Annotated in this window: 55 protein-coding genes and 1 tRNA gene (1 of these 56 only partly in view); 16 read left to right on the top strand and 40 right to left on the bottom strand. The window is 63.0% G+C overall.

Annotated features, from left to right (window positions below):
• On the top strand, positions 1 to 19 hold the 3' end of the coding sequence (locus tag ABT23_RS07380) for a nuclear transport factor 2 family protein (RefSeq protein ID WP_296633289.1). Its footprint begins 449 nt before the window's first position; the window shows 19 of its 468 coding nt (coding positions 450-468); its start codon lies beyond the left edge, outside the window; it ends in the stop codon at positions 17 to 19.
• A gap of 27 nt (positions 20 to 46) precedes the next feature.
• Here ABT23_RS07380 and galU read toward each other — a convergent pair whose 3' ends face one another.
• From galU to ppsA, 8 genes are all read right to left on the bottom strand, one after another.
• Positions 47 to 916: a UTP--glucose-1-phosphate uridylyltransferase GalU gene (galU, locus tag ABT23_RS07375; protein ID WP_296633288.1), complete on the bottom strand. Its 870-nt coding sequence runs from the start codon at positions 914 to 916 to the stop codon at positions 47 to 49.
• A gap of 25 nt (positions 917 to 941) precedes the next feature.
• Positions 942 to 3,017 (bottom strand): NAD-dependent DNA ligase LigA, encoded by a 2,076-nt coding sequence (gene ligA / locus ABT23_RS07370; RefSeq protein ID WP_296633286.1) that lies wholly within the window; start codon positions 3,015 to 3,017, stop codon positions 942 to 944.
• The gene (locus tag ABT23_RS07365; protein WP_296633284.1) at positions 3,017 to 4,207 is read right to left on the bottom strand and encodes a cell division protein ZipA C-terminal FtsZ-binding domain-containing protein; all 1,191 of its coding nucleotides are present in this window, start codon (positions 4,205 to 4,207) and stop codon (positions 3,017 to 3,019) included. The genes ligA and ABT23_RS07365 overlap by 1 nt, the downstream gene beginning before the upstream one ends.
• On the bottom strand, positions 4,200 to 4,559 hold the full coding sequence (gene ftsB / locus ABT23_RS07360) for a cell division protein FtsB (RefSeq protein WP_296633282.1): 360 nt from the start codon (positions 4,557 to 4,559) through the stop codon (positions 4,200 to 4,202). The genes ABT23_RS07365 and ftsB overlap by 8 nt, the downstream gene beginning before the upstream one ends.
• Positions 4,537 to 5,820, bottom strand: coding sequence for a phosphopyruvate hydratase (gene eno / locus ABT23_RS07355; RefSeq protein WP_296633280.1), 1,284 nt, complete (start codon positions 5,818 to 5,820; stop codon positions 4,537 to 4,539). The genes ftsB and eno overlap by 23 nt, the downstream gene beginning before the upstream one ends.
• A 36-nt stretch (positions 5,821 to 5,856) precedes the next feature.
• The gene (gene kdsA / locus ABT23_RS07350) at positions 5,857 to 6,699 is read right to left on the bottom strand and encodes a 3-deoxy-8-phosphooctulonate synthase (RefSeq protein WP_296633278.1); all 843 of its coding nucleotides are present in this window, start codon (positions 6,697 to 6,699) and stop codon (positions 5,857 to 5,859) included.
• Complete coding sequence (locus ABT23_RS07345; protein ID WP_296633275.1) at positions 6,696 to 8,336, bottom strand: CTP synthase; 1,641 nt, start codon at positions 8,334 to 8,336, stop codon at positions 6,696 to 6,698. The genes kdsA and ABT23_RS07345 overlap by 4 nt, the downstream gene beginning before the upstream one ends.
• A gap of 69 nt (positions 8,337 to 8,405) precedes the next feature.
• Complete coding sequence (gene ppsA / locus ABT23_RS07340) at positions 8,406 to 10,745, bottom strand: phosphoenolpyruvate synthase (RefSeq protein ID WP_296633273.1); 2,340 nt, start codon at positions 10,743 to 10,745, stop codon at positions 8,406 to 8,408.
• An 11-nt stretch (positions 10,746 to 10,756) separates the two neighbouring features.
• Here ppsA and ABT23_RS07335 point away from each other — a divergent pair, with 11 nt between their 5' ends.
• From ABT23_RS07335 to ABT23_RS07325, 3 genes are all read left to right on the top strand, one after another.
• The gene (locus ABT23_RS07335) at positions 10,757 to 11,533 is read left to right on the top strand and encodes a pyruvate, water dikinase regulatory protein (protein ID WP_296633271.1); all 777 of its coding nucleotides are present in this window, start codon (positions 10,757 to 10,759) and stop codon (positions 11,531 to 11,533) included.
• 383 nt (positions 11,534 to 11,916) lie between these two features.
• Entirely contained in the window at positions 11,917 to 13,941 is a 2,025-nt protein-coding gene (locus ABT23_RS07330; protein WP_296633269.1) for an EAL domain-containing protein, read from the top strand.
• Between the two features lie 110 nt (positions 13,942 to 14,051).
• Complete coding sequence (locus ABT23_RS07325) at positions 14,052 to 14,351, top strand: DUF3579 domain-containing protein (RefSeq protein WP_296633267.1); 300 nt, start codon at positions 14,052 to 14,054, stop codon at positions 14,349 to 14,351.
• 13 nt (positions 14,352 to 14,364) lie between these two features.
• Here the strand turns inward: ABT23_RS07325 and ABT23_RS07320 are convergent, their stop codons facing one another.
• The gene (locus ABT23_RS07320) at positions 14,365 to 15,144 is read right to left on the bottom strand and encodes an RNA methyltransferase (protein ID WP_296633266.1); all 780 of its coding nucleotides are present in this window, start codon (positions 15,142 to 15,144) and stop codon (positions 14,365 to 14,367) included.
• 45 nt (positions 15,145 to 15,189) lie between these two features.
• Between ABT23_RS07320 and senB the strand changes: the two genes are divergently transcribed.
• Positions 15,190 to 16,149 (top strand): selenoneine biosynthesis selenosugar synthase SenB, encoded by a 960-nt coding sequence (gene senB / locus ABT23_RS07315; RefSeq protein WP_296633264.1) that lies wholly within the window; start codon positions 15,190 to 15,192, stop codon positions 16,147 to 16,149.
• A 25-nt stretch (positions 16,150 to 16,174) separates the two neighbouring features.
• Here the strand turns inward: senB and ABT23_RS07310 are convergent, their stop codons facing one another.
• A complete protein-coding gene (locus tag ABT23_RS07310; RefSeq protein ID WP_296633262.1) occupies positions 16,175 to 16,780 on the bottom strand; it encodes a tetratricopeptide repeat protein in 606 nt (201 codons plus the stop codon).
• A gap of 176 nt (positions 16,781 to 16,956) precedes the next feature.
• Between ABT23_RS07310 and ycaO the strand changes: the two genes are divergently transcribed.
• Complete coding sequence (gene ycaO, locus ABT23_RS07305) at positions 16,957 to 18,675, top strand: 30S ribosomal protein S12 methylthiotransferase accessory factor YcaO (protein WP_296633260.1); 1,719 nt, start codon at positions 16,957 to 16,959, stop codon at positions 18,673 to 18,675.
• An 11-nt stretch (positions 18,676 to 18,686) separates the two neighbouring features.
• Positions 18,687 to 19,535 (top strand): PA4780 family RIO1-like protein kinase, encoded by an 849-nt coding sequence (locus ABT23_RS07300; protein ID WP_296633258.1) that lies wholly within the window; start codon positions 18,687 to 18,689, stop codon positions 19,533 to 19,535.
• 60 nt (positions 19,536 to 19,595) lie between these two features.
• Here the strand turns inward: ABT23_RS07300 and ABT23_RS07295 are convergent, their stop codons facing one another.
• From ABT23_RS07295 to rnr, 4 genes are all read right to left on the bottom strand, one after another.
• The gene (locus ABT23_RS07295; RefSeq protein WP_296633257.1) at positions 19,596 to 20,198 is read right to left on the bottom strand and encodes a glutathione S-transferase family protein; all 603 of its coding nucleotides are present in this window, start codon (positions 20,196 to 20,198) and stop codon (positions 19,596 to 19,598) included.
• A 12-nt stretch (positions 20,199 to 20,210) separates the two neighbouring features.
• A complete protein-coding gene (locus tag ABT23_RS07290; protein WP_296633254.1) occupies positions 20,211 to 20,717 on the bottom strand; it encodes a DUF523 domain-containing protein in 507 nt (168 codons plus the stop codon).
• A gap of 79 nt (positions 20,718 to 20,796) precedes the next feature.
• Entirely contained in the window at positions 20,797 to 21,561 is a 765-nt protein-coding gene (rlmB, locus tag ABT23_RS07285; protein WP_296633253.1) for a 23S rRNA (guanosine(2251)-2'-O)-methyltransferase RlmB, read from the bottom strand.
• Positions 21,558 to 23,867 (bottom strand): ribonuclease R, encoded by a 2,310-nt coding sequence (gene rnr, locus ABT23_RS07280; protein ID WP_296633250.1) that lies wholly within the window; start codon positions 23,865 to 23,867, stop codon positions 21,558 to 21,560. The genes rlmB and rnr overlap by 4 nt, the downstream gene beginning before the upstream one ends.
• 1 nt (position 23,868) lies before the next feature.
• Here rnr and ABT23_RS07275 point away from each other — a divergent pair.
• A tRNA-Leu gene (locus ABT23_RS07275) sits at positions 23,869 to 23,955 on the top strand.
• A 64-nt stretch (positions 23,956 to 24,019) separates the two neighbouring features.
• On the opposite strand, the gene ABT23_RS07270 is transcribed toward ABT23_RS07275, so the two are convergent.
• From ABT23_RS07270 to ABT23_RS07240, 7 genes are all read right to left on the bottom strand, one after another.
• Positions 24,020 to 25,318 (bottom strand): adenylosuccinate synthase, encoded by a 1,299-nt coding sequence (locus ABT23_RS07270; protein ID WP_296633248.1) that lies wholly within the window; start codon positions 25,316 to 25,318, stop codon positions 24,020 to 24,022.
• A 268-nt stretch (positions 25,319 to 25,586) separates the two neighbouring features.
• Positions 25,587 to 26,564, bottom strand: coding sequence for an ATP phosphoribosyltransferase regulatory subunit (locus ABT23_RS07265; RefSeq protein ID WP_296633247.1), 978 nt, complete (start codon positions 26,562 to 26,564; stop codon positions 25,587 to 25,589).
• 1 nt (position 26,565) lies between these two features.
• Positions 26,566 to 26,754, bottom strand: coding sequence for a DUF2065 domain-containing protein (locus tag ABT23_RS07260; protein WP_296633245.1), 189 nt, complete (start codon positions 26,752 to 26,754; stop codon positions 26,566 to 26,568).
• Entirely contained in the window at positions 26,751 to 27,632 is an 882-nt protein-coding gene (gene hflC / locus ABT23_RS07255) for a protease modulator HflC (RefSeq protein ID WP_296633244.1), read from the bottom strand. Before hflC ends, ABT23_RS07260 begins: the two co-directional genes overlap by 4 nt.
• Entirely contained in the window at positions 27,629 to 28,825 is a 1,197-nt protein-coding gene (hflK, locus tag ABT23_RS07250) for an FtsH protease activity modulator HflK (RefSeq protein WP_296633242.1), read from the bottom strand. The genes hflC and hflK overlap by 4 nt, the downstream gene beginning before the upstream one ends.
• 9 nt (positions 28,826 to 28,834) lie before the next feature.
• The gene (gene hflX, locus ABT23_RS07245) at positions 28,835 to 29,989 is read right to left on the bottom strand and encodes a GTPase HflX (protein WP_296633240.1); all 1,155 of its coding nucleotides are present in this window, start codon (positions 29,987 to 29,989) and stop codon (positions 28,835 to 28,837) included.
• 193 nt (positions 29,990 to 30,182) lie between these two features.
• Positions 30,183 to 31,274: a DUF4931 domain-containing protein gene (locus ABT23_RS07240; protein ID WP_296633238.1), complete on the bottom strand. Its 1,092-nt coding sequence runs from the start codon at positions 31,272 to 31,274 to the stop codon at positions 30,183 to 30,185.
• 170 nt (positions 31,275 to 31,444) lie between these two features.
• On the opposite strand from ABT23_RS07240, the gene ABT23_RS07235 reads away from it, so the two are divergent.
• Together ABT23_RS07235 and ABT23_RS07230 are read left to right on the top strand one after the other, a co-directional pair.
• Entirely contained in the window at positions 31,445 to 31,726 is a 282-nt protein-coding gene (locus ABT23_RS07235) for a hypothetical protein (protein ID WP_296633233.1), read from the top strand.
• A gap of 39 nt (positions 31,727 to 31,765) precedes the next feature.
• A complete protein-coding gene (locus ABT23_RS07230; protein ID WP_296633228.1) occupies positions 31,766 to 32,017 on the top strand; it encodes a hypothetical protein in 252 nt (83 codons plus the stop codon).
• Between the two features lie 75 nt (positions 32,018 to 32,092).
• On the opposite strand, the gene der is transcribed toward ABT23_RS07230, so the two are convergent.
• From der to ABT23_RS07160, 14 genes are all read right to left on the bottom strand, one after another.
• On the bottom strand, positions 32,093 to 33,502 hold the full coding sequence (der, locus tag ABT23_RS07225; protein ID WP_296633353.1) for a ribosome biogenesis GTPase Der: 1,410 nt from the start codon (positions 33,500 to 33,502) through the stop codon (positions 32,093 to 32,095).
• A 4-nt stretch (positions 33,503 to 33,506) separates the two neighbouring features.
• Positions 33,507 to 33,695 carry a hypothetical protein gene (locus ABT23_RS07220; RefSeq protein WP_296633225.1) on the bottom strand — a complete coding sequence of 63 codons (189 nt, stop codon included), beginning with the start codon at positions 33,693 to 33,695 and terminating at the stop codon, positions 33,507 to 33,509.
• Positions 33,696 to 33,780: 85 nt separating this feature from the next.
• On the bottom strand, positions 33,781 to 34,935 hold the full coding sequence (gene bamB / locus ABT23_RS07215) for an outer membrane protein assembly factor BamB (RefSeq protein ID WP_296633352.1): 1,155 nt from the start codon (positions 34,933 to 34,935) through the stop codon (positions 33,781 to 33,783).
• A gap of 2 nt (positions 34,936 to 34,937) precedes the next feature.
• Positions 34,938 to 35,579 (bottom strand): tetratricopeptide repeat protein, encoded by a 642-nt coding sequence (locus tag ABT23_RS07210; protein WP_296633222.1) that lies wholly within the window; start codon positions 35,577 to 35,579, stop codon positions 34,938 to 34,940.
• 3 nt (positions 35,580 to 35,582) lie between these two features.
• Positions 35,583 to 36,857, bottom strand: a complete 1,275-nt coding sequence (gene hisS, locus ABT23_RS07205; protein ID WP_296633220.1) for a histidine--tRNA ligase — start codon at positions 36,855 to 36,857, stop codon at positions 35,583 to 35,585.
• Positions 36,858 to 36,880: 23 nt separating this feature from the next.
• On the bottom strand, positions 36,881 to 38,101 hold the full coding sequence (ispG, locus tag ABT23_RS07200; RefSeq protein WP_296633350.1) for a flavodoxin-dependent (E)-4-hydroxy-3-methylbut-2-enyl-diphosphate synthase: 1,221 nt from the start codon (positions 38,099 to 38,101) through the stop codon (positions 36,881 to 36,883).
• Positions 38,101 to 38,916: a RodZ domain-containing protein gene (locus tag ABT23_RS07195; protein ID WP_296633218.1), complete on the bottom strand. Its 816-nt coding sequence runs from the start codon at positions 38,914 to 38,916 to the stop codon at positions 38,101 to 38,103. Before ABT23_RS07195 ends, ispG begins: the two co-directional genes overlap by 1 nt.
• Positions 38,913 to 39,689 carry a type IV pilus biogenesis/stability protein PilW gene (gene pilW / locus ABT23_RS07190; protein WP_296633215.1) on the bottom strand — a complete coding sequence of 259 codons (777 nt, stop codon included), beginning with the start codon at positions 39,687 to 39,689 and terminating at the stop codon, positions 38,913 to 38,915. Before pilW ends, ABT23_RS07195 begins: the two co-directional genes overlap by 4 nt.
• The gene (gene rlmN / locus ABT23_RS07185) at positions 39,686 to 40,804 is read right to left on the bottom strand and encodes a 23S rRNA (adenine(2503)-C(2))-methyltransferase RlmN (protein ID WP_296633213.1); all 1,119 of its coding nucleotides are present in this window, start codon (positions 40,802 to 40,804) and stop codon (positions 39,686 to 39,688) included. The genes pilW and rlmN overlap by 4 nt, the downstream gene beginning before the upstream one ends.
• 28 nt (positions 40,805 to 40,832) lie before the next feature.
• Positions 40,833 to 41,261, bottom strand: a complete 429-nt coding sequence (ndk, locus tag ABT23_RS07180; protein WP_296633211.1) for a nucleoside-diphosphate kinase — start codon at positions 41,259 to 41,261, stop codon at positions 40,833 to 40,835.
• 158 nt (positions 41,262 to 41,419) lie between these two features.
• The gene (gene tilS, locus ABT23_RS07175; protein ID WP_296633209.1) at positions 41,420 to 42,715 is read right to left on the bottom strand and encodes a tRNA lysidine(34) synthetase TilS; all 1,296 of its coding nucleotides are present in this window, start codon (positions 42,713 to 42,715) and stop codon (positions 41,420 to 41,422) included.
• A 16-nt stretch (positions 42,716 to 42,731) separates the two neighbouring features.
• Complete coding sequence (locus tag ABT23_RS07170; RefSeq protein WP_296633207.1) at positions 42,732 to 43,700, bottom strand: acetyl-CoA carboxylase carboxyltransferase subunit alpha; 969 nt, start codon at positions 43,698 to 43,700, stop codon at positions 42,732 to 42,734.
• A gap of 91 nt (positions 43,701 to 43,791) precedes the next feature.
• Positions 43,792 to 44,274 carry a peptidylprolyl isomerase gene (locus ABT23_RS07165; protein ID WP_296633204.1) on the bottom strand — a complete coding sequence of 161 codons (483 nt, stop codon included), beginning with the start codon at positions 44,272 to 44,274 and terminating at the stop codon, positions 43,792 to 43,794.
• Positions 44,271 to 44,735 (bottom strand): peroxiredoxin, encoded by a 465-nt coding sequence (locus ABT23_RS07160; protein WP_296633202.1) that lies wholly within the window; start codon positions 44,733 to 44,735, stop codon positions 44,271 to 44,273. The genes ABT23_RS07165 and ABT23_RS07160 overlap by 4 nt, the downstream gene beginning before the upstream one ends.
• Positions 44,736 to 44,810: 75 nt before the next feature.
• Here ABT23_RS07160 and ABT23_RS07155 point away from each other — a divergent pair, with 75 nt between their 5' ends.
• Both ABT23_RS07155 and ABT23_RS07150 read left to right on the top strand, forming a co-directional pair.
• Positions 44,811 to 45,929 (top strand): cupin domain-containing protein, encoded by a 1,119-nt coding sequence (locus ABT23_RS07155; protein WP_296633200.1) that lies wholly within the window; start codon positions 44,811 to 44,813, stop codon positions 45,927 to 45,929.
• Positions 45,926 to 46,396 carry a hypothetical protein gene (locus tag ABT23_RS07150; protein ID WP_296633198.1) on the top strand — a complete coding sequence of 157 codons (471 nt, stop codon included), beginning with the start codon at positions 45,926 to 45,928 and terminating at the stop codon, positions 46,394 to 46,396. The genes ABT23_RS07155 and ABT23_RS07150 overlap by 4 nt, the downstream gene beginning before the upstream one ends.
• Positions 46,397 to 46,399: 3 nt before the next feature.
• Here the strand turns inward: ABT23_RS07150 and ABT23_RS07145 are convergent, their stop codons facing one another.
• From ABT23_RS07145 to lptF, 3 genes are read right to left on the bottom strand one after another with little or no spacing between them, the layout of a single operon-like run.
• A complete protein-coding gene (locus ABT23_RS07145; RefSeq protein ID WP_296633195.1) occupies positions 46,400 to 47,185 on the bottom strand; it encodes a ferritin-like domain-containing protein in 786 nt (261 codons plus the stop codon).
• 5 nt (positions 47,186 to 47,190) lie between these two features.
• Positions 47,191 to 48,264: an LPS export ABC transporter permease LptG gene (gene lptG, locus ABT23_RS07140; protein WP_296633194.1), complete on the bottom strand. Its 1,074-nt coding sequence runs from the start codon at positions 48,262 to 48,264 to the stop codon at positions 47,191 to 47,193.
• Positions 48,261 to 49,340, bottom strand: a complete 1,080-nt coding sequence (gene lptF / locus ABT23_RS07135; RefSeq protein ID WP_296633192.1) for an LPS export ABC transporter permease LptF — start codon at positions 49,338 to 49,340, stop codon at positions 48,261 to 48,263. The genes lptG and lptF overlap by 4 nt, the downstream gene beginning before the upstream one ends.
• A gap of 162 nt (positions 49,341 to 49,502) precedes the next feature.
• Here lptF and ABT23_RS07130 point away from each other — a divergent pair, with 162 nt between their 5' ends.
• The 4 genes from ABT23_RS07130 (at position 49,503) to ABT23_RS07115 (ending at position 54,764) form a co-directional block, all read left to right on the top strand.
• On the top strand, positions 49,503 to 51,014 hold the full coding sequence (locus tag ABT23_RS07130; RefSeq protein ID WP_296633189.1) for a leucyl aminopeptidase: 1,512 nt from the start codon (positions 49,503 to 49,505) through the stop codon (positions 51,012 to 51,014).
• Positions 51,015 to 51,024: 10 nt separating this feature from the next.
• Entirely contained in the window at positions 51,025 to 51,453 is a 429-nt protein-coding gene (locus ABT23_RS07125; RefSeq protein ID WP_296633186.1) for a DNA polymerase III subunit chi, read from the top strand.
• A gap of 10 nt (positions 51,454 to 51,463) precedes the next feature.
• Positions 51,464 to 51,934: a hypothetical protein gene (locus ABT23_RS07120; protein ID WP_296633184.1), complete on the top strand. Its 471-nt coding sequence runs from the start codon at positions 51,464 to 51,466 to the stop codon at positions 51,932 to 51,934.
• A 91-nt stretch (positions 51,935 to 52,025) separates the two neighbouring features.
• Entirely contained in the window at positions 52,026 to 54,764 is a 2,739-nt protein-coding gene (locus ABT23_RS07115) for a valine--tRNA ligase (protein WP_296633181.1), read from the top strand.
• A gap of 103 nt (positions 54,765 to 54,867) precedes the next feature.
• Here the strand turns inward: ABT23_RS07115 and ABT23_RS07110 are convergent, their stop codons facing one another.
• A complete protein-coding gene (locus ABT23_RS07110) occupies positions 54,868 to 56,163 on the bottom strand; it encodes an outer membrane protein transport protein (RefSeq protein ID WP_296633179.1) in 1,296 nt (431 codons plus the stop codon).
• Between the two features lie 209 nt (positions 56,164 to 56,372).
• Positions 56,373 to 56,583, bottom strand: a 211-nt coding sequence (locus ABT23_RS07105; protein ID WP_296633173.1) for a DsrE/DsrF/DrsH-like family protein, incomplete at its 5' end; no start/stop codon positions are given.

Raw genomic sequence — 56,583 nt, 5'->3', positions numbered from 1 at the left:
GAGTGATTTGGGACTGTAGTGCGATCCGGACGGCTGAACCCGGATATCAGCAGATGCGCGACTTGAGGTAGGCGCCGAAGTCCTCGCTGACTTCGCTGTGCTTCAACGCGTATTCCACCGTGGCCTGCAGATAGCCCAGCTTGCTGCCGCAGTCGTAGCGGACACCGTCGAAGGCATAGGCCAATACCTGCTGTTCCTTCAGCAAGGCGGCAATGGCATCGGTGAGCTGCAGTTCGCCGCCGGCACCCGGCGTGAGATGCTGGATGTGGTGGAAGATGCGCGGCGTGAGGATGTAGCGGCCGACCACGCCGAGGTTGGATGGCGCGTCTTGCGGCTTGGGTTTCTCGACGATGGCGTTCACCCGCGACACGCGTTCGGCCATGGGGCTGGCGTCGACAATCCCGTAGGACGCGGTTTCCTCGGGCGCGACCTGCTGTACGCCGAGCACCGAGCACTGGTAATAACCGTACTGATCGACCATCTGCTTCATCACTGCCGGCCTACCGTCGATCAGGTCGTCGGCGAGAATGACGGCGAAGGGTTCATTGCCGATCACCGGCTGCGCGCACAGTACGGCATGGCCGAGCCCCAACGCTTCAGCCTGACGGATGTAGATGAAATTGACGCCGGCCGGGCGGATCGACTGCACCAGTTCCAGATCACGATTCTTGCCGCGCGCGGCCAGTTCGGTTTCCAGTTCGTAGGCCTTGTCGAAGTGGTCTTCGACCGTGCGTTTGGTGCGGCTGCTGATGAAGATGATGTCGGTGATACCGGCATCCATCGCTTCCTCGACCGCATACTGGATCAGCGGCTTGTCGACGATGGGGAGCATTTCCTTGGGGCTGGCCTTGGTGGCCGGCAGAAAACGCGTGCCTAGGCCGGCAACTGGAAATACGGCTTTTTTGACTTGTTGCATATCTCTTCCTTGAAAGTCCCTTGGTTCAAAAATCCAACGGCTGCTGCGTGTTGTTATTGTCTGATGCCAGCAAGCTCAGCAACCCGGCCTCGTCGAGAATGGCCACGCCGAGCTCCTGTGCCTTCGCCAGCTTGCTGCCGGCTTCCTCGCCTGCCACCACATAGTCGGTCTTCTTCGACACCGAGCCGGCCACCTTGCCGCCTGCGGCCTCGATTTTCTCCTTCGCCGCATCGCGCGTCAGCGTCGGCAACGACCCTGTCAGCACCAGCGTCTTGCCTGCAAGGATACCAGCCGATTGTTGCATGCCGAATGTTTCGGGCCAGCGCACGCCTGCATCGCGCAACCTGCTAACCACCTCGAGGTTGTGCGGCTCGGCAAAAAACTGGACGATGGACTGTGCCACGATGGGCCCGACGTCGCGCACGGCCAGCAGGTCGGTTTCGCTTGCGGCAATCAGCTTGTCCAATGAACCGAAATATTGTGCGAGATCCTTGGCGGTCGCCTCCCCGACGTTACGGATACCCAGCGCGAAAATGAACCGCGCCAGCGTAGTGGCCTTGCTGGTCTCGATCGCCGCGACCAGATTGGTTGCCGATTTCTCCGCCATGCGCTCCAGGCCGGCAAGCGTGTCGAGGCTCAGACCATACACGTCGGCCGGGCTGTGGACCAGACCGCGTTCCACCAGTTGATCGACCAGCTTGTCGCCCAGGCCTTCGATGTCCATCGCACGGCGTCCGGCGAAATGCAGCAGGGCCTGCTTGCGCTGCGCCGGGCAATAAAGCCCGCCTGTGCAACGCGCCGCCGCCTCGTCCTCGATCCGCACGACGTGCGAACCGCACACCGGGCAGACGGGATAACTGCGCAGGATGTTGAAACGCGGCGGTTCCGGCTGAGGCCGCCGCTCGACCACCACCGCCACAACTTCGGGAATGACGTCGCCGGCGCGCCGCACAATGACCGTATCCCCCACGCGCACGTCCTTACGATCGATCTCGTCCTGGTTATGCAGGGTGGCGTTGGTCACCGTCACCCCGCCCACGAATACCGGCGCAAGGCGGGCCACTGGCGTCAGCGCACCCGTTCGGCCAACCTGGACGTCGATGCCGAGCACGGTGGTGAGCTGCTCCTGGGCCGGGTATTTGTGCGCCACCGCCCAGCGCGGCTCGCGCGTGACGAAACCGAGTATGCGCTGCAAATCGAAGCGGTTGACCTTGTAGACCACGCCGTCGATATCGAACGGCAACTGATCGCGGCGTGCCGCGATGTCGTCGTGAAAGGCGACCAATGCCGCCGCCCCTCGTCCGGTGACACGTTCGGCGCAGACTGGAATCCCCATATTCAGCAGGGCATCGAGAGTAGCGCTGTGGGTGGGCGGTAGCGTCCAACCCTGCACCTCGCCCAGTCCATAGGCAAAGAACGACAGCGGACGCTGCGCGGCCAGCTTGGGGTCGAGCTGCCGGATGCTGCCGGCTGCGCCGTTGCGCGGGTTGACCAAGGTGTCCTTGCCGGCCTCGCGCTGCTTCGCGTTGTAACGCTCAAAGTCGTCGCGCCGCATGAACGCCTCGCCGCGCACTTCCAATACGGCTGGAGGCGATTCCATTCGCAGGCGCAACGGGACGGCATGAACGGTACGGATGTTCTGCGTGACGTCTTCACCCGTTTCGCCATCGCCACGGGTGGCGGCCTGCACCAGCACGCCATGCTCATAGCGCAGGTTGATCGCCAGGCCGTCGAATTTCAGTTCGGCCGCATATTCGACCGGCGGATCGTGCTCGCCCAGTCCCAGTTCCTTGCGCACCCGCGCGTCGAATGCCTGCGCGCCGCTCGCTTCGGTATCGGTCTCGGTACGGATCGACAGCATCGGTACTGCATGGCGTACTTTGGGAAAGGCATCGAGCGGCTTGCCACCGACACGCCGGGTGGGCGAATCGGGTGTGACGAGTTCGGGATGCTCATCTTCGAGCGCCTGCAACTCACGGAACAGCCGGTCATATTCCGCATCGGGAACGGTCGGCTGATCAAGGACGTAGTAGGCATAATTATGACGCTCGATCTCCCGGCGCAGCGCTGTCGCGCGCGCCAGCACATCGGTCGACGCCATCAGGAAAACAGACGCAGCGACCGCCGGGACCCGGATGGCACGCCACGCGCTTCCATGCGCTCGTAAATGTGCATGAGCTGGTTGCGAATTTTCTCGATGCCGGTGTCGGTCAACGGACGCAGATTGTCGTCCACCAGGATGCCGCCGGTTTCGTTGGCGAGCTTGCGGCCAAACGCCACCATGCCGTCGAATACTTTCAGGCCATCCGGCACGCGCGGCACGTCGAACTGCAGGGTGACGCCCTGCGAGCTCTGGCCCTCCATCGCCTCGACCGCGAACGGCTCGGCATCGTGGTTGCACAAGGCATAAAGCGGCTCGCCGCGGCTGTCGAGCAGTTGGAATACGCCATCGCCACCCAGCACCATGCCGCAGCTTTCCGCTTCGCGCACGATACGGGTCAGATTCACCGCCCCCTCGCCGCGCGCGACCACATTGAGGCCGATGAGGACATCGACGTCGACGCAGAAACGATCGATGGCCTGGGCGCGTTCGAGTGCATCGACCATATCGTCGCAGGCGAGGCGCAGACCATGCGCCTGCGCCATCGCCTGCAGCACGTCGCACAGGGCGGCAAGCTGCTCTTCCTGCACCGCTCCGTTACGATCGGCCAATTGCATGGTAACCGTCACCTGCTGATACCGCGCGTCACGCCACGGCTGGACGTCTTCCCATGCCGCCGCCCCCACCGGCAGGCCGAACCAGCGTATCGCTTTGCCCAGCGTCCGGGTCTGATTGAAAGCATCGGCGAACACATTAGCCATGACGCCATCGCAGCCGATGCGGGCACGGTATTCGATCAGTTCGTCGTAGGGTGCTGGCGCCGCAACCGATGGCGGACTGGCGGGGCGCCGTTCACTGGGCGTTGCAGCAGCAGGATTCGAGGTAGGAACAGCATCTACCGGCACGCCCGCATCGTCACCAGCCAGCGACGCGTCCGCATCGAAGCGCACATGAGGTTCGCCGGTCTCGTTCTCGTCGTCTCCAAGAACCGGCTCCCGCAGCGCCGGCTCGACCCGTTCATGCATTGCGCGCGGCCTAGCATCATCCTGCATCAACGCATCGGCCACCGGCATTTGAAAGGCCGCATCCGCCTGCTTGCGGAAGCGGCGTTCCTGGATCCAGTTGAATATCAGGACTGCCGCCACGACGGCTCCACCGACGATCAACAAGCCGATTTGCAAATCACTCATTCGTTTTTCCCGACTGAACGGATTGGGCAGGCACGATCCGGACGAACCATTCATCCGGCGCCACCATGCCCAGATCATTGCGCGCGCGTTCCTCGATCGCATCGCGCCCCTGCTTGAGATCGTTGATCTCAGCCAGCAGGCTTGCGTTGCGAACTTCCAGACGCTGATTCAATGCCAGCTGGATGTCGATTTTCTGCGCGCCCTCCCGCACCCTTAGCCAACCGCCCTCACCCAGCCAGAGTGGATATTGCAACAGGACAACCGCGATGGCCAGCACCCAGGTCAGTCCCTGGCTGCGGATGCGCGCGATGAACCGGGTCGCGTTGGGGTCAGCCGCGCTGGCGGAACGCATCGCGTCCAGGATAGCTCGCCGTGTCGCCGAGTTCTTCCTCGATGCGCAGCAGCTGGTTGTACTTCGCCATGCGGTCGGAACGCGACAGCGAGCCGGTCTTGATCTGGCGCGCGTTGGTCGCGACCGCCAGATCGGCAATCGTGGTGTCTTCGGTTTCGCCCGAGCGGTGAGAAATCACGGACGTGTAGCCCGCCTGCTTGGCCATCTCGATCGCCTGGAAGGTTTCCGACAGGGTGCCAATCTGGTTGACCTTGATCAGAATGGAATTGGTGATGCCCTTCTCGATCCCCTCTTTCAGGATCTTCGTATTGGTCACGAACAGGTCATCTCCCACCAGTTGCACGCGGCGGCCGAGCTTGTCGGTGAGAATCTTCCAGCCATCCCAGTCGCCCTCGGCCATGCCGTCCTCGATGCTGATGACCGGGTACTTGTCGCACCATGCTGCCAGGTAATCGGTGAACTCGGCCGAGTTCAGCTTCAGTCCTTCGGATTCGAGGTGATAGTGGCCGTCCTTGTAGAACTCGGAGGCGGCGCAGTCGACGCCGATGGCGACGTCGATGCCCGGTTGCAGGCCGGCTTTCTCGATCGCCTGCACGATCAGCTTGAGCGCCGCCTCGTGCGATTCCAGGTTGGGCGCGAAGCCGCCTTCGTCGCCGACGGTGGTCGCCATGCCGAGGCCGTCGAGCAGCTTCTTCAGGGCATGGAACACTTCGGCGCCGTAGCGCAGGGCTTCGCGGAAACTCGGCGCGCCCACCGGAATGATCATGAATTCCTGCATGTCGATGTTGTTGTTGGCGTGCGCGCCGCCGTTGATGATGTTCATCATCGGCACCGGCAGTGCCATCGGCGCGGCGCCGCCGAGGTAACGGTAGAGCGGCAGCCCGGCCTGTTCGGCGGCGGCGCGGGCGCACGCCATCGACACCGCCAGCAGCGCGTTGGCACCGAGGCGTGACTTGTTCTCGGTGCCATCGAGATCGATCATGGTCTGGTCGATGAAGGCCTGGTCTTCGACATCCAGCCCGATGATGGCTTCGCAGATTTCGGTGTTGACGTGCTCGACAGCCTTCAGCACGCCCTTGCCCAGGTAGCGCGACTTGTCACCGTCGCGCAGCTCGATCGCCTCGCGCGAGCCGGTGGACGCGCCGGACGGCACGGCGGCACGGCCCAGCACGCCGGACTCCAGCAGCACGTCGACTTCGACAGTGGGATTGCCGCGGGAATCGAGGATTTCCCGGGCGATGACATCAATAATGGCGCTCAATTTCTTTTCCTTGGTTTCATGTGTCCGCTTCGCGGATCAGTTTTTCATCAACTTGTGTTCAATAAACCCGCGCTGTTTCACCAGCGCGTCGATTTCCTTCAGCGTTTCCAGCAATTCCTTCATCATGCCGAGCGGCCACGCGTTGGGGCCGTCAGACAAAGCGACGTCCGGATTCGGGTGCGTCTCCGCGAACACGCCCGCCACGCCGCTGGCCACCGCGGCACGCGCCAGCACCGGCACGAACTCGCGCTGGCCGCCGCTGGTCGCGCCCTGCCCGCCCGGCTGCTGCACCGAGTGGGTAGCGTCGAATACAACCGGGCAGCCGGTGCCACGCATGATCGCCAGACCGCGCATGTCGGACACCAGTGTGTTGTAGCCGAAGCTCACGCCGCGTTCGCACACCATGATCTGCTCGTTGCCCACGGCACGCGCCTTGTCGACCACGTTCTGCATGTCCCACGGCGCCAGGAACTGGCCCTTCTTGATATTGACCGGCCGCCCGGCGCGCGCGACATTCTGGATGAAGTTGGTCTGGCGGCACAGGAAGGCCGGCGTCTGCAGCACGTCAACCACTGCCGCCACTTCGTTCAGCGGCGTATCTTCGTGCACGTCGGTCAGTACCGGCACGCCGATCTTCGCCTTCACTTCCGACAGGATGCGCAGGCCTTCCTCCAGACCAAGTCCGCGGAAGGACTGGGTCGACGAACGGTTGGCCTTGTCGAAGGACGATTTGTAGATGAAGGGGATATCCAGTGACGCGCACAACTCCTTGAGCATGCCGGCCGTGTCCATCGCCAGCTGTTCGGATTCGATCACGCAGGGACCGGAAATCAGGAACAGGGGCTGGTCAAGGCCCGCTTCGAAATGACACAGCTTCATTTGGCATGCTCCTGCTGATGCACCAGCGCAGCCTTGACGAATGCGATGAACAGCGGATGGCCATTGCGCGGATTGCTGGTGAACTCGGGGTGGAACTGGCAGCCGACGAACCAGGGATGCACCGAGGCGGGCAACTCGACCATTTCGCACAGGTCGGTACCTGGCGCGCGCCCGGCGACGACGAGGCCCTTGGCTTCGAGATCGGCCAGCAACGTGTTGTTGACTTCGTAACGATGGCGGTGGCGCTCGACGATGCTGGCGGCACCGTAGATCTCGCGTGCCAGCGTGCCGTCCTTGAGCTCGCACGGCTGGCCGCCCAGGCGCATGGTGCCGCCCAGATCGGATTGTTCGCTGCGCTTCTCGACCTGGCCGCCGCGATCCAGCCATTCGGTGATGAGGCCGATCACCGGATGCGTGGTCGCCGGGTCGAACTCGGTCGACTGCGCGTCGTCCATGCCGGCGACGTCGCGCGCAAACTCGACCACCGCGAGCTGCATGCCGAGGCAAATGCCCAGGTACGGCACCTTGTTCTCGCGCGCGTAGCGGATGGCGGCGATCTTGCCTTCGACGCCACGTTTGCCGAAACCGCCCGGCACCAGGATCGCGTCCATGGCCTTCAGGCAGTCGACACCGCCGGTCTCGATCTGCTCGGAATCGATGTAATGGATCTTTACCTTGCTGCGGGTGTGCATGCCGGCGTGGATCATCGCTTCCGACAGCGACTTGTAGGACTCGGTGAGGTCGACGTACTTGCCGACGAAGGCGATGTTGACGGTGTGCTGGGGATGCTCCAGCGCGTGAACCAGGTTCTTCCATACGGAAAGATCCGCCGCACGCGCGAGGATGTTGAGCTTGTGGCAGACGATCTCGTCGAGCATCTGATCGTGCAGCATCGCCGGAATCTTGTAGATCGAGTCGGCATCCAGCACCTGAATGACCGCTTCGGGCCGCACATTGGTGAAGAGCGCAATTTTCCGGCGTTCGTCGACCGGAATTTCACGATCGGCGCGGCACAGCAGGATGTCGGGCTGGATACCGATCTCGCGCAGTTCCTTGACGCTGTGCTGGGTTGGCTTGGTCTTCAGTTCGCCCGCAGTGGGGATATAGGGCAGCAGGGTCAGGTGGATGAAGCAGGTGTTTTCCGGACCGTCCTCGAAGCCCATCTGACGGATCGCTTCCAGGAAGGGCAGTGATTCGATGTCGCCCACCGTGCCGCCGATTTCCACCATCGCTACGTCCGCGCCCCTGGCGCCTTCACGGATCGACAGTTTGATCTCGTCGGTGATGTGCGGGATGACCTGCACCGTGCCGCCGAGATAATCGCCGCGCCGTTCCTTGTCGATCACCGATTTGTATATCTGGCCGGTGGTGAAATTGTTGCGCTTGCTCATGCGCGCGCTGGAAAAGCGTTCGTAATGCCCCAGGTCGAGGTCGGTCTCCGCGCCGTCGTCGGTCACGAACACCTCGCCGTGCTGAAACGGACTCATGGTGCCGGGATCGACGTTGATGTACGGATCGAGCTTTAAGAGGGTGACACGGATGCCGCGCGATTCGAGCAGCGCAGCGAGTGAAGCGGAGGCGATCCCTTTCCCTAGGGAAGAAACCACCCCACCAGTGACAAACACATACTTCGTCATGTTATGAGCGGGGGCGGGTGATGGCGGATTCTACTCCATCGCCGGTGACGGCTCAATGACGCGGCGAAATCAATGACTTGCCAGCCGACGCCAGGTCGCTACCACCGTGTCCGGGTTGAGCGAAATCGAGCCGATTCCCTGGTCGACCAGCCAGTCGGCCAGATCGGGATGGTCACTCGGCCCCTGGCCGCAGATGCCGACGTATTTGCCCTGCCGCCTACAGACCGCGATGGCTTCGGCCAGCAATTTCTTCACCGCCGGATTGCGCTCGTCGAAACCGCCAGCCACCAGGCCGGAATCGCGGTCGATACCGAGGGTGAGCTGGGTAAGATCGTTGCTGCCGATGGAGAAACCGTCGACATAGTGCAGGAAGTCCTCGGCCAGCAGCACGTTGGAGGGGATCTCGCACATCATGATCAGCCGCAGGCCATGATCGCCGCGCTTGAGGCCGTTATCGGCCAACAGCCCGGCCACCGCCGCGCATTCCTCCACCGTGCGTACGAAGGGGATCATCACCTCGACATTGGAAAAACCCAGCGTCTCGCGCACCTTCTTCAACGCCCGGCATTCCAGCTCGAACGCCGGACGGAACATCGTCGACACGTAGCGCGCCGCGCCGCGCAACCCCAGCATGGGGTTTTCCTCCTTCGGTTCGTAGCGCTCGCCGCCCACCAGATTGGCGTATTCGTTGGACTTGAAATCGGACAACCGCACGATCACCGGCTGCGGCCAGAAGGCGGCCGCCAGGGTGGCGATGCCTTCGGCGAGTTTGTCGACATAGAACGACACCGGGTCGACATAGCCCGCGGTACGCTGGTCGATCTCGTCGCGCAACGCCGGCGTCTGGCCGGCATAGTCGAGCAGCGCCAGCGGATGCACACCGATCATGCGGGCGATGATGAATTCCAGCCGCGCGAGCCCGACACCGTGATTGGGGATTTGCGCAAACTCGAACGCACGCTCGGGATTGCCGACGTTCATCATCAGCTTGACCGGCGGTTCGGGCAGCGTTTCGCTGGCCAGCGTCTCCACCTCGAACGCCAGTCTGCCCGCGTAGACTTTGCCGGTGTCGCCTTCGGCGCACGACACGGTCACCAGTTCGCCATCCTTCAGCACCGTGGTCGCGTTGCCGGCACCGACCACAGCGGGGATGCCCAGTTCGCGCGCGACGATGGCGGCGTGGCAGGTACGCCCGCCACGGTTGGTGACGATGGCTGCGGCACGCTTCATCACCGGCTCCCAGTCGGGGTCGGTCATGTCGGTGACCAGGATGTCGCCCGGCTGCACATGGTTCATTTCAGCCGGACTGGCGATCACCCGGACAATGCCGGCACCGATCTTCTGGCCGATGGCGCGGCCGCTGATGCGCACCTCGCCGGTGCCCTTCAACACATAGCGCTCGGTGCTGCCGGCAGTGCGCGCCTTCACGGTTTCCGGACGCGCCTGCACGATGAATAGTTCGCCGGTCTCGCCGTCCTTCGCCCATTCCACGTCCATCGGCCGTCCGTAGTGCCGCTCGATCTGCATCGCCTGGCGGGCCAGTTCCAGCACCTCGGCGTCGTTCAGGGCGAACTGTCGCCGCAGTTCGGGCGGCGTGTCCTCGATCACGGTCGTGCCGTCGCGCCACACCATGCGGGTGGCTTTTTCACCCAGCTCGCGCCGCACCACCGCGGGGAAGCCCTGCGCCAGCATCGGCTTGTGCACATAGTACTCGTCCGGATTCACCGATCCCTGCACCACCGTCTCGCCCAGACCATAGGCTGCGGTGATGAACACCACGTCGCGAAATCCGGACTCCGTATCCAGCGTGAACAGCACGCCGGAGCAGGCGATGTCGGAGCGCACCATACGCTGGATGCCGGCAGACAGCGCCACGCCGGCGTGGGCGAAGCCGTGGTGCACGCGATAGGCGATCGCGCGGTCGTTGTAGAGCGAGGCAAACACCTTCTTCACGTACGTGAGCACGTCGTCCGCGCCGCGCACGTGCAGATAAGTTTCCTGCTGGCCGGCGAACGAGGCGTCGGGCAGGTCCTCGGCCGTGGCCGACGAGCGCACCGCCACCGATACCGTGTCGCCAAGCCCCGCGTACGCAGTGCGCAACCCGGTTTCCAACGCAGGCGGCAGGCTGGCAGCTTCTATCCATGCGCGGATCTCCGCCCCCGCCTGAGCCAAGGCCGTCACGTCCGCGACGTCGAGCGGCGCCAGCCGCGCGTCGATGCGTGCGCGCAGGCCGTTATGGTCGAGAAAATCCCAGAACGCCTGGGAAGTGGTGGCGAAGCCACCCGGTACCTTGACCCCCGCGCCGGACAGATGGCGGATCATTTCGCCGAGCGACGCATTCTTGCCGCCCACCAGCGGCACATCCGCCATCGACAGGGCATCCAGCGGCACAATATAGTCTGTAGACATAGGTGAACTCCATGAACGGTTACAGCATATTCTGCGTGTCCGACCACACCGGGGTGACGGTCGAGTCCGTCGCCAAAAGCGTATTGGCGCAGTTTCCTCATCTCGAGTTTAGCCTGATTACGCTACCCTTCGTCGACAGCGCGGAGAAAGCCCAGGCCACCGCTGCACGCATCGCCATGACCCCTCGTGCGCTGACCTTCTCCACTCTGACCGATCCTACGCTCCGCCTGCCGTTTCGTCAGGCCGGGCTCAGCCTGTTCGACGTATTCGACCTGATTGCTCCTGCTGTCGAATCGGCGCTCGGCCAGACTGCCACCCCCAGCGGCGGCCACACCCACGGTATGGCATCCGACTATGAAGCGCGTATGGATGCCGTCAACTTTGCACTCAATCTGGACGACGGCCTCAATCCCGAACGCCTCGACCAGGCCGACCTGATCCTGGTCGGCGTCTCGCGTGTCGGCAAAACCCCCACCGCGCTTTATCTGGCCCTGCAATATGGCCTGCGCGCGGCCAACTATCCGCTTACGCCGGACGACCTCGAACAGGACGACCTGCCTGCCTGCCTGAAAGCCCATCTACCCAGGCTGCGCGGCCTCACCCTGTCGCCCGAGCGCCTTGCCGCCATCCGCCAGGCGCGTTACCCGGACAGCCGCTACGCCAGCCTGGCGCAATGCCGCACGGAGCTTGCCGCTGCCGAGGCGCTCTTCAAACGCCGTATGCTTCCCATTGTCGATACCACCCGCATGTCGGTGGAGGAGATCGCCGCGCGCTTGCGGCTATCCTGAGCATCTCGCTGCCCTGGCCGAGGGCCAGCCCTCAAGTTTTGCGCGCTTCACCCGATTGAACAAACGACCTGGCGCCCGTTTATACGCCGTTCAAGCCCCGCCAAATTATCCAATGATCAGGAGTTTCCCGATGTCTTGCCCCTATCCACGTACCTGCTCACACACTGAAATGGCACCAGTCTGTCCATTCCGATCTTCACGGCAGCGCTGACGACAGGTTCGGCGCACTTGTCCGCACCATCAAAAGGAAGGCTGACACCAGCCACATCCTTGTTTCTCCCGAATGCCAGCCTTCGCCTGCCACGCAAACGCCCGGTCCGGCCTGACTCGAGTTCGCACGGGACATATGACCGGTTTCGTTTCGCTCACGGAAAGTGCGCAGCGTGAATACCCGCGCCCTTGATCTGGACAACACGCCTGTGCCGGCGGCAAGACATTCCGTGCTTCCCGCGACCTGGCGACGCGTGCTGCTGGCAGGGTTCATTGTCCAGCTGTTCCTGATTTTGTTCGTCACCACCATCGGCCTGCAGCAGCTCCGGTTGACCGCCAGCAATCTCGACACGGTCATCGATGTCCATATGCGCAAGCTCAGCCTCACCAAGACGATGATGGCCGCCGCACGCGAGCGCACCCTCAGCATGTTCAGGTTGTCGATGAGCCACGATCCGTTCGAACGCGATCAACTGTTCGTACAGTTCAACCAGCACGGAGCGGAGTTTGCCGATGCCCGAATGGCGCTGTTGGGCATGCCCCTGAGCCCGCGCGAACACGAACTCATCGACCTGCAGGGACGCCTGACCAGCATCGCCCGGCCGATGCAGAATCGGGTTGTCGATGCGCTGAACAGCGATTCCGACCAAAGGGCCGAAGAGCGGGTCCTCAGCAGTGCCATCCCGGCACAGAACAACGTCCTGAGCGTACTCTCACTGCTCGACACCGAAACCCAGAAGCTTGCACTGGAAGCCAGCCGTAAGGCGCATCAGGCGCACGAAGTGGCGCGCTTCTGGATGTATCTCCTGTCGGGGATCGCCCTGTTGCTGGGCATGTTCGTCGCTGCTGCGGTCATGTATTACACCAAGCGGGCCAGCCGCGAACGCCACCATCTTGCCACGCATGACGTCTTGACTGGCTTGCCCAATCGCATGCTGTTCATGGACCGCCTGGAACAATCCCTGGTACGCGCGCAACGCCGCAACACGCTGGTGGGCGTGATGTTCATCGACCTGGATCGTTTCAAGCGCGTCAACGACACCCTCGGCCACGCCAGCGGCGACGCGCTCATTTGCGAAGTTGCGCAGCGCCTGCGCGCGACCACGCGTGCCGAGGATGTCGTCGCCCGGCTGGGCGGCGACGAATTCGGCGTGGTCATCGATGTCGCCCGGATCAGTCAAGTTCTACAAGTGGTGGAAAAAATCCTCGGCGTCGTAAGCGAACCCTATCGAATCGCGGAACGCGAACTGTTTTCCAGTTGCAGCATCGGCGTCAGTGTCTATCCGAACGACGGCAGCGACGGCACCAGCCTGCTGAAGCATGCCGACACGGCGGCATTCACCGCCAAGAACGGCGGCCGGAATCGCTTCCAGCTCTATGACGCCGCCATGAACACCATGGCTGAAGAACGGCTGCAACTGGAAACCGAACTGCACTACGCGCTGGAACGGGATGAATTCCTGTTCCACTACCAGCCCAAGCTCAACCTGGAGACCGGACGCATTCAGGGTGTCGAGGCGCTGATCCGCTGGAATCACCCCGGCAAGGGCCTGCTCAGCCCGGCGGTTTTCCTCGAACTGCTGGAAGAAAGCGGCGGTATCGTCAAAGTCGGCCGCACGCTGCTGAGGTCGGCCTGCTTCCAGACGGCAAGCTGGCATGCCGCCGGCTTCGTCGACCTGGATGTGGCCGTCAACATATCGGGCAAGGAGTTCTGGCACGGCAATCTGGTTACCGATGTCCGCGAGGCCCTGGAGCAGTCCGGCCTGCCGCCGCACTCGCTGCATCTCGAACTGACCGAAGGCATTTTCATGCAGGATGTCGAGGCGGCCGTCTCCCTCATCCTGGCCTTGAAGGCGCTGGGCGTGGCCGTGGCCATCGACGACTTCGGAACTGGCTATTCGTCCTTGGCTCACCTCAAGCGATTCCCGCTCGATATCCTCAAGATCGACCGTTATTTCGTCAAGGATATCCCGCACGCCCCGATCAACGAAGCGCTCATCAGCTCGATTCTCGCCCTGTGTCGGGGACTGAAACTCGGCACCGTCGCCGAAGGCGTGGAGAACCGGGAACAGCTCGACGTCCTGCGTAAACTCGGCTGCCAGATCGTGCAGGGGTATTTCATCAGCCGGCCGGTGCCTGCAGATGAAATCGCCGCCCTACTGGATCGCGACTGGCTGAGGGAATTCGACCAGGTTTGAGCCTGTCGGCTGCGGCAGCCGTCCCCGGACGGCCCAATCCGCGTTTCCGTTAAAGAAACGCGAAACCGGGCCGAATCAGCAGGGGCGACCCTTCGCGAATGGGAGAGCGGATGCTATCCGAAGACAATCTGGTCATCACCGGCATACAGGAAAATGGAAAAAAATTCCGCCCGTCGGACTGGGCCGAACGCCTGTCGTCCACACTGGCCAGCTTTCATCCTGACAACCGCCTGCGCTATTCATCGGGCGTCCAGCCCTGCATGATCGAAGGGGAATACTGCCTGATCGTCGCACGCTGGCTGAAAGCCGCCGACCCGGCCGCCTATGACTATGTCATGGGGTTCGCCCAGGCGAACCAGTTGCGAATCCAGATGGATCGCCGCGCCGGCGCACGCGCCTTATCCTGCTGACACCCATGCGGCCCTAGGTGGCCCGCTGCCGGGCCGCCTCGAACACGGCCACGGCCAGGGCCGCCGCCGCATTCAGAGATTCGATCCTGCCCGGCATCGGAATGCGTATCGCGGCACTTGCGGCGGCACACACCGCCTGCGACAGACCCGCGCCTTCGTTGCCCACGATCAAGGCCAACGCGCCGGTCAATGCACGCGCATACAGGTTGCCGTCCTCGGCCAGCGCGAGCGCGAGGCTCTCTCCTTCGAAACCTGCCAGCCAGTCCACGATATCGACGCCGCTGACGAGCGGCAGCACGAACTGCGCGCCCTGCCCGCCACGCAGCGCCTTGGGCGACCATGGATCGTGGCAGCCTTTCGACAGCACGGCCAAGGTCGCCCCTGCCGCCGCGCCGGTACGCAGCATCGATCCGAGATTGCCCGGATCCTGGATGTCTTCCAGCACGATGACGAGCGGCGTGGCCTCGATGGCCGGCGGCGCGAGCCAGGCAGCCTCGGCAAGCAGGCCGGTCGGTGTCGCAACCGGCGCGAGTTCGGCAAACAGCGCGTCCGACAGCTCGACGGCCTTGGCGTGCGGACACTGCCCAGCCAACCGTTCGAAGCGGCCGGCATCCAACGAGGCCGCGCGCACCAGCGTATGCGGCTGGCCGCCGGCATCGAGATAGGCCGCCAGCAAATGCTCGCCGTCGAGCAGGGTCATCCGGGCCTCGCGGCGCGCGCGGGCCGAGTCGGCAAGCTTTTTCAGCCGTTTGAAGAGAGGGTTGTCACGTGAGGAAATGACGGTTTCGGTCATGCCAGGATTATCCGCGATTCGTCTTCTCGGGCGTACACTCACACCATGCGCATCGCCCTCATCACCCCGTATGGCCGCGAGCATCGCAACGGCAACTGGCACACAGCCTCGCGCTGGGCGCGCTTCCTGCGCGAGGCCGGACACGCAGTGCGGGTACAGGTGGAATGGGACGGCCGCCCGGCGGATCTGATGCTGGCACTGCACGCTCGGCGCAGCTTTGCCTCGATACGCGCCTTTGCCGAGCGTTTTCCGACCCGGCCGCTGCTGCTCGCGCTCACCGGTACCGATCTGTATCGCGATATTCATGAGGATGCCAACGCCCAGCAGGCGCTCGAACTCGCGCACCGGCTCATCGTGCTGCAGGATCGCGGTCCCGACGAACTGGCACCGCATCTGGCCGCCAAGACGCGTGTGATCTACCAGTCGTCGCCCGATATACCCCGCCGCCCGCCTGCCTCCAAGGCCTTCGAGGTGCTGGTGATCGGTCATCTGCGCGAGGAGAAGGACCCGTTCCGCGTCGCGCTCGCCACCACCTATCTGCCCGAGCATTCGCAGATCCAGGTCACCCACCTCGGCAGCGCCCTGTCCGAGGACATGGCGCAGACGGCCGAAATGGCGCAGGCCAAGCTGCCACGCTGGCACTGGCTCGGCCAGGTGCCGCACAAGACCGTACTGAAGCACCTGTCGCGTGCGCATCTCATGGTCATCAGTTCGGTGATGGAAGGCGGCGCCAACGTGATCTGCGAGGCGCTGGCGGCCGGGGTGCCGGTGCTGGCATCGCACATGCCGGGCAATATCGGCATGCTCGGCCAGGACTATCCCGGCTATTTTCCGGTGGGCGATGAACGGCAGCTGGCCCGACTGATGGCGATGGCCGAGCGCGATCCTGCGTTCTATGCCGACCTGCTCGACCATGCCGCGACCCGGCGCAGCCTGATGCGCCCCGAGCAGGAAGCCAGCCGGCTGCGCCAGGTGGTCGCGGAATTCGAGCAAAACCCGGCGTAGCCCCGACACCGTTCGATCAGCCTGCTCAGCCCTCGTCAAGCAGGATCCCGAACATGCGTGTCCGTCGGGCCTTGCTCAATCCGCGCCAAACCCGAATTGCCTCGCGGGCGACACGCGCGTCGCCCGTAACCGAGTACTCGACCGCGAGCGCGCGCCAGACATCGGCCAGTTTCGGATCGAGCGCCTGCAATTTTTGCAGGGCCTGCGTCACCCCTGCCTGGCCTTTCACCCGATAAAACGTCAAACCCAGGTTCTGCCAGGCCGGGAGATAGTCGGGATCGATCTCCACCGCGGCGCGATAGGCCCGCATCGCCTCATGCGCGTGTCCGCTGTCACGCCAGGCATTGCCCAGATTGTTGCGGGCCAGCACGTCGCCCGGAGCCAGGCTGAGATTGTGCCGATACGCCGCGATCGCCTCGTCGAAGCGTCCCAGTTCACCCAGTGCGCGTCCCTGGACGAACCAGGCCAGCGGATTCCTCGCATCGACCCGCGCCCAATCCTGGCCCCATGCCAGCAAACCCGACCAGTCGGCACGCCTTTCCAGAGTTTGGGCCTGTTCGACCCATTCGACCTGGGCCCGCGCCGCCAAGGCGGCCTGGTCACCCTCCAGACCGAAGGTCTCGGCCGCCACGGCCGGCCCTGCGCAGGCAAGACCGGACAAGCACACAAGCAACAGGACGGCACGACTCGACATAGGACGGGAATCGCAGTCCTTACGGCCCGCGACGAAGGAATCGACCGGATTCATTTTACGCCGTGCTTGACGCATCGCTTATGCTGTCGGCTGCACAAGAAAACAGCTGCCCCATGTCCGCCACCGAACATTTCATTCCCGGCAAGGATGCTTCGCTCGAAGCGTCGATCGCCACCCTGCAATCCAAGCTCGAAGCCATCGGTTTCCACATCGAGGAGCGTTCCTGGCTCAATCCTGTGGAAGGCGTGTGGTCGGTGCACATCCGCGACCGCGACTGCCCGCTGCTGTTCACCAACGGCAAGGGCGGCTCGGAACTGGCGGCACGGGCGAGCGCCCTGGGCGAGTACTTCGAACGGCTGTCGACCAATTATTTCTGGACCCATTTCTATCTGGGCGAGACGATCGCCAACCGCAGCTACGTCCACCACCCCGACGAACGCTGGTTTGCGCTCGACGGCGGCGACGATGCCTGGCCGACCGACCTGCTTACTCCCGCGCTGCATGGCCTTTACAACCCCGATGAGCGCGTGCGCGCCGACCAGCTGATCGACCTCAACTCCGGCAACACCGAGCGCGGCATCTGCGCCATCCCCTACCAACGGCTTTCCGATGGCAAGACCGTGTATTTCCCGGTCAACCTCATCGGCAACCTCTACGTCAGCAACGGCATGTCGGCCGGCAACACGCTGATGGAAGCGCGCACCCAGGCACTGTCCGAAATCTTCGAACGCCACATCAAGTTCCGCATCATCGAGGAAGGCCTGTGCCTGCCCGACGTGCCCGAGGACGTGATCGCCCGCTATCCGCGCATCGCCGCGGGTATTCGCGGCCTGCGCGAAGCCGGCTTCGGCATCCTGGTGAAGGACGCCTCGCTCGGCGGCCGCTACCCGGTGATGAACGTCACCCTGCTGCACCCGCACGACCAGGGCTGCTTCGCCAGCTTCGGCGCGCACCCGCGCTTCGAGGTGGCGCTGGAACGCGCGCTGACCGAACTGCTGCAAGGCCGCGCGCTCGATTCACTGGCGGGCTTCCCCGCGCCCGGCTTCGACCAGACCGAAATCGCCGACCCGCAGAATCTGGAAATCCACTTCGTCGATTCCAGCGGCGTGATCTCCTGGCAGTTCCTGCGCGACACCCCCGACTACGACTTCGCCGACTGGAATTTCGGCACCACCACCGAAGAGGATTACCACTGGTCGGTCGATGCGCTGCACGCCGAAGGCCACGAGCTCTACATCGCCGACTTCGAACATCTGGGTGTCTACGCCTGCCGCATCCTGGTACCCGGCGTCTCCGAGATCTACCCGGTCGAGGAACTCGAATTCGAGAACAACAGTGTCGGCAACCTGCTCCGCCCGGCACTCGCGCGCCTGCCGGAGCTCGTCGAAGCCGAATGCGCCGCGCTGTTCGATCTGATGATCGAACTCGAACTGGCGGACGACCGCCTGGTATCGGTCCTGATCGGCCTTGCGCCGGACGCCGATTCACCCTGGACCGACCTGCGCGTCGGCGAACTGAAACTGCTGCTCGCGTTGGCCATCGGCGACGACGACGCCATCCTCGAAGGCTGCACCTGGATCGCCCAGTACGGCCAGCGCAGCGACGCGCGCCTCAAGGTCTACCGCTGCATCGCCGACCTCATCCAGCTCGCCGACCCCAGCCCCTTCGAACCCGCGCTGGCCCTGATGTACGGCCGCGACACGCTGGAACAGGCGTTCGCACTGTTCAACCAGGACGAGCGCTTCTTCGGGCTTAGCAAACTGGGCAGCAATTTCGAGGGCAGCGCGATTCACCAGCGCCTGCTGGAAGCGTATCGCAAGGTGCGCGGCTAGAACTGTAGCCGATGAAAATCCCCAAACGCCTCGAACCCCTGCTCGAAGACGGCCTGATCGACGGCGTCGTGCGCCAGCTGATGAGTGGCAAGGAAGCCATGGTCTTCGTCGTCGTGTGCGGCGACGACATCCGCTGCGCCAAGGTCTACAAGGAAGCGAACAAGCGCAGCTTCCGCCAGGCCGTCGACTACACCGAGAACCGCAAGACCAAGAACAGCCGCCAGGCGCGCGCCATGGCCAAGGGCAGCAAATACGGCCGCGAAATGCAGGAAGCCGCGTGGCAAAGCGCCGAGGTCGATGCGCTGTACCGGCTCGCTGCCGCCGGCGTGCGCGTGCCCACGCCGTACAACTTCCATGAAGGCGTGCTGCTGATGGAACTGGTGGCCGATGCCGAAGGCAATGCGGCGCCCCGGCTCAACGACGTGTCATTGAGCGAGGAAGAAGCGCTCGCCCACCACCGCACCCTGATCAGGGAAGTGGTGCGCATGCTGTGCGCCGGCGTCGTCCACGGCGACCTGTCCGAGTTCAACATTCTCATCGACTCCGACGGGCCGGTGATCATCGACCTGCCGCAGGCGGTCGACGCAGCCGGCAACAACCACGCCCAGGCCATGCTGACGCGCGACGTGAACAACCTGAGGGGATACTTTGGCCAATTCGCACCGGCGCTGCTGGCCACGCAATACGCCGAGGAAATCTGGGCGCTGTACGAGCACGGCAACCTGCATCCCGAGACCGAGCTCACCGGCCGGTATGAATGCACGTTGCCGGAAGTTGATCTGGAAGGCGTGATGCGGGAGATTGATGATGCGCGCGATGAAGAGGCGGCACGCCAGTTACGGTTGCAGGCGCTGGAGTAATTCAACGCGGGCTTGCAGAACCTATTGGTCAGCTCCCTGACGCAACAAAACGGCCAGCCCCTAAATCCCGGGCATGCCGACGAATCGCTCCAGCGCCTTGAAATCGGCAATCCAGCGACACACGCCCACATACTGCGACGTATCCACACGGCCCTCCCCGGCAAGCGCGACATAGGGGAAACAGGCGATGTCGGCAATGGTCGGGGCGGAGCCGGCCAACCACTGCGCTGCGCCGAGACGAGACTCCAGCACGCCAAGCGCCTGCCCGGCAGCCTGATGCGCAGCCTCGAGATCGCCCGCAAGCCCCAGGTGAACGATTGCGCGGGCGCGAAACAGGCCCGTTTGTATCTCATTCTGAGCGAGTTCGAGCCACTGCATCACCTGGCCGAACTGCGCGGGATCGCGGGGCAGCCAGCACGCCGTCTTGTCGTAGCGCGACGCCAGGTAACACAGAATGGCGGTCGACCCCCAGAGGCTGAACTCGTCCTCCTGAATAGTGGGAATCTGCCCGCGCGGATTCAGCGTCAGATAGGCGTCATCCACCTGGTTCCGGCCATCCTTGATGGATACCGGTATACGTTCATGCGGGATGTCCAGAAAAGACAGCAGCAAACGGATCTTGTAGGCGTTCCCGGACGTCTCGCGGTCATAGAGTTTCAACATGTGCAATCCCCGTCAAGCAACATTGTCGGCCTCGATCTTCCTGAGCAAGGCATCGGCTTCGGCCAGTTGGGCTTCGCTGAAGACATGTACGCCGGCTTGCTGCAGGATTGCGGCGGTTACGCCGCGATCTTTTACCCGGGTATCGGTGAACGTGCCATCGAAGATGAAACCTGTCCCGCAGGATGGACTGCCTTCCTTCAACACGGCGATCCGGATATGCCGCGCGCGGGCCAGTTCAAGTGCTTGCTCCGCGCCGCTGATCAGATAGGCCGATACGTCACGGCCATTGGAATCGACAGCCTTGGCAATGCCGGCGAGCACTTTCAAGCCACCGGCACCTTCGGCAATTTCAGCGCGCGGCCGCGGAACTGGCAGGCCGCCTGCAACTTCCGGACAGACGGCCACGACACGCCCTTCGCGTTGCCATTGCCGCAGGATGTCATGGTCGCAGCGCATGTCGCCGCCGTTATAGCGAACTGCCTCGCCGAGCAGGCAGGCACTTACAAGAACGGATTCCATGCAGCCATTAAAACGGGATCGAACGGGAATTTCAACTTCGCCCCCTGCCCGCGGATTCTTGTCGCGGTCGGCTCCGCCTTCACGCGTTTCGTTGCCGTACCGTCTCGTACAGGCACAGCGCCGCCGACACCGACACGTTGAGGCTTTCCACCGTGCCGCCGATGGGAATGCGCGCGACCTGGTCGCAGCTCTGCTTGACCAGGCGGCGGATACCCGCGCCCTCGGCGCCGAGTACCCAGGCGATGCCGGTCCTGGCGTCGATGCCGGACAGCGGCTGCTCGCCGTCCATGTCCGCGGCGATGACCCAGATGTTGTGTTCCTTGAGGTCCTCGATCGTGCGCGCGAGGTTGGTGACCATGATGTAGGGCACGGTCTCCGCGGCACCCGAGGCGACTTTTTCCACCGTGGCGTTGACGCCGACGGCGTTGTCCTTCGGCGCGATGACGGCGTGCACGCCGAAGGCGTCTGCTGATCTAAGTATCGCGCCGAGGTTGTGCGGGTCGGTGACGCCGTCGAGGATGACCAGCAGCGGCGGTCCTTCGATATTTTCCAACACCTCGTCGAGCGAATGCGTCAGCGCAACCGGCTTGACGCGGGCGACGACGCCCTGGTGCTTGGCGGCCTTGCCGACCAATCGGGTCAGCCGGTCGGCTTCGACCTGCGCCAGCTTGACGCCGTGGTCCTTCGCCTGGTGCACCAGGTCGCGTGCGCGCGCGTCGCGGCGGGTCAGGTCGAGGTAGATTTCGAAGATGCCCGCGGGGTCCTGGCGCAGGCGGGCCAGGACGGGGTGAAAGCCGTAGATGAGTTTTTCTGCGGCGTGCTTGTCGGCGGACTTCTCGCTCATTTCTGCTTGCTACCCGACTTGGATTTGGCGGACCGGGGCTTGGAGGAATTCTTTTCCGACGCCGATTGCGCGAATGCGCGCTGCATGTCGAGGGCAGAGTTTTCCTGCTCGACCAGGCTGAAGTCGATCTTGCTGGTCTCGATGTCGGCGCGCATCACTTTGATGCGTACGCGGTCGCCCAGGCGATATTTCTTGCCCGTCCGCTCGCCGAGCATCATGTGCTTGGCCTGGTCGTAGTGGAAGTAGTCCTGGCCGAGTTCGGAGACGTGGACCAGGCCCTCGATGAAGATCTCGTCGATCGCGACGAACATGCCGAAGCTGGTCACCGCGCTGACGGTGCCGTTGTATTCGTCGCCGATGCGGTCCTGCATGAAGTAAGTCTTCAGCCAGGCGTCGACGTCGCGGGTGGCGTCGTCGGCGCGGCGCTCGGTCATCGAGCAGTGGGCCCCGATTTCCGTCAGGCCCTTGGCGGGCAGCTTCTCGCCCAGCAGCACGGCCTTGATGCCGCGATGCACCAGCAGATCGGGATAGCGGCGGATCGGCGAGGTGAAGTGGGTGTAGGCCTCGTACGCCAGGCCGAAGTGGCCCTTGTTGTCCGGGCTGTAGATCGCCTGCCTGAGCGAGCGCAGCATCACGGTCTGCAGCAGACCGTGGTCGGGGCGATCCTTGATCTTGTCCAGCAGCGCGGCGTAATCCTTGGCGTGCGGCTTGTCGCCGCCGCCGAGGTCGAGGCCGAATTCGGCGAGGAAGCCGCGCAACGCGGCGAGCTTCTCCGGCGTCGGGCCTTCGTGCACTCGGAACAGCGCGGGCTGCTTGTTCTCGTGCAGGAAATCCGAAGCGCAGACGTTGGCCGCCAGCATGCATTCCTCGATGATGCGGTGGGCATCGTTGCGGATCACCGGCACGATCTCCTTGATCTTGCCGTTGTCGTCAAAAATGATCTGCGTCTCGGTCGAGCCGAAGTCGATCGCGCCGCGCTTGGCGCGCGCCTTCAGCAGGGTACGGAACAATTTGTCCAGTGCTTCCAGGTGCGGCATCAGCGCGGCGTGCTTCTTCTCCGGCTTGGCAGTGCCGGAGAGCCAGTCCCACACCTGGTTGTAGGTCAGGCGCGCGTGCGAATAGATCACCGCCGGGTAGAAGCGGTATTCCTTGATGCTGCCCGCCGTGGTGATGCGCATGTCGCACACCATCGACAGACGGTCGACTTCCGGGTTGAGCGAGCACAGGCCGTTGGACAGCGCCTCCGGCAGCATGGGGATGACGCGGCGCGGGAAGTACACCGAGTTGCCGCGGTTGAAGCCTTCGCTGTCGAGCGCATCCTTGGGTTTGACGTAATGGCTGACGTCGGCGATCGCCACGATCAGGCGGTAGCCGCTGCGGCCCAGCGGCTCGCAATACACGGCGTCGTCGAAGTCGCGCGCGGTCTCGCCGTCGATGGTGACAAGCGGCAGATGGCGGATGTCCTCGCGGTCGGCCATGTCCTTTTTCTGCACCTTGCTCGGCAGCTTCGATGCCTGCGCCTCGACCTCGGGTGGGAACACGTAGGGCAGGTCATGCTTGCGCAACGCAATCTCGATTTCCATGCCCGGGCCGGTGAAGCTGCCCAGAATCTCGGTGACGCGGCCGACGGCCTCGTTGTGCGCGCCGGGCTGGGTGACGATTTCCACCGTGACGACCTGGCCGGATTTTGCGGCGCCCGCATTTTCCGTGGGAACCAGAATGTCCTGGTTGATGCGGCGGTTCTCCGCGATCAGGAAGCCGACGCCGCCTTCGAGGTAGTAGCGGCCGACGACAAACTGGTTGACGTGCTCCAGTACTTCGACGATCTTGGCCTCACGCCGCCCGCGCTTGTCGAAGCCGGCGACCCGTACCAGCACCTTGTCGCCATGCAGCACGCGGTGCATTTCCTTGGGCGACAGATACAGGTCGTCACCGCCCTCTTCCGGCACCACGAAGCCGAAGCCGTCAGGATGGCCTTCGACCCGGCCCTTGATCAGATCGAGCTTGTCCGGCAGGCACAGCTGGCGCTTGCGATTGAGCATCAGCTGGCCGTCGCGCTGCATCGCGCCGAGACGGCGCTGGAACAGGTCGCGCTCGGCCTCGGTGATGTGCAGCTGTTCGGCAAACGCATCGACATCGACCGGGCAGCCCGCCTCGGTGATCAACTGCAGGACGTATTCGCGGCTCGGCAAGGGCGATTCGTAACGCTCGACTTCACGTTCGTAGAACGGGTCGGCCAGGCGGATTGCCGGGATCTTGTGCTTGCTGGCGCGGCTGCGGGATTTTTTTGAAGTCCGCGCCTTCATTGCCCAGATGGCGGAATTGGTAGACGCACTAGGTTCAGGTCCTAGCGGTGGCAACACTGTGGAGGTTCGAGTCCTCTTCTGGGCACCAAACGCTGCAAGTAAAAAGCCGACCTTGTGTCGGCTTTTTACTTTTTCAGGCTTCATTTTAACCATCAGGCCTCGTAGGGGTGACGACGCACGATCGTCTCCACCCGGTCCGGTCCGGTCGACACCACATCCACCGGCACTTCGCACAAGGCCTCCATCCGCTTCAGGTAGGTCTGCGCCTTCTGCGGCAGCTTGTCGAATTCCTGCACGCCCACGGTCGTATCGCTCCAGCCCGGCAGGTCTTCGTAAATCGGCTCGACGTGGGCGATCGATTCGGCGCCCACCGGCAGGATGTCGCAGGTCTCGCCATCGATTTTATAGCCCACGCACACACGCACGGTTTCCAGGCCGTCCAGCACGTCGAGCTTGGTCACGCACAGGCCGGTGACGCCATTGATCTGGATCGAACGCTTGAGCGCAGCGGCGTCAAACCAGCCACACCGGCGTTGCCGGCCGGTGGTGGCGCCGAACTCGTGTCCCTTCTCGCCGAGGTACTGGCCGACGTCGTCGAACAGTTCGGTCGGGAACGGCCCCGAGCCCACGCGCGTGGTGTAGGCCTTGGTGATGCCAAGCACGTAATGCAGCGTGTTCGGGCCGACACCGGCGCCGGTGGCGGCGCCACCCGCCGTACAGTTGGACGAGGTCACGAACGGATAGGTGCCGTGATCGATGTCCAGCAGCGTGCCCTGCGCGCCTTCGAACAGCAGGTTCTCGCCTGCCTTGTTGGCTTCGTAGAGGCTGCGCGGCACGTCTGCCACCATCGGCTTCAGGCGTTCGGCCAGCGCCATCATTTCGTCGAGCGACTGGTTGAAGTCGACCACGTCGGTCTTGTAATAGTTCTTCAGCATGAAGTTGTGGTGGTCGAGCACCTCGCCCAGCTTGGCGGCAAAGCGCTCGCGGTGGAACAGGTCCTGCAGCCGCAGCGCGCGGCGCGCCACCTTGTCCTCGTAGGCCGGGCCGATGCCGCGGCCGGTGGTGCCGATCTTGCCGGCGCCCTTGGCGATCTCGCGCGCGCGGTCGAGCGCGACATGGTGCGGCATGATGAGCGGGCAGGCTTCGCTGAGCTTGAGACGGCTCGCAACATCGACGCCGGCGGCCATCAGCATGTCCATTTCCTCGATCAGCGCGGTCGGCGACAGCACGACGCCGTTGCCGATGTAGCAGGTGACGTTGTCGCGCAGGATGCCGGACGGGATCAGGTGCAACACGGTTTTCTTGCCCGCCACCACCAGCGTGTGGCCTGCGTTGTGGCCGCCCTGGAAACGCACCACGCCCTGTGCGCGGTCGGTCAGCCAGTCGACGATCTTGCCTTTGCCTTCATCGCCCCACTGGGTACCGATGACGACGACGTTTTTTGCTGCCATGGTGCAATCTCCCTTTATTTGAGCCTGTTTCAGCAGTAATCATGCCCCACGCCGGTTACCTGCGGGATGCAGTGCAAGGCGCGGGGAGCGAAGTTTGGTTGTTCCAAATGAGCGACCCGCAACGCGGCAATGCGCCCGCAGGCAACCGGCCCTCCGGGTTGAGACCAGGATCGGCATCTGCGGCGTTGCAGCGCTTGGCAATGGAATAACCATTGCCTGCGCACTGCGCCTTGCATCCATCCGATCCTGGTCTCAACGTGGGGCATGATTACTGCTGAAACAGGCTCATATCCGAGCCGGCAACGACCAGCTCGCGTAAATCCAGACTGAAGCCGGTGGCCGGGCGTGCCCGACCGAATACCCGCCCCACTTCGTCGTAGCGTCCGCCCTGTGCGATCGCATGGCTACGCCCGCCCGTGTAGGCGGCAAACACGACGCCGCTGTGGTAGCCATAGCCGCGCAGTTCGGCCAGGTCATAGGCTGCATCCACCTTGCCGAGCCCCTGATCGATCCGTTCGAGCGTGTCCAGCGCCGCCTGCACCGACGTCAGTTGCGGCAGTCGTGCACGCGCCTCGGCCAGTACGCTGCGATCGCCATACAGTTGCGGCAGTGCGGCAAAGGCCTCGCGCAAGGCGGCGGACAGGCCTGCAGTCAGCACCGTCACGGCGCTGCTGTCCTTGGCCTGCAATGCACCGAACAATTGATGTTCGACCGCGCCAGACAAGCCGGCCTCCTGTGCCAGCGCCCGATATACGCCGACGTGACCGATGTCGAGCTGCAGCGTCTTCACGCCGCACGCGTCGAGGCCCTGCAACATCAGCGTGAGAATTTCGAGATCCGCTTCCGCACCGGCTTCGCCATACAGTTCCGCACCGACCTGGATCGGCTCGCGCGAGCGATGGAAACCGTCGGATTGGGTGTGCAGCACGCTGCCCGCATAGCACAGGCGGTTCACCGCGTTGGCAGCGAGCAGGTGCGCGTCGATACGCGCCACCTGCGGCGTAATGTCGGCACGCACGCCCATCAGCCGGCCGGTCAGCTGATCGACCAGCTTGAAGGTCTTGAGGTCGAGGTCGGCCCCCACACCCGTCAACAATGAATCGACGTATTCCATCAGCGGCGGAATCACCAACTGATAACCGCGACCGCGAAACAGATCGAGCAGCGCGCGACGCATGTCCTCCATGCGCCAGGCCTGCGGCGGCAATACATCCTCGACGTTTTCGGGCAATAGCCAGGCAGTCATTTCAATTCAGTAGCATCAACAAAAAAACGCCGCCCAACATCGAGGCAGCGCCGATAAAACGCAATTGGCCGTCGCGGAGCGCCTGCATCCTGCGAAAGCCGTCACGCCATGCGGCAGGTGCGGCAAACGGCAGAATACCCTCAATCACCAGCAACAAGCCCAGTGCAGCCAGCCAGTCCGAACCCGTCATTTACCACCGGCGGCACGCGGGTTCTTCATGTATTTGAAGAAGTCTGCGCTGGGGTCGAGCACCATCACGTCGCTCTTGTTCTTGAAGCTCTCGCGATAGGCCTGCATGCTGCGGTAGAAGGCATAGAATTCCGGGTTCTTGTCATACGCAGCGGCGTAGACCGCCGAGGCCTTGGCGTCGCCCTCACCCTTGACGCGCTGGGCATCGCGATACGCTTCGGCGACGATCACCTGCTTCTGCCGATCCGCATCAGCCTTGATCTTTTCCGCTTCCGCCGCGCCGGTCGAGCGCAGTTCGTTGGCCACCTGCTTGCGTTCGGCTTCCATCCGGCGATAGACGTTTTCCGACACGCTCTCCGGCAGATCGACGCGCTTGATGCGCACGTCGACCACCTGCACACCGATCGAGCGCGCATCCTGGTCGGCCTTGGCGCGAATGAGGTCCATGACCTTATCACGCTGCCCCGAGACGACGTCGTGAATCGTGCGCTTGCCGAATTCGGCACGCAGGCCGTCATTCACTGTCTGGTTCAAGCGAATCTGCGCGCGTGTTTCATCGCCGCCGACCGAGACGTAAAACTGCCGGGCATCGATCACGCGCCATTTGATGTACGAATCGACCAGCACGTTTTTCTTTTCCGAGGTGATGAAACGCTCCGGTTCCGCCGCATCCAGCGTCAGGATGCGCGTATCGAAATAGCGGACGTTCTGTACCAGCGGCAGCTTGAAATACAGACCCGGCTTCTTTTTCACCGACACCACTTCACCCAGCTGGAACACCAGGGCGTTCTGGCGCTGATCGACAGTGAACATGCTGCCGCTCAAGATCACCAGCACCACGACCAGCCCGATCAGGATGGGGGCAGTATATTTGTTCATGGCCGATCCTCCCGATCACGGCTGCGCAAGGCATCGCGCGAGCGCAGATCCACGGGAGCAGGCGGCGTAGGCGTCGCGGCAACCGGAGGTTGCAACAGCGCGTCTGACGCACCGCTGCTGGGCTGGTTGGCAATCTGCTGCAATTTATCGAGCGGCAGATACAAGAGGCTGTTGCCGCCCTTCTGGTCAACCACCACTTTGCTGGTGTTGTTCATCACGGTCTGCATGGTGTCGAGATACATACGCTGGCGTGTCACCTGCGGGGCTTTCTGATATTCGGTCACAATTTGCGAAAAGCGGCTGGCTTCACCTTCGGCATTGGCAATCACCGCCTGTTTGTAGCCCGCAGCTTCTTCCTTCAGGCGCGAAGCCAGACCACTTGCGCGCGGCACCACGTCATTGGAATACGCTTCTGCTTCGTTCTTCAGGCGCTCGCGATCCTGCCCCGCCTTGACCGCATCGTCGAACGCAGCCTGCACTTGCTCGGGCGGCTGGATGTTCTGCAGCGTGACCTGGCTGATACTGATGCCGGTTTTGTAGCGATCGAGAATCTGTTGCATCAGCACCTTCGCCCGCGTGGCGATTTCAGCACGCCCTTCGTACAGCACAAAATCCATCTTGTTCTTGCCGACGATTTCGCGCATCGCGGTTTCGGCCACCTGCAACACCGTATCTTCGGGCGCCCGGTTGACGAACAAAAACTCCTCCGGATCCTTCAGGATGTACTGCACCGCAAACTGCAGGTCGATGATGTTCTCGTCATCCGTCAGCATCAGCGACTCGCGCAGCACCTTGCTCTTGACGTTGTTGCGATAGCCGATTTCGACGGTGCGCACCTGATCGATATTGACGATTTCGCGTGACTCGATCGGCCACGGCAAATGCCAGCGCGGCCCCGGCTCGGTCGTCTCGATATACTTGCCGAAGCGCAGCACCACGCCGCGCTGGCCCGTGTCGACGATATAGAAACCGCTCGCCACCCAAACCAGAAACAGCGCACCGAGCAACAAGCCGAGCAGATTGCCGCCGCCTGCGCCACCCGACGAGAAACCGCCGCCCCCTTCCGTATTCCGGTTGCCAAACATGCCGTTGAGACGCTGGTTAAGGCGCCGCCAGAGCTCGTCCAGATCGGGCGGTCCGCTGTTTTTGTTGCGATTACCGTTGTTGCCCCATTGCGGGTCGTTCCAGGCCATATCGTTAAGTTATGCAGAGAAAGCGGTGGATTGGGAGGTATCTTCGTCTGATGCGCTGGCTTCGTCTCGGACGCGTTCGGCGACCAGGATTTCTGACAGGGCATCACGTAAAAGTTCAAGCCCCGCGCCGGATTGCGCGGATACATACACGCTTTGCAGTTTACCATATTCGTCCCGCCCCACCCCCGGCGCAACGCCCGTCAGATCGAGCTTGTTATAGACCCGGAGTTGCGGCACGGCATCCGCCCCTATTTCCGCCAACACCTTGTCGACCGCTTCGATCTGGCGCTCGCGTCCCGGGCTGGCCGAATCGATCACATGCAGCAGCAGATCGGCTTCCGCCGTGGCCTCCAGCGTGGCGCGGAACGCCGCCACCAGATCGTGCGGCAGACGGGTGATGAAGCCGACGGTATCCGAGAGCACCACTTCGCCCACCTGAGGCAGGTATATCTTGCGTGTGGTGGTGTCCAGCGTGGCAAACAACTGGTCGGCCGCGTAGGTGCCGGCACGCGTCAGCGCATTGAACAGCGTGGATTTCCCGGCATTGGTATACCCGACCAGCGCCACCGACAACACGTGCTGGCGCGCGCGCGAACGCCGCTGGGTACGGCGCTGCTTGCCTAATTTGGCGAGCCGGTCGCGCAGCGCCTTGACCCGCATCCCGATCAGGCGACGGTCGGTTTCCAGTTGCTTTTCACCCGGGCCGCGCATGCCCACCCCGCCGCGTTGGCGTTCGAGGTGGGTCCAGCCCCGCACCAGCCGGGTCGACAGGTGCTGAAGCTGGGCCAGTTCGACCTGCAGCTTGCCCTCGGCACTGTGCGCACGGCGCGCAAAAATATCCAGAATCAACGTGACGCGATCGACCACCCGACAATGCACTCGGCGCTCCAGGTTACGTTCCTGGGCAGGTGACAGTTCGTGGTTGAAGATGACGACGTCCGCTTCGGTGGCAGCGACCAGCGCGGCGATCTCGTCGGCCTTGCCGCTGCCCACGAACAGCGCGGCATCGGGGCGGCTACGCTTGCCCTGCACCTCGCCCAGAATTTCTAGCCCGGCGCCGGCCGCCAGCAATCGCAGTTCGGCCACGCTTTCGGCAAAATCCAGATCGCCGAAATCAAGCGCCACCAGGATGACGCGCTCGCCGCCGGCATGCCGCTCAAACAAGGCGATATCTCCTGCCTGCACGCGGATGCATGGGGGTCATGGATATAACAAGGCAATACAGGGGTGGTTTCACTGGCGGACATTCAGGCTGGTATAGGGGCGGACAGCCATGCGGCACCTACGCGAGCGGATTGGAAAGTTTGATTCTAGTCCCGATCACGCCCGTGCGGACGCCCGGAAGGCTCGCCGCCTTCTACAAGTCCACCGTGCGCAGGCGCTCGGCTGCCTGTTCCGGATTGATGGTGTTGACGAACAGGCCCGAACCGAGTTCGAAACCGGTGGGAATCGACGTGCGCGGGCAGATTTCCAGATGCCAGTGGTAGCTCGGCGCATGCGCCTGCTGCTGGCTATCGTGCGGGACCGAGTGCAGAAAGAAGTTGTACTGCGCGCCGCCGATGACAGCATCCAGTCTTGCCATGGTGCGCTTCATCACCCGCGCCAGATCGGCCAGATCCTCGCCGCGCACGTCGAGAAAATCGGCCTGGTGCGCCAGCGGCAGGATGTGCACTTCCCATTCGTAGCGGCTGGCGAACGGCTTGATGGCGATGAACTTTTCACCGCGCTCGACCACGTACTGGCCGACGTTGATCTTGCGCCGCACCGCGCCGGACGTGCGGTCGTAAATGGTCGCCTCGAAGGTCAGCGCCTCGTCGATCAGCGCGCAGAAAATACAGTGGTGGTGCTTGGCGTAGTGCGCGGCACTATTCTTCACTTCGGCGTCGACGTTCTCGGGCACCACCGGCATCGCGATCACCTGACTGTGCGTATGCGGGATCGACGCACCGGCCGCCGGGCCGAAGTTCTTGAACACCAGCACGTATTTCAGCCGCTCGTCCGACTCGAACAACTGGCGCATGCGCGTCTGGTAGACGCCGAACAGCGCCGTCAGGTGCGATTCAGCCATCTCGTGCACGGCGATGCCGTGTTCATGGTGATCGATGATGACCTCGTGCCGGCCGTAACCGTCGATGGTCTGCTGCAGGCCGAAGTTGAAACCGGCCTGTTCGCGGTCGTCGCCCAGCACCGGGTAGAGGTTCTCGACCATGCGGATCTGCCAGTCACCCTCCGGCGGCCAATGCAGGATCACCGGCGGCGTCTTGTGCTCGTTGCCACGGCAGAACGGACAGGTTTCGACGTGCTTGCGGGTGTCGCGCGGTGCCAGTTCTTCGGCCTTTTTCGGGCGCATGCTGCGTGCGGTGGCGACCAGTACTGATTCGCTCGGCACAATGGGATTGATGCGGATTTCGCGAACTTCGCTGGATTCGGGGGTATTCGGGTCTGGCATGGGACGTCTCCTCAACTGGCAAGCATAAAACAGCCGGCAAGGACTGTCGGTTCATAATTCTTATGCCCCCTGTCACGCTTTTTATCCCCTCGTGCGCAAGGGACTTGCGTTGACGAAGTACGGAGCGGCGCCGACAATGCGGAATCTTTGCTGGTTTCCGGAGTACCCTCATGGACGAAAAAGCCCTGCACGACGAGCAGCGCCTCATGCGCATGATGCGCAAGACCCTGACTTCCATCGTGCGCGATACCGCGCCGCGCGACGGCAATCCCAGCCCCCTGACCGAGGCCACCGTCCTCGGCATCAAGGATTGCCTGATGGTGATTTCCAGCCGCGAAACCGAGCTCGCCCAGCTCACCGGCCGCACCTTGGACGAGCGTCCGCGCTTCACCGACGAAACGCCCACCAGCCACGCCGTCAAGATCAGCAGCATCCCGAAGAAGACGCACTAATGCATCGCGTTCAGCGATGCATCATTTAGAGACAGTCGAATGCCGCAAGCCACCAGCCTGTTCACCGATGTCGAATCGAAAGTCGTCGGCACGTCGGCGGTGGTGATCTATTCGCCTTCAGGCAAGCACCGCAAGCGTTTTCCCGAGGGCGTGGTCGAGGTCTACGCCAGCGAGGACGAAGCGCGTGCGCATGCGGATCCCGCCAAGAGCCGCCACGCCGCCATTGCCAGCGGTCCATCGCGTTCCTCCGAAGGGTTCAAGCTGTTCTATCTGGTGCGCTGGCTCGACTGAGCGAGCGTGGTTGTTGCCGATTTATCGGCTTTACAACCACGGCCTACCCCTTGCGGGTGAGCCCGCGCTGCCGGCTCAGGTTGAGCCGTAGACCTTGCGCCGTACCCGCTTCTTGCGCCGCATCCGCGTCGCCTCACTTTCGGTGAGCGGCGCGCGCGTCTTGCCTTCGTATGGATTTTTGCCCGTGTCTTCCTTCACCTGGATCCGAAGCGGCGTGCCCTGCAGCTTGAACGCCTTGCGGAAACTGCTTTCCAGGTAGCGCTTGTAGTCGTCGCGCAAGCCTTCCAGCGCGTTGCCGTGCAGAATGATCACAGGCGGGTTCTTGCCGCCCTGGTGCGCGTAGCGCGGTTTGGGACGGAACAAGCCATTCTTGGGCGGCGCATGCTGCTCCACCGCCATCTCGAGCACGCGCGTCAGCTTGGGCGTCGACATCTTGAGGAAGGCGGCGGCATGCGCGGCTTCGACATCCTTCAACAGGGTATCCAGGCCCTTGCTCTTCAAGGCCGAAATGTAATTGAATCGGGCGAAATCCAGGAAAGCCAGCTTGCGGCCGATGTCGCGCTTGATGTTGTCACGCTGCTCGGCGGACAGGCCATCCCATTTATTCACCGCCACCACCAGCGCGCGCCCGGTTTCCAGCACGAAGCCCGCCAGATGCGCATCCTGCTCGGAAACGTTCTCGCGCGCGTCGAGCACCAGCACCACGACGTTGGCATCCTCGATCGCCTGCAGCGTCTTGATGACGGAGAATTTTTCCACCGTCTCGAACACCTTCCCTTTACGCCGCACGCCGGCGGTGTCGATCAAAATGTAGGGCTTGCCGTCGCGCTCGAACTCGACGTAGATCGAATCGCGCGTGGTGCCGGGCTGATCGAACGCAATGACGCGTTCCTCGCCCACCAGGGCGTTGACCAGTGTCGACTTGCCGACGTTGGGACGTCCCACCAGGGCAATCTTGGGGATGCCGAATTCGTCGGTCTTTTCTTCTTCTTCGGAGAACGGCGCCAGCGCCTCATCCACCAAGTCGGAAATGCCGTCGCCGTGCGCGCCGGAGATCGCCAGCGGCTCGCCCAGTCCCAACTCGTGGAATTCGGCGGTCACCACCGCGCGATTCATGCCCTCGGCCTTGTTGACCGCCAGCAGCACCGGGCACGTCGCACGGCGCAGACGATCAGCGATCACCTTGTCCTGCGGCGTGAGGCCACTGCGCGCATCGACCATGAAAATGATGGCGTCGGCCTCGTCGATGGCCTGCAGTGTCTGGCGCGCCATCTCGGCCATGATGCCCTCCTTGGCCACCGGCTCGAGGCCGCCGGTGTCGACCACCAAATAGGGCTTGCCACCGATGCGCCCGCGCCCGTAGTGGCGGTCGCGCGTCATCCCCGGCATATCGTGCACGAGGGCATCGCGCGTACCGGTGAGGCGGTTGAACAAGGTGGACTTGCCGACGTTCGGGCGCCCGACAAGAACCAAAGTGGGAAGCATCATCCTAGAAACCGTAGTTGGACGCGCCCGAGGGTGCGTCTGGGCAGGTGACTGCCGCGAAGTGAGGAGGCAGCAGGCCGGGGCCTGCAACGACGAACGACAAAGGCAGGCGCGTGGCCAGGCGTGCCGGCGGGTGCGTAGCGGCCTCCATCTGCCGGTGAGTGCGATCGCAGGTTGAAGTATCGATATTCATGCAGCATTCCTAAAATTGAGCGGTCAACTGCGGTTTTTAGGATGATTATCCTTGCTGACGCGTCAGAGCCGACGCGTCGTGTTGTTTACTTGAGCCGGAACGCGACGACATTGCCTTTGGTCGTCTCCACCGCGAAACCCGGCCCGATATCGACTGGCGCCGAATGGACACCGCTGTCGACTTTCGCACGCGCCACGAAGCTGCCATCCTCGCTCGACAGCACATGGACGTATCCCTCGCCGTCGGCCACCACGACCCAGGCACCGAGTGCCAGCGGTGCGGTCACTGCACGGCGCGCCAGCTTGTCCTGCCGCCAGCCGGCGCGGCCGCTGGTTTTATCGTAGGCCGTCACGGCGTCCTTGTCGTCGGTGACGTAGACATTGCGCTCGTCCATCGCCAGGCCGGTGTTGCTCGAGGTGTCGCGCGCCCACAGCAGCTCCCCGTTGCGGCGGTCGAAACAGGCCACCCGCCCCTGATAGGCAACCGCGCACACCTGGCGTTCATCCACGGCCGGATTGCCCATCACATCAGCCACCCGTTCGAGTTCGGTCGCTCCGCGCGGCAGCGCCACGGTCGCCTCCCACAACTGCGCGCCATTGGCCGCATTGAGCGCAACCAGTTTGCCGCCCGGGAACCCGGCATAGAGCACCTCGTCACGCACGGTCATGCCGCCCGAACCGCGCAGGCTCAATACCGGCAGAGTGCGGGTGTACAGCCATTTGCGGCTGCCGTCGGCGGCCCCGAGCCCCTGCACACGGCCATCGCCCGTACGTGCGATCACAATGTCCCCTACGACCAGCGCCTGGCCGGTCACTTCGCTCGACAAAGCCACTTTCCAGCGCACCTGGCCGCTGGTCTGATCCAACGCCAGCAACTCGCCCTTGGTGCTGCCCACCAGCACCAACCCTTGCCCCACGCCGGCACCGGCCGACAGCTTGGCGTCGGCATCGGTTTTCCACACCGTGTTGCCATTGGCTACCGCGATGCGCACCACGCGGTTGCCGCCTGCGGCAAACACATCGTCGCCTGCGGCCCGGGGGCGGAACAGATAACCGCTGGTATCTCCCGTTTCGCCCTTCCAGGCTTCGGTAAGGCTGGCAGTGGGTTTGAATTCGACCAGTTCCGCGGGCTTGGCCTTGACCGGACCGTGGCCAAACCAGCCGCCCACCGTGCTGGTCATCGAACCGACCGTGCTGCATCCCGACATGACCAGCGCCAGGCCGGCGACCATCATGCGCATCTTCACTTGGTTTCTCCTCCCAGGGCATCGAGCTTCAGTTCGACGATGCTGCGATAGGGATTGTCTTTTTCCATCTTGCCGAACGCCGCCTGATACGCCACACGCGCCTCGGCTTTCTTGCCTTGCGCCATCAGCACATCGCCCCGCATGTCTTCGAAACGGAAGGCGAACGCATCGCTATGCGAGCCTGCCAGGGTTTTCAACGCCACGTCGTATTGTTTCTGGTCGAGTTGCACACCCGCCAGGTGCAGGCGCGCCAGATCCTTGACGGCCGGCTCCTTGCTGTTGGCCACAGCCCATTCCAGCTGGCTCTGCGCGCTTTTCAGGTCCTTGTTCATGACATTGAGCTTGGCCAGCAGCATCGCGGCACGTGGTGCATACGCCGTGCCTTTGTACTGGTCGAGCAGCATCGCGCCCGCTTCGCGTGCGCTCTTGGCGTCATTCGCCGCCAGCGACTGCGTGAGCTTTTCGTACACGGTTGCCGCTTCCAGGCTTTGCGTCACCGTGTGGTTCTGCCAGTAGCGCCAGCCTGCCGCCCCGGCGATCACCACGGCCAAACCGATCATCACCAGGTTGCCCCAGCGCTTCCACCAGGCTTTCAGTTCGTCCAGCCGTTCCTGCTCGTCGAGATCGTAGGTTGCCATGCGCTATGCCTTTTGAGTTGATGCTTCTTGAATGAATTGAATCGCCCGCGCCACCTCGACGCGGGTCTGTTCGCCTGCTTCGCGCAGCGGCTTCAGCGTCACCTGCTGCGCGGCGGCCTCGTCGTCGCCGATGATCACCGCATAACGTGCGCGACTGGCATCGGCCTTTTTCATCTGCGACTTGAAACTGCCGCCGCCGCAATGCAGGACGACGGCGAGTCCGACACTGCGCAGCGAACCTGCCACCTGCCAGGCAAAAGCCTGCGCCGCGTCGCCGGCATGGACGATATAGGCATCGGATGCCGGTGTCGCGATGGTGCGTCCGCCCGCTTCGACCAATGCCAGCAGTCGTTCGATACCCATCGCAAACCCGGCTGCAGGCGCCGGCTTGCCGCCCAGCTGCTCGACCAATCCGTCGTAGCGGCCGCCCGCACACACCGTGCCCTGCGCGCCAAGCTGGTCGGTCACCCATTCGAACACGGTGCGGTTGTAGTAATCCAGCCCGCGCACCAGCCTGGGATTGATCTCGAAGGCAATGCCATTCGCGCGAAGCAGCGTCTGCACCCCTTCGAAATGCGCCAGCGCTTCGTCCTCGAGCTCATCCATCAGCTTGGGCGCCGCATCGTTCAGTGCCTGCATCGCCGGGTTCTTGCTATCGAGGATGCGCAGCGGGTTGCTGTGCAGCCGGCGCCTGGCATCTTCGTCAAGCACGTCCTGGTGCGATGCGTAATAGGCGATCAGTTTCTCGCGGTGCCGCTGCCGCGCAGCATGATCGCCCAAGGTGTTGAGCTGAAGCGTCGGCGCGATGCCCAGTTCCTTCCACAGATCGGCGCACATCACGATCAGTTCGGCATCGACGTCCGGCCCGGCAAAGCCGAGCGCCTCGACGCCGACCTGGTGAAATTGCCGATAGCGGCCCTTTTGCGGACGCTCATGGCGGAACATCGGTCCGGTGTACCACAATCGCTTACCACCGTCGTACAACAGGTTGTGCTGGATCACCGCACGCACCGATGACGCCGTGCCTTCCGGGCGCAGCGTCAGCGATTCGCCGTTCAGTTCGTCGACGAAGGTATACATTTCCTTCTCGACAATGTCGGTCACTTCACCGATGGCACGCTTGAACAGCCCGGTATGCTCGAGAATCGGCGTACGTATCTCGCGGTAGCCATAGCGCCGCAGCCAGTCGCGCACGATCGCCTCGAACCCCTGCCACGTGTCGCTGACATCGGGCAGGCAGTCGTTCATGCCGCGCACGGATTGAATGTTGTTGCTCATAACTTAATCAGCAGAAATGCATTTCACGCAGTGCCGTAATGGCTGCGCACATAGTCTTCGACGATGGTCTGGAATTCTTCGGCTATTTTCTCGCCTTTCAGCGTCACCGTTTTTTCGCCGTCGACGTATACCGGCGCGACCGGCACTTCGCCCGTACCGGGCAACGAGATGCCGATATTGGCATGCTTGGACTCGCCAGGGCCGTTGACCACGCAACCCATCACCGCCACCTGCATGGATTCGACGCCGGGATACTGGCTGCGCCACACGGGCATCTGGGTACGCAAATAGGTTTCGATATCCTGCGCCAGTTCCTGGAATACGGTGGAGGTAGTGCGGCCGCAGCCAGGACAGGCCGTGACCTGGGGTGTGAATGCACGTAAGCCCAGCGCCTGCAGGATTTCCTGGCCGACACGGACTTCCTGAGTGCGCTCGCCGCCCGGCTCGGGCGTCAAGGATATCCGTATCGTGTCGCCGATGCCTTCCTGCAGCAACACCGACAAGGCCGCGGTCGAAGCGACGATGCCCTTGCTGCCCATGCCGGCTTCGGTCAATCCGAGGTGCAACGGGTAGTCGCACTGCGACGCCAGATCACGGTAGACCGAAATGAGATCCTGTACCCGGCTCATCTTGCATGACAGGATGATCTTGTCGCCACCGAGTCCCAGTTCCTCGGCTTTCCTGGCCGACTCGAGCGCAGATGCGACCATCGCGCGCCGCATCACGACCTCGGCGTCTTCCGGCTGCGCAAGCCGGGCATTGTCGTCCATCATGCGCGCTGCCAGCGCCTGGTCGAGGCTGCCCCAGTTGACGCCAATGCGCACCGGCTTGTCGTAGCGGCATGCCACCTCGATCAGCGTGGCGAACTGCTCGTCGCGCTTGTTGCCGCGTCCGATATTGCCGGGATTGATGCGCAGCTTGGCCAGCGCTTCTGCGCACTCGGGCACCTGGGTCAAGAGCTTGTGGCCGTTGAAATGGAAATCGCCGATCAACGGCACGCGACAGCCCAGCACGTCGAGGCGCTCACGAATGCGCGGCACCGCAGCGGCGGCGTCCAGCGTGTTGACGGTCAGCCGCACCAGTTCCGATCCAGCCTCGGCGAGCGCCTGCACCTGACGCACGGTCGCGGTGATATCGACGGTGTCGGTGTTGGTCATCGACTGCACCACCACGGGGGCGTCACCGCCGACCCGCACTTGGCCGATCTGCACCTGACGGGTGGGACGACGGATAATCTGGGACATCATTCTTCCAGCGTGAAGCGGGCAACCGTCACGTCAATAAAGGGTTTCAGGTCGATGGGGCGGCCGTTGTACGTCATCTGCACTTGCGTGGCATTGCCGATCACCACATCGAAGGGAGGCTGGCCGTGAACGTCCGCGCTGCTACCTGCGGGATTGAGTTGACGCATCAGCATGCGACCGCTGGCATCCTTGATCTCGGTCCACGACTCGTCGCCAAAATCGAGGTGCAGCACACTGCCCTCCGCCGCAGACTCGGTCGTCACAGACGTCGTAGCCTCAGGCGACGTACCGTCAGCCGCAGCAGGGATCACGGGCGACACGGGCGCAGGCGACACGACATCAGCCGGCGCAGTGACAGGGGCGGTTGCGACGGCCGGTGCCGGACGCGGCTGCATGACGGCGGGGGTCGGCACGTCAGGGCGCTCGCCCCCATCGCTGTTGAGCCACGCATACAAGGCAACCGGCACGGCCACCACCAGCAACAGGCCGAGCAGCGACAGGATCAGCCACGGGGAAGTCAGCCATGACCGCGGCAGCGCCGGTTCGGTCGGGACGAACGCAGCCGGTTCGGTGGGAGCGCCATCCATGCGCGCCAGCAGGGACTCCGGCACCAGCCCCAACAGACGCGCATAGTTCCGCACAAAGCCACGTGCGAAAACGGGTTGGCCCAGGCTCTCGAAGTCGTCCCGTTCCATCGCCTCCACCTGGCGATGCATCAGACGCAGGCGCATGGCTGCATTGTCCAGCGTAATGCCCTGCGCTTCGCGTGCCTCCCGCAAAATCTGGCCGACCGAGGCCAGCCCACTCCCACTCATTCGAAATGTCCCGTCAGCAACTGCTGCGTCTCGTTCGAATCGGGGAAGCGTTTGCGCAGCTGCAAGGCATAGGCGGCTTCCTGCGCCCGATCACCCAGCTTGCGTTCCAGCCGCACGCCCAGCCACAGGCTTTCGGCGGACGGAGGCGCCAGCTCGTCATGCCGCCCCAGCAGGCGCTGCGCTTCCGCCAGGCGCCCTTGGCGGAAATACAGTCCGGCCAGCTTGAGGACGGAGTTGGGGCTATCGGGCTGCAGTTTGAGCGCCTTGCCCAGATTGGCCTCGGCCAACGCGATATCGCCCTTCTTTTCGGCGCACAAACCGGCATTGGTCATGGCCAGTTCGGGCTGCGTATACAAAGGGTTGCGAATGGCAGCGCTGAATTGTGCCAGGCCTTCATCGTAGCGGCCGCGGGTACAGAGAAACCAGCCGTAGTTGTTGTGCGCGTTCGAATCGTTGCGATCGAGTTCAATGGCGCGGCGAAAATTTTCCTCGGCCAGCTTGTCCTCGGCCAAATCCATGTAGATCATGCCGTAGATGTTGTAGGCCGGGCCATAGCGATTGTCAGCCGTGATCGCCTTACGCAACTCGTCGAGCGCGACCTTGTACTGGGTACGCGCGACATAGGCCCCGGCCAGATCCGTGAATGCACGGGCACGTTCGCGGCTCTGGCTGTCAGCCTCGCTGGCGGCCACACCGCCGCTCCCGTCCATCGGCTGTGCTGCGCAGCCCGCCAGCAATGCCGCTGCAACCAGTACCCCTACCCATTTCTTCACGCTGCCTCCTTGTGCATTCGTTTCATGACACGCCCGCTCTTGTCCGCGACTTTCCCGGCCAGCTGCCCGCAAGCCGCATCGATATCGTCACCGCGCGTCTTGCGCGTGGTCACCACCAAGCCTGCATCCTGCAGGATCTGGCGAAACACGCGCATCGACTCTGCCCGCGGTTTTTCGTAGCCCGAGTCCGGAAACGGATTGAAGGGAATGAGGTTGAACTTGCACGGCACGTCGCGCGTCAGCTCGACCAACTGGCGTGCATGCTCGGGCTGGTCGTTCACGCCGGCCAGCATCACGTATTCGAAGGTGATGAAGTCGCGCGGCGCATGCACCAGATAACGTCGGCAGGCGGCCATCAGTTCGCGCAACGGATACTTCTTGTTGATCGGCACGATCTGGTCGCGCAACGCATCGTTGGGCGCATGCAGGCTCACTGCCAGCGCGACCGGACAACGTTCGGCCAGGCGGTCCATCGCCGGCACCAGGCCGGATGTGGATACCGTCACCCGCCGCCGCGACAGGCCGTAGGCATGGTCATCAAGCATGATCCCGAGCGCGGTCACCACATTCTCGAAATTCGCCAGCGGCTCGCCCATGCCCATCATCACCACATTGGTCACGGGCCGGTCGGAAATTTCGCCTGCGCCGTGATTAAAGGTAGTGCGATTCGGCTCGGTCTTGAGGCTGTGGTGCGCCACCCACAACTGGCCGATGATTTCGGCCACCGTCAGGTTACGATTGAAGCCCTGCCGCCCGGTCGAGCAGAAGGTGCACTCCAGCGCGCAGCCGACCTGTGACGACACGCACAGCGTGCCGCGATCATCCTCCGGGATGAACACGGTTTCGATGCCGTTGGCGACCCCGACGTCGAACAGCCACTTGCGCGTGCCGTCCGCCGAAGTATGCGCGTAGTTGATCGCCGGCGCCTGCACGCAGGCCTGCTGCTGGAGTTTCTCGCGCAGGCTCTTGGCGATGTCGGTCATCTGCGCGAAATCGGCCACCCCGGACTGGTGCATCCAGTGGAACACCTGACGGGCACGAAACGGCTTTTCGCCGAGTTCGGTGAACCAGGCGGTCAGGCCATCCAGATCGAAATCGAGCAGATTCTGCGGCATGCGTGGGGTTTAGCGGCATGCGTGGGGTTTAGCGGCCTGCGTAGACTTCGCTGGCCGGGAAGAAATAGGCGATTTCGATCGCCGCGGTTTCCGGAGCGTCGGAACCGTGCACGGCATTGGCATCGATGCTCTCGGCGAAGTCGGCGCGGATGGTGCCCGCTTCCGCCTTCTTCGGGTCGGTCGCGCCCATCAACGCGCGGTTCTTGGCGATCGCGTCTTCGCCTTCCAGGACCTGCAGCACCACCGGACCCGAGATCATGAAATCGACCAGATCCTTGAAGAACGGACGATCCTTGTGCACGGCGTAAAAGCCCTCGGCTTCCTGGCGCGACAAATGCTTCATTTTCGACGCAACGACCTTGAGGCCATTGCTCTCGAAACGGCTGACGATCTTGCCAATCACGTTCTTGGCGACGGCATCGGGTTTGATGATGGAAAAAGTGCGCTGAACAGCCATGTGTATGCTCCAGACAAAAGAGGGAAAACAGGAAAAAAGGTTCAAAAAACCATGAAAATCAGCCCGCTAGAATAACATGGCCCACCCCAGACTGTCTTGTCCTGCCGGCGGGCGGCGGTTTGCCGGGCTTGCCCCGGCGCATGCAACGCCATGGCTCGTCAGGGTTCGACGTGCGGCAGCAGCCCCGCCTCACCCGGCGCGGCCCCCAGGTCGGCGTCAAAGCCGATTCCCGCCGCCCACACCAATCGGCCGTCGCACCACATCAGCGGCATGCGTGCCCGCTGCCAGGGCGGGATCCCGTGTTCCTGCAACAGGTTCTTCAGGCTGCGCCGAGGACCGCCGGCGTGAAGCCTGAGGTGCTCACCGCCCGCCCGTACACCAAGCGTGACGTCGCCTGCGGCCAGCGCCGTCTGCCGGAGCCCCGTTCCGCTCGCCCGGTCCATCCGCACGCTGACCCCGGCGGCCGGCACCCAGATTGCCGCCTCGCCCTGCCAGCGTATCGGCTCCGTCCAGCGCGGCAACGGCGCCACCAGATAGGCCCCGCCGCGGTAGCGCCACAACTCCACCTGTCCCAGATTGACGCGCACCCGCGCATCCTCATGCGCATCCCGCAACTGGTGCAGGGCCTCATCGAGCCGGCGCAGGCTGGGCATGGGCTGGCCGTGCTGCTCGATGAAGTGGCGCAGCAGGTTGCGGGCCCGCACAGTCGAGAGGCGCGCCAGCGCGGCACAGTCGAGACGGTCGCCGGCGATGGCCGCACCTGCATCCAGCCGTGCCAGATCGTCCAGTAATTCTGCGGCATCGGCCTGCAGCGCGGCCGCACGTGCCAAGGTGCGGCCGGCGCCGGGAAAATGCTGCGCCAGCAACGGCATCACCTGCTGACGTAGCGCGTTGCGGCGATATCGGGTGTCCCGGTTACTTTCGTCGTCGATCCAAGCAAGGCCCTGCTCCCGCGCGGTACGCAACAACTCGGCGCGAGGAATGGACAGCAACGGCCGCAATTGGGTTGCGTGCCAGCCAGGCTGGCCTTGCCGTTCGGCCATGGCCGCCAGCCCTTTCGGCCCGGCGCCACGCAGCAATTGCAGTAGAAGTGTCTCGGCCTGATCGTCCTGATGGTGTGCCGTGAGGAGAAAATCCACATCCAACGCAGCAAAGATGCGTTGACGTTCCCGCCGCGCAGCCGCTTCGATGCCGGCCGGATCGTCGCGTGCGATCTGCACACGATGGACGGCCAGTTCAACTGCGTGCGTTGCACATAGCCGGTCGCAGAAATCAGCCCAGTCGTCCGCATGGGGCGACAGGCCATGGTGCACGTGCACCGCCTGCAGTTCGAATGGATGGAGGTCGCGCAACGTCAGCAGGGCATGCAGCAGGGTGACAGAATCGAGCCCGCCCGACAGGGCCAGCGTCAGCCGTGCATGCGGAGGAGCGTGGCGGCCAAGCACGTCCGCCACCTCTGCAATGATCGCCTTATTTGGCGGGGGTTTCCTTGAAGCTTCCATACGCCCGCAGACGCTGGTAACGCGTATCCAACAGGGCGTCGAGCGACTGTTTGCGCAATTCGGCGAGCGTATCGGTCAGTGCGCGGCGCATCGCCTGGAACATGGCGTCCCAGTCGCGCTGCGCGCCTCCCAGCGGCTCTTCGACGATGCGGTCGACCAGCCCGTTGGCTTTCAGGCGATCGGCGGTGATGCCCAGAGTTTCGGCAGCAACCGAGGCCTTGTCGGCGCTCTTCCACAGGATCGAGGCGCAGCCTTCCGGCGAGATCACCGAATAGGTGGAGTACTGCAGGATCAGCATGCGGTCGCCGACGCCGATCGCCAGCGCGCCGCCCGAACCGCCTTCGCCGACGATGGTGCACACGATCGGCGTCTTCAGCTCGGCCATCACATAGAGATTGCGCGCGATCGCCTCGGATTGCCCGCGTTCCTCAGCGCCGATGCCGGGATAGGCTCCCGGCGTGTCGATGAAGGTGAAGATCGGCAGGCCGAACTTTTCGGCGAGGCGCATCAACCGCAGCGCCTTGCGGTAGCCCTCGGGACGCGGCATGCCAAAATTGCGGTAGATCTTTTCCTTGGTGTCGCGGCCCTTCTGGTGGCCGATCACCATCACCGGTTCGCCGTTGAAGCGAGCCATGCCACCGACGATCGCGGCATCGTCGGCATAGGCACGATCGCCGTGCAGTTCGACGAAATCGGTGAACAGCCCCTGCACATAGTCCAGCGTATACGGGCGCTGCGGATGGCGCGCCACCTGCGACACCTGCCAGGCATTGAGCTTGGCGTAGATGTCCTTGGTGAGCGTCTGGCTCTTCTTCTGCAGGCGGCGGATTTCTTCCGAAATATCCAGCGCGGAGTCATCCTGCACAAAGCGTAGTTCTTCGATCTTGGCTTCGAGCTCCGCAATCGGCTGCTCGAAATCGAGGAAAGTGGTTTTCATCGGTGGTCTTTATCAAACTGTCACAAAAACAGGTCAGCCGGGCATTTTAGCAGCCCGACGCCTTTTACCATCCGATTCGGCGCCATGTGGCTTAATGATGGTGATGGCCGTGCGCACCGTGCGCGTGACGATGGGCGACTTCGTCCGCCGTCGCCGCACGCACGTCGGCCACGACGCACTGAAAATGCACGGCCTGGCCGGCGTAGGGATGATTGCCGTCGACCACCACCTTGTCTTCGGCAACATCGGTTACGGTGTAGAGCATTTCCTCGCTGCCGTCGACTGGTGAACCGACGAACTGCATGCCGACCTCGATGTCGGCAGGAAATGACTCACGCGGTTCCAGCCGCACCAGATCTTCCTCGAATTCGCCGAATGCATCGGCCGGCTGCAACTTGAGGTCGACGGTCTCGCCGACGGCCTTGCCTTCCAGCGCCTGTTCCACCAACGGGAAAATGTTGTCGTAGCCACCGTGCAGATAGCTGACCGGCTCGTCGCTCTCCTCCAGCAGCTTGCCGTCCATATCCTTGACGATATAGGTGATGGTGACCACGGTATCCTTGCCAATATTCACTTGAGTTCCTTTACCAGTTGGAGCACTTCCGCCGCATGGCCGCGGCTGGAAACGCCATACAGTGCGTGACGGATGACGCCCTGTTTGTCGATGATGAAGGTGGAGCGAACCATGCTCTTGCGCATGACGCCATCCACTTCCTTGTCCTGCAGCACGCCATATGCCGTACAGGTGGCCTGCTCCTTGTCGGCCAGCAGCCTCACGCTGATGCCGTGCTTGTCGCGAAACTCGCCATGCTTGATGCAATCGTCGCGCGAAACGCCGAGTACGGCGGCACCCAATTTGGAGAACGCGTCTTCCAGTTCGGAAAACTCGATCGCTTCAGTCGTGCAGCCCGGTGTATCGTCGCGCACATAGAAATACAGCACCAGCGTCTTGCCCCGGAACTGGGACAACTCGACGATGTTCATGTCCGCGTCGGGGTTGGAAAAGTCCGGCGCCCGATCTCCTGCTTTCAGCATGGGTTACTCCGCCTTAGTATCTTTCCGGCAGCATTCTAACAGCCCTGCAGGTGCCGCATCGCTATAATCGCGTCCATGATGACTGCCTTGCTCGGTGGCTTGAGCCCCACCCGTTTCCTGCGCGATGTCTGGCACAAGCGTCCGCTCCTGATCCGCAACGCCGTACCCGGCTTCACCGGCCTCTTGTCTCCCGGCGAGATGCAGCAACTGGCCGCCCGCGACGATGTGGAATCGCGGTTGGTCCAGGGCAGCGGCACGCACTGGCAGCTCGACCACGGCCCGTTCAGCAAACGCGATTTCAAGCGCCTGCCCAAGACCGACTGGACGCTGCTGGTACAGTCGCTCAATCACCTCCTGCCCGCAGCTGACGCCTTGCTGGCATGCTTCAACTTCATCCCGCATGCCCGCCTCGACGACCTGATGGTGAGCTACGCCGTGTCCGGCGGCAGCGTGGGGCCGCATTTCGATTCCTACGACGTCTTCCTGCTGCAGGGGCAAGGCCACCGCCGTTGGCGGATCAGCACGCAGTCCGACCTGACGATCCTGGACGACGTGCCGCTGAAAATCCTCCGGCGTTTCGAGGCGGAAGACGAATGGGTGCTCGGCCCCGGCGACATGCTCTATCTGCCGCCGCATGTCGCGCATTACGGCGTCGCCGAGGACGAATGCATGACCTATTCGATCGGCTTTCGCGCACCCACTACCGAAGAAATGGCCCACGGCTTTCTGATGCATCTGCAGGACACGATCGCGCTTGAGGGCCGTTATGCCGACCCCGATCTGCGCCTGCAAGCCCATCCCGGTGAAATCGGCCGCGCGATGCTGAGCCAGATCGAGGACATGATCGCCAAAATCAAATGGAGCAAGCGCGACATCGCCGAGTTCGCCGGGCGCTACCTGTCCGAACCCAAGCCGAATGTTTTTTTCGATGCGCCGGACACGCCGCTCAACCGGAGCGCCTTCAACAAATACACGAACAAGCATGGCGTCGCGCTCAATCCCAAATCGCGTCTGCTGTTCACCGGAAAGCGCTTTTTCATCAACGGCGAGGCTTTCACGCCTGCAGCCGGCGAGACCGCCGCACTGAAGCAACTGGCCGACCAGCGCCATCTCGCGCCGCCCGTGCCTGCCCCCCTGCGCGAACGTTTGTACGACTGGTATGAAGCTGGCTGGCTGGAGACCGACACCCCATGAACGTCCTTGAAACCCCTGCCGAATTCCGTGCCGCATTCGACACGCTGGTGGCCGCGACGCACCGCCAGTTGCGCGTGTACGACCATGACCTGAGCCTGCTGGACCTCGACGACGCGTCACGGCTCGCCACATTGCGCGCACTCTGCGTGGCAGGCGGCGGGCGCCGCATCGAACTGCTGCTCGACGACATCAGCCGCGTCGCACGGGACCACCCCCGCCTGATACTGCTGCTACGGGATTTCGGCCATGTCCTCGAAATCCGCCAGGCCGACCCCGACGCGCCCCGTCCCGACCAGGCGTTTGTGCTGGCGGACCGTCACGGCGTGCTGCTACGCGCCGACAAGTCCGTAGTGCATGGCACCCTGCACCTGGACGAGCCCGGCAGTGCAACGGCGCTGCACCAAAGCTTCGAGGGGATGTGGCAGCGCGCACCGGCCAGCGTGTCGGCGACGATGCTGGGTTTGTGAACCCTAGAGCCCGCTCAGCCAGTCCAGCTCGGGCTTGCTGAAGCCGGCTTGGCGGCGCGCCGCCAGATTGAACGGTGGCTTCAGGGGCGGCGCATCGTAATCCACCAGCAACTGGCGGAACGTCGCTTCGGACTCCAGTCCGCGCGCTACGCACAGCCAGTTGAACCAACGGCTGCCGATGGCGACATGGCCGATCTCGTCGCGCTCGATGACAGCGAGAATCTCGACCATGCGCGTGTCGTGCGCGGCCTTCAGCTTGTCGACGATCAACGGCGTGGTATCGAGCCCGCGTGCCTCCAGCACGCGCGGCACCAGTGCCATGCGCACCAGCGGGTCGTGTGCGGTTTTCAGTGCCATGTCCCACAGGCCGTTATGCGCCGGGAAATCCCCGTAGGCAAACCCCAGCGTCGCCAGATGCGCACTCAACAGTTCGAAATGCAGCGCTTCCTCGTCCGCGACCGAAAGCCAGTCGGCGTAATACGTCGGCGGCATGCCGGCAAAGCGGTGCGCCGCATCGAGCGCCAGATTGATGGCATTGAATTCGATATGCGCCAGCGCATGGATGAGCGCCGCCCGGCCAGCCAGCGTGTCGGTACGGCGCCGCGGCACCTGGTGCGGCGCGACCCGCTCGGGTTTGTCAGGCTGTCCGGGCTGGTCGATGGGAACGCGTGGCGTCCCGGCCGCAAGATCGACCCGGCCCGCCCGCCAGTCGGCCCACAACGCGTGCACACAGCATGTTTTGTCCCCCGGCAGGCGGGCGTGCAGACACGCGGCCACACGCCGAGGCAACGAATCTAGCGCCGATCCACCCACCGGATGCCCATCAGCGCGATGGTCAGGAAAATCAGCAAGGGCAGAATCGATACCACGACAACCGGCCAGTCGTTCAGCAAACCGAGATGGCCGAACAGCCGGCTCAGCAGATGAAAACCGAGTCCGGCCAGAATCCCGATGAAAATCTTGCTGCTGGTACCGCCGGAACGCGGCCCCTGGATCGCAAACGGCATGGCGATCAGCATCATGATCGGGATGACGAAGGGCCCGACGAACTTCGACCACAAGGCCAGTTCATAGCGCGTGGCCTTCTGGCCGTTTTCCTTGAGATGCGCAACATAGCGCCACAGGGTACGTGCCGACATCTGTTCCGGTGCGATCAGCAGCACGCTGAGGATGTCCGGGGTGAGCACCGACTGCCAGTTCAGGTGCGCATTCCGGATCGCATGAATACCGTCGGCGTCGAACCGGGTTTCCACTACCTGCTGCAGGTCCCAGGTCTGGCCGCCGCGCCAGTGGGCCTCCTGGGCCGCACGGATCCAGCCGAGGCGACCGTCTGCGTCGAAGCCGTAAATCTCGATATCGCGCAAAGTGTTGTCCGGCATCACTTCGCGCACATTGATGAACGCGCTGCGATCCTTGACCCACAGGCCGGAACGGAACTGCTGCGCCACGACGGAATGGGTGGCCAGCAATTTGTAGCGTTGCGCCGCCTGCTCCGACCACGGCGCGACATACTCGCCAATGATCAGCACCAGCAGCGACAGCAGCACGCCGATCGCGCTGAAATAACCGGCCACACGCCAGTTGGAGAGGCCCGATACGCGCATCACCGCATATTCGGAATTGCCCACCAGGCGCGACAACGTGAACAGGGTACCAATCAACGCAGCCACCGGCAGGATTTCATACAGATGCCCGGGAACGTTGAGCATCACCACCACAGCCGCCTGGCCGAGACCGTAATTGTTGCGGCCCAGCGCACCCAGTTCCTGGATCACGTCGAAAAACGCAAACAGCACCAGGAGCGCCAGCAGCACGAAGGCCGAGGCAAGCAGGACCTGCCCGCCCAGGTAGCGCGCGAGCAGCCTCATGCACGCCTCCCGCGCGGCGCAAATTGACGGGTTCGCAGCCAGAACAGGGCGGCCACGGCGAACAGCATCACCAGATGAGACGCCACCATCCCCCCCCAGGGGTTGAGTTTGTCCTGGGCCACCCAGGCCTGCGTCAAGGACAGCAGGTTGTTGTAGACAAAGTACAGCAGCAACGCGGTCATCAGCCCGTAGGAACGGCGTGCCCGCGTGTTGACGAAACTGAGCGGAATGGCCATGACGGCAAGGATGAGTGCAGACACGGGCACCCCTACCCGCCACAGCAGTTCGGCCCGCGCCGGTGGCGTCTTGTCGGCCAGCAATTCGTTCAGGGGCGCCTGGCGGATGCCGGTTTCCTTGCCGTTCACGGGAACCGGGTCGAGCCGCATCCAGTAGCGCTCGAATTGCACAATGCGGTAATCGAGTTTGCCGGGCGTTCCCTCATATCGGCGTCCATCCTTGAACACCAGATAACGTGAACCGTCAGGCATTTCCGTGTGACTCCCCTCGCGCGCCACCACTAGGCCGAGCTGGCCGTCGATGCGCGACTGCATGAAGACGTTGCGCACAATGCCGGTCAGCGGATTCAGCGACTCCACGTAATAAACGCGCTGGCCGGCGGTGGATTCGGCAAACATGCCGGGGGCGATCAGCGAACTTTCGCTGCGACTGCGCAGGTCCTGGCGATACTCAATTTTTTTGGTCTGTGCCCACGGATTGATCACCAGCGTAATCAACAGGATGACCAGCGAGAACGGCACGGCGAACGCCAGCACCGGCCGCATCCATTGCGTCAGCGACAGGCCTGCATTGAACCAGATCACCATTTCGCTGTCCCGCCACATACGCGACAAGGGCAGCAGCACACCGGCAAACAGGGCGATCGTCATCAATACCGGCAGGAAGAACAGCAGCGAAAAGCCGAGAAAGGAAAAAACCGCCTCGTTGGCAAGTTCGCCGCGCGCCACGTCGCCGAGCAGGCGGATGAACAACACGACCAGCGCGATCGCGACCAGCACCGTCAGCACGGCGCCGGTGGTGAGCGCCATCTCACGGGTCAGCGCGCGGCGATAGAGCATGGGGATGGCCGGAAACCGTTCACAAAATGAACGGGCTTTTGACATTCCACCGCGCCCGCGCCAATAATCGCCCAATGGGCAACGCCGAATTTCGGCGCGACACTCCAACTGGCTACGCCTGACGGCGGCGCAGGGACAAATTGTATTTTTTTGAGCACGGACATGGAAAACAAGGAAATCGAACTCGAATTTAGCATAAAAAGCGGCGCCCCCGAAAAACAGCGCACGGCCTGCGTCGTCGTCGGCGTGTTCGAAAGTCGCAAGCTGTCAGGACCGGGTATCGACGTCGACCGTGCCAGCGACGGCTATCTGTCGGACATCCTGCGCGGCGGCGACATGGAAGGCAAGGCCGGTAGCACGCTGCTGTTGCACCGGGTACCCAACATCCTGGCCGACCGTGTCCTGCTTGTCGGACTTGGCAAGGAACGCGACTTCCATGAAAAGGGCTACCGCGACGCCATCGCCTGCGCGGTGCGAACGCTGCGTGATACCGGGTCGATGGAAGCCACCATCACACTCAGCGAAATCCCGGTGAAGAAACGCGACGTCACCTGGAACGTCGAACAGGCCGTGGTCAGCGCCCACGATGCCTTGTATCGCTTCGATCACATGAAGAGCAAGTCCAGCGAGACGCGCCGCCCGCTCAAACGTGTCATTTTTGCCGTGTCGCGGCGCGGCGAGTTGAAATACGGCGAGACCGGACTTGCGCGCGGGCTGGCCATCGCCCATGGCATCGGCCTGGCCAAGGATCTTGGCAATACACCTTCCAATATCTGCACGCCGGAATATCTGGCCGGCGAAGCGAAGAAGATGGCGAAAGCCCACGGTTTCGGCTGCGAGATTCTCGATTATGCCGCCTGCGAAAAACTGGGCATGGGCTCCTTCCTGTCAGTCGGCAAGGGCAGCGACAAACCGCCGCGTTTCATCGTGCTGAAACACGAAGGCGGTGCCAAGGGCGACAGGCCCGTAGTACTGGTCGGCAAGGCAGTCACCTTCGACGCCGGCGGCATTTCGCTCAAACCCCCCGCCGAGATGGACGAGATGAACTACGACATGAGCGGCGGCGGCGCAGTCATCGGCGCCTTCCGCGCCATCGGCGAACTGGGCCTGCCGCTCAACGTCGTCGGCCTCATCCCGGCCTGCGAAAACATGCCGGATGCCAACGCCAACAAACCCGGCGACATCGTCACCTCGATGTCCGGCCAAACCATCGAAATCCTCAACACCGATGCCGAAGGCCGCCTGATCCTGTGCGATGCGCTGACCTATGCCGAACGCTTCGAACCCGACGCCGTGGTCGACCTGGCCACGCTCACCGGTGCCTGCGTGATCGCGCTCGGCGCCCACCCGAGTGCGCTCTACAGCAACCACGACCCGCTGGCGCGCGAAATCGAGCACGCCGCCGACCATGCCTGGGACCGCGTCTGGCGCATGCCGCTATGGGACGACTATCAAGAGCAACTGAAGAGCAGCCTGGCCGACATGGCCAACATCGGCGGCCGCCCGGCCGGCTCGATCACCGCAGCCTGCTTCCTGTCGCGCTTCACCAAGAAATATCACTGGGCGCACCTCGACATCGCCGGCACCGCCTACAAGGGCGGCCGTGAAAAAGGCTCGACCGGACGGCCGGTGTCGCTGCTGGTGCATTTCCTTCTGAACCGCGCCCAGAAATAAGCTGCCCGCAGTGACCGAAATCACCTTCTACACGTTTGCCGACAACCCCCTTGACGTCGCCCGCCGCGTCGCCACCAAGGCGCTCGGCCAGGGCAGGCAGGTGATGATCTACGCGCCGGACGCGGCGGTGGCCGATGCCATCGACCGCCTGTTATGGACGACGCCTGCGCTGGGATTTGTGCCGCACTGCCGCGACAGCGACGCGTTGGCAAGCGAAACGCCAATACTGATTGGCGCCGACGCCGATGCCTTGCGCCAGGCAGACGTGATGATCAACCTGCATCACGAACAGCCTCCCGCCTTTGCCCGCTTCGAGCGGCTGGTCGAAATCATCGGTCAGGACGAAAGCGGACGCGAACAGGGCCGCGCCCGTTACCGTTTCTATCAGACGCGCGGCTATGCCTTGAAAACACACGACCTGCGTCAGCCCGCCGGCTAGGAGGTTCCCCATGAGCGACAGCCCCTTGTTGAACAAGATGGATGCGCTGCTGAAAAAGCATCGCGGCGGCGCCGAGGGCGAGGCGGCAACCGAACCGCCGGGGCCTTGCGCGCAGGCTACGCCACCCGACGCCTGGCTGCCTGTGCTCACCCACGTGATCGAACGTGGAACCCCCCCTGAACCTGCCGCCCCGCCTGCAAGCCCGCTCCCCTCACCCGCTTCACCGTCCATTCAAGCCGAAACGCCCGCTGCCGAGCCCCTGCCTTCTGCTGTAAGCGACACGCTGGCCGAGCAATTGATGAGCGAACTGGCGCCCAGACTGTCCGAGGTCATGGAGAAACAGGTCGCCGCCGAACTGCGCAAGAACATCGACCAGACCGTGTCGAGCCTGCTCAGCCAGCTCGACGTCAATGTCCGGGAAATCGTGCGGGACGCCGTCGCCGAGAAACTCAAGCAGCCGCGCGACCCATCAAGCCGATAGCCTAGCGCCCATTGCGTCGTTGAATTAATCCCGGGCGGTCGTAACTTGTCCCAAGGCTTTTTTGGGATAATCACGGCTTTGCCCGCACGCCATGGAACTCGCCAAATCCTTCGAACCGGCCGATATCGAAAAACGCTGGTACGCCCAGTGGGAAAGCGCCGGCTATTTCAAGGCCGGCGACACGCCCGACGCTCCCGCCTACTGCATCATGCTCCCGCCGCCGAATGTCACCGGCACGCTGCACATGGGCCATGCTTTCCAGCACACCCTGATGGACGCCCTCACCCGCTACCACCGCATGGCGGGCGACAATACCCTGTGGCAGCCTGGCACCGACCATGCAGGCATCGCCACGCAGATCGTAGTGGAGCGCCAGCTCGATGCGCAGAACATCTCGCGCCACGACCTCGGACGCGAAAAATTCCTCGAAAAAGTCTGGGAATGGAAAGCGCATTCCGGCTCCACCATCACGCGGCAGATGCGCCGGCTCGGCACCAGTCCCGACTGGTGCCGCGAACGCTTCACCATGGATGCCGGGCTGTCGAAGGCGGTCACCGAAGTCTTCGTGCGGCTCTATCGCGAAGGCCTGATCTACCGCGGCAAGCGGCTGGTGAACTGGGATCCGGTACTCGGAACGGCGGTGTCCGACCTTGAGGTCGTCAGCGCTGAGGAAGACGGCTTCATCTGGGAGATCAACTATCCGCTAGAGGACGGCTCTGGCTTCCTGACCGTCGCCACCACCCGCCCGGAAACCCTGCTCGGCGACACCGCCGTCGCCGTGCATCCAGAGGATGCACGCTACGCGCATCTGATCGGCAAGCACGTCCGTCTACCGATCGCCGAACGCAGCATCCCCGTCATCGCGGACGAATACGTCGATCGCGAGTTCGGCACCGGCGTGGTCAAGATCACCCCTGCGCACGACTTCAACGACTGGCAGGTCGGGCAACGCCACAAGCTCATGGCGATCAGCGTGCTGACGCTCGACGCCAAAATGAACGAGTTCTGCCCCGCCGAATACCAGGAGCTCGACCGTTACGACGCGCGCCAGAAACTGCTCGACGCACTGCAGACGAAAGGCCTGCTAGTCTCGGCCAAGCCGCACAAGCTGATGATCCCGCGCGGCGACCGCACCCACGCGGTGATCGAGCCGATGCTCACCGACCAGTGGTTCATGAGCATGGAAGGCCTGGCCAAGCAAGGGCTCGCCGCGGTCGACTCCGGCGAACTGAAATTCGTGCCGGAAAACTGGACCACCACTTACCGGCAGTGGCTGGAAAACATCCAGGACTGGTGCGTCTCGCGCCAGTTGTGGTGGGGCCACCGCATCCCGGCGTGGTACGACGCCGACGGCGAGTTCTACGTCGCGCACACGGAGGAAGATGCGAGGAAGCAGGCCGGCGGCCGCGAACTGACGCAGGACAATGACGTACTCGACACCTGGTTCTCCTCCGCACTATGGCCCTTCTCGACCCTGGGCTGGCCCGAGCAGACGCCGGAACTGGAGCGCTACCTGCCGACTTCGGTGCTGGTCACCGGCTTCGACATCATCTTCTTCTGGGTTGCCCGCATGGTGATGATGTCAAAGCACCTTACCGGCAAGGTCCCGTTCCGCGAGGTGTACGTCACCGGCCTGGTGCGCGACTCCGAAGGCCAGAAAATGAGCAAGTCGAAGGGCAACGTGCTCGACCCGATCGACCTCATCGACGGCATTGCGGTGGGCGACCTCGTCGCCAAGCGCACCCAGGGCCTGATGAACCCCAAGCAGGCCGCCAGCATCGAGAAACGCACCCGCAAGGAGTTCCCCGATGGCATCGCGGCCTACGGCACCGATGCGCTACGCTTCACCTTCGCGAGCCTCGCCACGCACGGCCGCGACATCAAGTTCGATCTGCAGCGCGCCGAGGGCTACCGCAATTTCTGCAACAAGCTGTGGAACGCCACCCGTTTCGCGCTGATGAACCTGGAAGGCCACGACTGCGGGCAGGATGCCGACCAGCCGATGGATTTCTCCGATGCCGACCGCTGGATCGCCGCACGCCTGCAACAGGCCATCGGCGACGTGCACGAGGCCTTCGCCGCCTACCGCTTCGACCAGGCCGCGCGCGCCATCTACGAATTCGTGTGGGACGAATACTGTGACTGGTATCTGGAACTCGCCAAGGTACAGCTGAACAGCGGTACGCCCGAGCAACAGCGCGCCACCCGCCGCACTCTCGCCACGGTACTCGAAACCACGCTGCGGCTCGCCCACCCCATCATTCCTTTCATCACCGAGGAACTGTGGCAGAAAGTCGCGCCGCTGGCTGGCGTGGGCGGCGAAAGCATCATGCTCGCACCGTATCCGCAGATCGACGAATCACAGCGCCACCCCGACAGCTTAGTGCGCATCCAGCTGCTGAAGGAACTGGTCAATGGCTGCCGCACCCTGCGCGGAGAAATGAACCTGTCACCCGCCCAGCGCGTGCCGCTGGTAATCGAAGGCGATGCCGGCGTGATCAACGCGCTCGCCCCCTACATTGTTGCGCTGGGCAAACTTAGCGAAGTCAGCGCGGTGACCGCGCTGCCGGAAGCCGACGCCCCTGTCGCGCTGGTCGGCGACATGCGACTAATGCTGGTGGTGGAAATCGACAAGGACGAAGAACGCGCCCGCCTCGCCAAGGAAATCGCCCGTATCCAGGGCGAAATCAGGAAAGCCGAAACCAAGCTTGCCAACCCCAGCTTTGTCGACAAGGCTCCCGCTGCCGTGGTGCAGCAGGAACAGGCCCGGCTGGCCGATTTTGCGGCCATGTTGCAGAAGCTGGAGGCGCAGCATGCACGGCTGAATTGATTACCTGCTGCTCAATTTTCCCACACCTCACGCCGTCTTAAACCCGTATAAAAAAGCCGGGGTCGAAACCCCGGCCTTGATCAGCCTTCCCAACCGCTGGGAATTACATCTTCCAGCTGTATTGGATACCCAAGGAGTTCTGATACATCTGGATTTTTTCTGTTCCGGACGGAGGATTTCCGCTGAAAGCCGGAAGTATCGAGGTTCCCGTCACATCATTCTTGAATGCATGCATATAAGCCACGGTCAACTCGTTGCCCGAAGCCAGCGTGTAGGTTAAGCCTAGGGTAGCGTGATCCTTGACCACGCCCGGCGCCAGAATGTTAAAGGTCACATCACTTGCCTGGATGGGATTATCACCATGGTTGTAGCCCGCACGCAGGGTCAGTTGCTGAGAGTATTTGTATTCAACACCCAGTTTCCATACGTCAATATCCTGCCACCCAAATCCGGGGCCGTTGTCGGCGCCAAGAGGAGCCGGAATGAAGGCATTGGCACTGGGATTGTTGATCGAGTTCACACCGGAATAGTTAATGCGCTGATAATCCAGCGCAACCAAGAACAAAGGGGTTGCCTGCCAAGCCACGCCTAGGTTGTAGTTCTCGGGAATGTCAAAGCCACCCTGCTCCGCAAACAAGCCTTTGTACTTGGAGAATTCGTCGAATTTCATCTTCGAAGCATAGGCCGCGCCAATGGTCACGGTCGGGGAGATTTTGCCCATATAGCCAATACGCACACCGTAACCAAACGAATCGTCATAACCACGGTTGGTCAGATTGGCCGAATCAGAAGAAGCCCCTGCAAAGGCGTGTAGCCCCTCTGCCTTGAAACGCTGGTAGCCGATCAGCGGCGAAATGCCAATGGAGTGATTGGGTGCAATTTTGTACGCGGCGGTCGGCGCAACGATCAGTTGCATCAGGTCAACTCCAAGTTTGCCTTGGCCACACAGCAGGTTACCAGGTTGTCCATTAGCAGCGCCACCAGCACAGATGCCCAAATCCGTTTGGCCAGGGGCATAATTACTATTCATGCCGCCGTTGCCATATACCGTCACGCCCAACGCCAGATCGGGAGCGTACATATGGTTGTAGCCGAACTCCGGGACGATGAAGTATTTGGAATCGCTATCGACCGAACCATCAAACGGCCCCAGTCCCGTGCGGCTGGCTTCACGCCGAGGACTGAACAGATCCGCGCCCAAATCAAGGCGGTTACCGACAAACGCCATCGAGGCCGGGTTGTTCGCGCCGCCGAAGGCATCGTCGGACATGGCCGTGGCTGCGCCACCCATGCCTTTGGCCTTCATGCCGTAACCGTGCGAAAAATAGCCATTGGTGGCATAGGCGCTGCCGGCCAGACCGGCCAAAGCCATGAATGCGAATACGCGGGTGAACTTCATTATTGTCTCCTAGGGGCAAAGTTATTACGGATCAGCCATATTGAATGGCCTGACTTGAAGGCTACGCGTGCACTGGGGCTTAGACAAGCCAGCCAGCGCAGCCCACTGAACAATCTGTACCGAATGTGGTACAAAAGACACATAAAAAAAGAGCCGAATGGATTCGGCTCTTTTTCATGATGCGGGAATGCTGCTTCAGCGACTGTTTCTTAAATGAACAGGCAGATGTCGGTTTCGCCGGCAAATTCGAAGAAGGTCGCCGCACCGCCGTACTCAAGGCCGTCGATGAAGTCGGAATGTTCGAAGCCGAACAGTTCGACGGTCATCTGGCAGGCGAGGAATTTGACTTCGGCTTCCTGGCACAGCTCGCGCAGGTCAGGGATGGTCGCCACGCCATTGTTGGCGATGGTCTGCTTCATC

This window comes from Thiobacillus sp. SCN 63-57 (genome assembly GCF_001725555.1).
Classification (GTDB): domain Bacteria; phylum Pseudomonadota; class Gammaproteobacteria; order Burkholderiales; family Thiobacillaceae; genus Thiobacillus.
Note: the sequence above shows the minus strand (reverse complement) of the source record. Positions and strands in the feature narration are given on the sequence as shown.

What these genes read in the sequence shown, in the direction of transcription:
- galU (WP_296633288.1), bottom strand. Translation starts at nt 916, where the DNA reads ATGCAACAAGTCAAAAAAGCCGTATTTCCAGTTGCCGGCCTAGGCACG.
- ligA (WP_296633286.1), bottom strand. Translation starts at nt 3,017, where the DNA reads ATGGCGTCGACCGATGTGCTGGCGCGCGCGACAGCGCTGCGCCGGGAG.
- ABT23_RS07365 (WP_296633284.1), bottom strand. Translation starts at nt 4,207, where the DNA reads ATGAGTGATTTGCAAATCGGCTTGTTGATCGTCGGTGGAGCCGTCGTG.
- ftsB (WP_296633282.1), bottom strand. Translation starts at nt 4,559, where the DNA reads ATGCGTTCCGCCAGCGCGGCTGACCCCAACGCGACCCGGTTCATCGCG.
- kdsA (WP_296633278.1), bottom strand. Translation starts at nt 6,699, where the DNA reads ATGAAGCTGTGTCATTTCGAAGCGGGCCTTGACCAGCCCCTGTTCCTG.
- ABT23_RS07345 (WP_296633275.1), bottom strand. Translation starts at nt 8,336, where the DNA reads ATGACGAAGTATGTGTTTGTCACTGGTGGGGTGGTTTCTTCCCTAGGG.
- ppsA (WP_296633273.1), bottom strand. Translation starts at nt 10,745, where the DNA reads ATGTCTACAGACTATATTGTGCCGCTGGATGCCCTGTCGATGGCGGAT.
- ABT23_RS07335 (WP_296633271.1), top strand. Translation starts at nt 10,757, where the DNA reads ATGAACGGTTACAGCATATTCTGCGTGTCCGACCACACCGGGGTGACG.
- ABT23_RS07325 (WP_296633267.1), top strand. Translation starts at nt 14,052, where the DNA reads ATGCTATCCGAAGACAATCTGGTCATCACCGGCATACAGGAAAATGGA.
- ABT23_RS07320 (WP_296633266.1), bottom strand. Translation starts at nt 15,144, where the DNA reads ATGACCGAAACCGTCATTTCCTCACGTGACAACCCTCTCTTCAAACGG.
- senB (WP_296633264.1), top strand. Translation starts at nt 15,190, where the DNA reads ATGCGCATCGCCCTCATCACCCCGTATGGCCGCGAGCATCGCAACGGC.
- ycaO (WP_296633260.1), top strand. Translation starts at nt 16,957, where the DNA reads ATGTCCGCCACCGAACATTTCATTCCCGGCAAGGATGCTTCGCTCGAA.
- ABT23_RS07300 (WP_296633258.1), top strand. Translation starts at nt 18,687, where the DNA reads ATGAAAATCCCCAAACGCCTCGAACCCCTGCTCGAAGACGGCCTGATC.
- ABT23_RS07295 (WP_296633257.1), bottom strand. Translation starts at nt 20,198, where the DNA reads ATGTTGAAACTCTATGACCGCGAGACGTCCGGGAACGCCTACAAGATC.
- ABT23_RS07290 (WP_296633254.1), bottom strand. Translation starts at nt 20,717, where the DNA reads ATGGAATCCGTTCTTGTAAGTGCCTGCCTGCTCGGCGAGGCAGTTCGC.
- rlmB (WP_296633253.1), bottom strand. Translation starts at nt 21,561, where the DNA reads ATGAGCGAGAAGTCCGCCGACAAGCACGCCGCAGAAAAACTCATCTAC.
- rnr (WP_296633250.1), bottom strand. Translation starts at nt 23,867, where the DNA reads ATGAAGGCGCGGACTTCAAAAAAATCCCGCAGCCGCGCCAGCAAGCAC.
- ABT23_RS07270 (WP_296633248.1), bottom strand. Translation starts at nt 25,318, where the DNA reads ATGGCAGCAAAAAACGTCGTCGTCATCGGTACCCAGTGGGGCGATGAA.
- ABT23_RS07265 (WP_296633247.1), bottom strand. Translation starts at nt 26,564, where the DNA reads ATGACTGCCTGGCTATTGCCCGAAAACGTCGAGGATGTATTGCCGCCG.
- ABT23_RS07260 (WP_296633245.1), bottom strand. Translation starts at nt 26,754, where the DNA reads ATGACGGGTTCGGACTGGCTGGCTGCACTGGGCTTGTTGCTGGTGATT.
- hflC (WP_296633244.1), bottom strand. Translation starts at nt 27,632, where the DNA reads ATGAACAAATATACTGCCCCCATCCTGATCGGGCTGGTCGTGGTGCTG.
- hflK (WP_296633242.1), bottom strand. Translation starts at nt 28,825, where the DNA reads ATGGCCTGGAACGACCCGCAATGGGGCAACAACGGTAATCGCAACAAA.
- ABT23_RS07240 (WP_296633238.1), bottom strand. Translation starts at nt 31,274, where the DNA reads ATGCCAGACCCGAATACCCCCGAATCCAGCGAAGTTCGCGAAATCCGC.
- ABT23_RS07235 (WP_296633233.1), top strand. Translation starts at nt 31,445, where the DNA reads ATGGACGAAAAAGCCCTGCACGACGAGCAGCGCCTCATGCGCATGATG.
- ABT23_RS07230 (WP_296633228.1), top strand. Translation starts at nt 31,766, where the DNA reads ATGCCGCAAGCCACCAGCCTGTTCACCGATGTCGAATCGAAAGTCGTC.
- der (WP_296633353.1), bottom strand. Translation starts at nt 33,502, where the DNA reads ATGCTTCCCACTTTGGTTCTTGTCGGGCGCCCGAACGTCGGCAAGTCC.
- ABT23_RS07220 (WP_296633225.1), bottom strand. Translation starts at nt 33,695, where the DNA reads ATGAATATCGATACTTCAACCTGCGATCGCACTCACCGGCAGATGGAG.
- bamB (WP_296633352.1), bottom strand. Translation starts at nt 34,935, where the DNA reads ATGCGCATGATGGTCGCCGGCCTGGCGCTGGTCATGTCGGGATGCAGC.
- ABT23_RS07210 (WP_296633222.1), bottom strand. Translation starts at nt 35,579, where the DNA reads ATGGCAACCTACGATCTCGACGAGCAGGAACGGCTGGACGAACTGAAA.
- hisS (WP_296633220.1), bottom strand. Translation starts at nt 36,857, where the DNA reads ATGAGCAACAACATTCAATCCGTGCGCGGCATGAACGACTGCCTGCCC.
- ispG (WP_296633350.1), bottom strand. Translation starts at nt 38,101, where the DNA reads ATGTCCCAGATTATCCGTCGTCCCACCCGTCAGGTGCAGATCGGCCAA.
- ABT23_RS07195 (WP_296633218.1), bottom strand. Translation starts at nt 38,916, where the DNA reads ATGAGTGGGAGTGGGCTGGCCTCGGTCGGCCAGATTTTGCGGGAGGCA.
- rlmN (WP_296633213.1), bottom strand. Translation starts at nt 40,804, where the DNA reads ATGCCGCAGAATCTGCTCGATTTCGATCTGGATGGCCTGACCGCCTGG.
- ndk (WP_296633211.1), bottom strand. Translation starts at nt 41,261, where the DNA reads ATGGCTGTTCAGCGCACTTTTTCCATCATCAAACCCGATGCCGTCGCC.
- ABT23_RS07170 (WP_296633207.1), bottom strand. Translation starts at nt 43,700, where the DNA reads ATGAAAACCACTTTCCTCGATTTCGAGCAGCCGATTGCGGAGCTCGAA.
- ABT23_RS07160 (WP_296633202.1), bottom strand. Translation starts at nt 44,735, where the DNA reads ATGCTGAAAGCAGGAGATCGGGCGCCGGACTTTTCCAACCCCGACGCG.
- ABT23_RS07155 (WP_296633200.1), top strand. Translation starts at nt 44,811, where the DNA reads ATGATGACTGCCTTGCTCGGTGGCTTGAGCCCCACCCGTTTCCTGCGC.
- ABT23_RS07150 (WP_296633198.1), top strand. Translation starts at nt 45,926, where the DNA reads ATGAACGTCCTTGAAACCCCTGCCGAATTCCGTGCCGCATTCGACACG.
- lptG (WP_296633194.1), bottom strand. Translation starts at nt 48,264, where the DNA reads ATGAGGCTGCTCGCGCGCTACCTGGGCGGGCAGGTCCTGCTTGCCTCG.
- lptF (WP_296633192.1), bottom strand. Translation starts at nt 49,340, where the DNA reads ATGCTCTATCGCCGCGCGCTGACCCGTGAGATGGCGCTCACCACCGGC.
- ABT23_RS07130 (WP_296633189.1), top strand. Translation starts at nt 49,503, where the DNA reads ATGGAAAACAAGGAAATCGAACTCGAATTTAGCATAAAAAGCGGCGCC.
- ABT23_RS07120 (WP_296633184.1), top strand. Translation starts at nt 51,464, where the DNA reads ATGAGCGACAGCCCCTTGTTGAACAAGATGGATGCGCTGCTGAAAAAG.
- ABT23_RS07115 (WP_296633181.1), top strand. Translation starts at nt 52,026, where the DNA reads ATGGAACTCGCCAAATCCTTCGAACCGGCCGATATCGAAAAACGCTGG.
- ABT23_RS07110 (WP_296633179.1), bottom strand. Translation starts at nt 56,163, where the DNA reads ATGAAGTTCACCCGCGTATTCGCATTCATGGCTTTGGCCGGTCTGGCC.